Here is a 48,797-nt window from a genome sequence, read left to right as displayed (position 1 = left end):
CCCCCATCAGCAGCGGTCTGGGGATGGGTTTGACTGCCCGCCAGGCTGGAGCCGCGCTCGGTGTCGCGGTGTTCGCGGCGATACTCACGCCTCAACGCTTCATGTCCTCGTGCCATCACTTGTTCGCCCTGATCGCAGTCATTTCCGTCCTGGGTGCTGGCTTGTCTGTGGCGATGAGGTCGCCCGCGGGTTCCGACGAGGCCGGGGCGGCGTCATGAGCCGTGCTGTCCGCATTGTGCGTACTCCGGCGGGATGGTCGGTGATCACTTCCGCCCCGCCGCCGCTGTGGCTCTACCGGGCCGCCGACGCCATTCACGACTTGCGCGCCGCAGGGGTGCGCCATTCATCACTTTCTCTGCTTCGGAAGGAGTTTCGATGACGACCACTACCGCCACGACGGCGCCGGACGTCGCGCTCGAGGCCATACAGCGGTGGGTGGCCGCCGCCGAAGACGTCATCCCGATCATCGACGGTCGCAACGTGTTGATCCGGCATCCCGACGACATTCGCACCGTGCTGACGAGCAGCGACTTCACAAAGGAGACGGGGCCGAACCGCTATTTCAGGGACCATGTCGCCGACGGAGTGCTGACCGCGCCGCCTCATCGGCACCGCAGCGAGCGGCTGACGCTCAACGCGGCCACCCGCGACTACATGGAGCTGAACAGGGTGGCCATCGAGCACGCTGATGCGCTGGCTGCCGACCTGGAGCAGCGCGGGCTGCGCGGCGAGTCGGTCGACTTGGCTGCGGCGATGAGCCGGCTGACGCTTGGGGTCATCGCCGAGGTCATGATGGGTTGGACTGTCATCGACGAGCTGGCCGAGGTGATGGCGGCGGCGATGGCTGTGCTCGACGCGAGCGGGGCGATGCTCCCGGGCCTCGATCAGCTGGGTCCGGTCCGTGCCGCCGTTTTCGAGGTGGTCGAAAAGATGATCGCCCGTCAGCCGGTGGAGGAGCGCGGCCCCGCCCTTACCGCGATGGTCGCCGCGGGATTCAAGCAGGACGCAATCGTGCACCAGGTGGTGACCTTGCTTCTTGCCGGGCATGAGACCACGGCGAATTCGCTGACCTGGACATGGATCTCACTGATGCGAAACCCCGGCGTCTACCGCCGGTGGCAACAGCAGATGGCCGAGAACCCGAGGTTCGCCCGGGCTCTCACCAGCCCGATTTCGCGCGAGGGGCTGCGCCTGTTCCCGTCGAGTTGGATCATCGGGCGGCGCGCGACGGTGGCCACCGCATTCGGCGGTGTCGAGGTACCGGCCGGGTGCACGATCACCATCTGCCCGTACATCACTCATCGGCTTCCGGAGTTCTGGCCGAATCCGGAGGTGTTCGATCCGGCCCGGCACGAGCAGCCGGCCGGACATCGCTTCGCGTGGATCCCGTTCGGAGCGGGCCGACGGATGTGCCTGGGGTCGACTTATGCGACGTGGGAAGCCGATGTCGTGCTGTCGCGGCTCGGACAAAAGATGACATTCCACTCCGAGAGTGCCGTATCGGCCACTCCCCGCTTCCGGTTCACGTTGGGTGCGCCGTCGGTGGTGGTGGACATCGAGCCGATCGGGGAGCGCCGGTGACTGGGCGGGTCAGGACATGCGAGGCCCAACGAGGGGCTCCGAGGACGACGGGGGAGCGAGCGAGTTCATGAGCCATGACGTCATAGCTGCTGTTATCGCGGCGGCGTACTTCGGCACGGTTGCGGTGATGGCGGTGATCGGCTTTCGGCGGCCGCGCTATTCGCCCGGGCGCAAGGAGGTGGAGCGATGAGAGGCCGCGATCGAGACTGGCTGGAGTCGATGTACGGAGTTCGGGTGCCCGCGGCCGCCGCACAGCACGGTGAGGAGCTGGGCCGATGGGTTCGCGGCCTCGAGGAGCGGGGTGGGTACGGGGCGGAGTGGACGGCGCTGGTCTTTCCGGGTCAGCGGCCGTCTTCCCGCGGCAGTGCGGGGTTGCTGTCCGATCAGGCCGTCGGGACGGGGGAGTTCGATGTTGGTCGGTGACGATTCCTCGGCAGCGGTCCTGGCTGCGCTCGAGGCCGCGCGTGGTGTACGCCATGCGGGCGCCGGCCTGGTGGTGGTGCTGTTGCGGGAGTCGGACGTGGCGGCGACGTTGCACTGGCGCGTGGATGGGACGGTGACCACCACGATGGCAGGGGTCGCGGAGTCGCTGGGGACCGATCGGGCCGTGTTGATCGTGGTCGGCTCCGTGAAGGTAGCGGGGCCGCTCATCGTGGCTTGCGATATGGTCGCCGATCAGCTGATCGGCGCCGGCGTGGTGGTCACCGCACGTATTCATGTGCGCGCCCTCACCGATGGCGGCATGATCTGGACGGATCTGTCGGGCGAGGGAACGCATGACGGATCCGGGCTGCCGTGGTCGGCTCGCGGGGCGCGTGCGGTGAGATCGGGTGGCCGGGCTAGTGGCCCATCCCGATTCCTCCGTCGACGTTGATGACCGTGCCGGTGATGAATCCGGCGTTCGGGGATAGCAGGAAGGCGACGGTCGCGGCGACTTCTTCGGGCTTGCCGATGCGTCCGAGCGGGGTGAACTCCGTCGCCTTCTTGATGACGTCGGGCGAGACGGCTGCGGCCATGTCGGTTTCGGTGAAGCCTGGAGCGACGACGTTGGCGGTGATGTTGCGCGGGCCGAACTCGCGGACAAGGCCGCGGGCCATGCCTACGAGGCCGGCCTTGGCGGAGACGTAGTTGAGCTGACCGGGCATTCCTGCCAGCCCGCTCGCCGACCCGATGATGACGATGCGGCCGAATCGGTTGCGCAGCATGTTGCGGTTCGCGCGCTTGACCACGCGGTAGACACCGGTGAGATTGGTGTCGATTACGCGGGTGAACTGGTCCTCGTCCATTCGCATCAGCAGAGTGTCGTCGGTGATGCCCGCGTTGGCTACCAGCCCTTCGACGGGGCCGTCTTCGGCCTCGATGTGGCTGAACGCGCGGTCGACGGACTCGACATTGGTGACATCGCATTCGACGCCTCGGACACCGTCGGGCACGGTGGAGCCGCGGTGGGTTCCCCAGACGGTGTGACCGTCTTTGACCAGGTAGCTAGCGATGGCAGCGCCGATGCCGCGGTTGGCACCGGTGACGAGAACGCGCACGAGAATTGACCTCCAAATAGTTTGGGCTAGTAGAGTTTCGGGGTGGCTCAGTCGGATTGATCTTCGCGCAGCAGAATGATCGCTACCGGGTCGCCGTGTTTCTCACGGGAGCTGTGGAGGGCGAATTTCGCTGCGATGAAGGGACGGCCGTCGATCTCGATCTTCTGTTCGACCGGTTCTTCGGCCGGGTCGATGGTGAGTTCGTTGAGGTCGACCTGATCGAGGACTTGCGCGATGCGCTGCTCGCCGAGTGGCGCGAGCTTGCCGACCGAGGTGATGGGGATGCGCTTCTGCTTTTCGACCAGCAGCACCGTCGCGGCGCTGAAGCGGACCAGCGAGGAGATGTTGTTCTCCATGTTGTCGCGGTGGTCGAGTTTGAGGGTGAGCCCGTAGAGGGTTCGGTTGCCGTCGGCGGCTACGCGCAGGCGGCAGCTGGACCACATGTGTACCCAGGTGCCCTGCGGGCGTAGTGACCAGTAGCTTTGGATCAGGATCCCGTCGTCGCCGGTGAGTGCGTCGTAGTAGCCGCCGACCAGCGACCAGGCGTCTTCGGGGTGCAGCCACATGAATAGGTACTGCACGTGGCGTTCTTCGCCTTCTTCGCGGCCGTCACCGATCATTGACGGGTCGTCGCCGGTGGTGCGTGTGGTCATCGCCGTCATGTCGAGGAGCCAGGCGTTGTAGGTGGGCCGCTCGGTGGGCGGTTTGGTGGCCACCCAGACGATGAGGCCGACGGGCGTGCCATCGGAGGCATCGATCTGGTAGACCTCGGTCACCAGGCCGTCGATCTTCGGAAGGTCACGGCCGGCGAGAGCCGCATTGACGACGGCCCGAAAGGCGGTCTCGCCGATTCGATCGAAGTGCAATTGCCGAGCGCAGCGACGAAGCGGCTTCGCGACCCGCTCGCCGCCGGCGGAGTGAATGAATATGTCTTCGCTGAGATTTGTGCCGATGATGTCGACTGCGACCCATCTCCCCGGTAGAGCCATTCGCCAAGCATATGCGAGTTCGACGGAAGATGATCTCCGTCTGTGGTCGGTTGCCCAGGTGATCGGGGGCTGGCTACTATCGGGCAGGTCACGGTTTAGATCGTGACGCGCCGGCCTGTGAGCGTACTCCTGTCCGGAAAGCCGAGGCCCACATCGGGTGGGTCTGCTTTCTGGTGCTCACATGAAGGACTGGCGATGAACCGATTCGATCCCCGCTCACTGCGGTCGCAGATGGCGCCGCCCTGCGGAATCCTTCTGTCTTGCCCGGGGTCGGGGTGGTCGTCGACGACCACCCCGACCCCGGGCATTGCTGTGCCCGGACCTCGGTGTGCTTGGATGGTCGGTTCGAATCGTGCTGCGCTACAGCGGATTTCATCAACGGCGCTGCATCGGCAGCAGTCGCGTAGCCGCAGCCGTGGAGCAACACTGCATGGAAGGGGAGGCTAGGTTGTTTGCTCGTTTTCGGCGCCCGTGGTCGACGCGCTCGCGGTTCGAGGAGATCGTCGATCGGCTGGCGCTGCCAGAAGACTGGAGTGTCGAGGAGTTCTTCGCGTCGCTGGAGCGGGTCCGGGGGCGAAGGATCATCCGGAGACCACTTCCAGCAAATTTGCCGGTGGGTTTGTGCGGGCTGTGGCTGGCGCGTCCGGACGACGACGTTGTCTTGCATCGGCTCTCGGAGGATCCCACCCAGGAGCGGCACGTGATCGGGCACGAGGCGGCGCACATGCTGCTCGGGCACGGCCATCGCGCGTCGCCGGCGCAGCTGTCGCGGATGCTGATGGGGGTCAACCTGGATGGCGGGGTGGATGCCTCGATGGTCCGCACGGCCCGCGGGGTGAACAGCTACGCGACCCGCGACGAGTACGAAGCCGAGATGTTGGCGACGCTGATCATGACCGGGGCACGCCGGGACGGGATGGTGCGGCGGGATCGGATGTTGCGTGCGTTCTGAGCAACGAGATCGGTTCGGACGCCGGATGCGGGCGCGGCACGGGGGCTCGGTCGCGATCTGTTGCGGCCTGTTAGCTGGCGTTTTTGATGTTGGCAGAGGCTGGAGGTTTGGTGTAAGCCGGGATGTTATCCGCATTCCTGGGGTTGGCGGTCGGGAGTGCGGGGTCCGGGGCAGCGGACCCTTTGGGCGGCCCTCGGTCAGCGAAGGGATGGCGGGGCGTGGAGGACTCGACGAGTCGTGTGCTGGGCAGGCGGGCGGACCTGATGCATCTGGTTCCGTCGCCGTGGGACCGGGCGAAATTTCTTGCGGCGCTGGGGGAGTGGCGCGGGCGGCCGATCAGGTTGATGCCGGTGGAGGCAGCGGCGCTGCCGGGAGTCTGGGATCCGGGGCGTGGGACGCCGTGCGGGTTGTGGCTGGATACCGATGAGGCCGATGTGATCGCGTTTGCGCTGGGTACGACCGATTTTCATGTCGACCAGATTCTGATGCACGAGGTGGGGCACATGGTGCTGGATCATTCCCGCGACGAGGACGGCGGCCTGGTCGGGTTGGAGCAGTTGCTTCCGGGTATCGACCCGGCGACGATCCGGCGGGTGCTGGGCCGCAGCGAGTTCGTGTCCTGGCAGGAGGACGAAGCGGAGCTGTTTGCCGACCTGATGCTGTCGAGTACGTCGCGCTGGCGGAAGACTACGCCGATGAGGTCGTTCTGGAGGGAGGGGTGACTTCTTCGGCACCTGCGCCGGTCGCTTGGGCGATTCTGGGATTCAGCGTGGGCGTGCTGGTACTGCGGTTCATCTTCTTCTCGATCCGGGCCGATCCGAGTGAGCGGCTGATCACGTACGCGCTGGCGTTCGGCACCTTGTCCGGCCTGCTGCGCGAACGGGCGGTGCAGGACTGGCTGGCGCAGATGAATGTCTTCAGCGTCGGGTTCACGCGGCAGCTGAGCACCGTTGTGATGGTGATGCTGTTCGCGCCGCTGCTGTTGCTGGTTGCGACGTGGGCCGAGGACTGGCATCGGCGAGCGGCCCGCACGAGCAGGCTGGTGTGGGTCAGCGCTTATTCGACCGCGGCGGCGATGCTGCTGCTGGGCAGCCATGCGCGAGCGATCGGGCAGTACATCGATCGCACCGAGGGCTGGCAGACGCCTCTGTATTTCGCTGGCTTCTCCGGCTGGTGCGCGGCGACGGGACTGCTCATGCTGCGGCCCAGCATCCACGAACTGCGAGCCGGGCATCTGCGCCCGGAACACCGGCTGACCTATGTGGTGATCGCGATCATCGGGGGCTGGGCCTTCGAGGAGGCGATTTCGATCTTCATCTCCTCGTTGTGCGCGGCGACCGGGTACGGGAGCTGGTTCGTCGGATTCCGTTTCCGGGCGAACGAGAACAATTTCGTGTACCTGCTCGGGGGCGGAGCAACCGTCGCGGCGGCGGGGGTGATGGTCGAGGTGGCGCGCCGGTTGCGCATCGATCCGGCGTCTCGGGCGGTTCGGCAGCTCACGCCGATGTGGGAAGAGTTGGTGCGCGCCTGCCCGGAAATTCCGCGGTTGACCCGTGACGTCACGATGACTCCACGGCAGCGGGTGCATCGGATGACGGTGGAGATCCGGGACGCACTTCTGGTGCTGGGCCGCTACGCGGGTCCGGTGCCGGCCGATGTCGAAGGGGCCCGGGGGGAAGCCATCCAGATCGTGATGGCGATACAGCGAAAAACCGCTGGTGAGCCGCCAGAAGGCTATCGGCGGCTTCAAGCATCCGCACGGGGTGGGGATGTGGTCGACGAAGTTCCTGCGCTGCGCAAAGTCGCGGCGCACTGGGAGGATGCGCACAGGCACGCGCAGGCCCTTCAACTGGATGGAGAACACGCACTATGACGACAACGCCAGTGAGTGAGCGGATCCGCGCTGCCGACCGGGTGCTCCCGCATCCGCCGCACCGCATTCCGTGGCTGGGCGACGTATGGGACCTGCATGTCACCGACTCGAGCCAGTGGGGCATGCGTGGTGCGCAGCGGTACGGCGGTATCTACGAGCGGCTGATCTTCGGCCAGCGCGTGACCTATGTGTCGGATCCAGACCTGCTGCGGGAGATCAACGATGATGGTGCTTGGGCGAAGTTCCTGGGCATTCCCGTGCGCAATTTGCGGCCGATCGTGAAGGACGGCCTGTTCACCGCGCACAACTCCGAGCCGAATTGGCGCAGGGCGCACGCGATTTTGGCTCCGTCGTTCTCGGCGGCCGCGATGAAGGGCTACCACGCCACGATGCAGACCGTCGCCGGCGAGTTGGTCGAGCATTGGGCGGATCGCGAGGGCGAGTGGATCGATATACCGGGTGACGCGAACAAAGTCGCTCTCGAGGTGATCGGTCGCGCTGCCTTCGACTACAGCTTCGACTCGTTCGCGCGCACCGATCCGCATCCGCTCGTGGCAGCGATGTTGCGCATCCTCACGTACGTGAACCGGTCGAGCTATTCGCATCCGTTGTTGGAGCGCACGGTGTTTCGGGAGCAGCTGAGCCAGCATGGCCGCGACATCGCGTTCGTCAACCGTGAGGTCGACGAGGTGATCGCGAAGCGGCAGCGCGACGGTGGCGAGGCCCGCGGGGATCTGCTGGAGCGGATGTTGACGGTGCCCGATCCGGACACCGGAGAGCGTTTGAGCGCGGAGAACATCCGCCGCCAGATCCTGACGTTCCTGACCGCGGGCCACGAGACGACAGCCGGTGTGCTCGCCTTCGCACTGCACTATCTGTCGGTCCATCCCGAGATCGCCGATCGCGCCCGCGCCGAGATCGATGACGTCTGGACCGGTGATGAGCTGGCAGTGGAACAGGTACCGAAGCTGCGCTATATCCGGCGCATCGTGGATGAGACGTTGCGGCTGTGGCCTACGGCGCCGGGCTATTTCCGCAAGGCTCGGACGGATACGATGCTGGGCGGCAAGTACCCGTTCGAGAAGGGCGAATGGGTCTTCGTGGTGCTGTTGCAGCTGCATCGCCACCAGCTGTGGGGAGGAGATCCGGAGGCGTTCGATCCGGACCGGTTCGCGCCGGAGCGAGTCCGCGGCCGACACCCCGAGCTGTACCGGCCGTGGGGTGTGGGTCTGCGTGCGTGTATCGGACGCCAATTCGCATACCACGAACTGCAACTCGTGCTGGCCACCATACTGCGGAACTACGATCTCAAGCCCGACCGCTCATACGAGTTGAAGGTGCGCGAGACGATCACCTTGAAGCCGGAGGGTTTGCGGCTCAAGCTGTCTCGGCGCGGTCAGGGAAGGTGACCGTCACCGTGGGCGCGTAGCGACCTGGTCAATGCTTCGCGATCGGATGTCGACGGATCGGGTCCGCGTAATCGGACCCGGTGTACTCCGGCGTCGCGCAGGGTGGCCAGCAGCTCCAGCTGGCTATGCGCGTCGCGCACACGCTGGGTGTCACCCGGATCGGTGAGATACCAGGCTGGCTGGTTGAAGTGGCGGGCGAGGGCGGCGAGCAGGTCGGTGCGCGTGGTGGTGGCGCCTGCACGGATGTCGGCCAGTTCGTCGGCCGTCACCTCGAGGCCGCCGTCACGGATCGCCTCGGCGACGAGTTGCGGGCTGGGTTCGCCCTCGTCGCTGTTGTGTAGTGCTCGAAATAGCGTGTCGACTCGCTGCGCCAGCGACCATGTCATCTGCTGCCCTCCAGTCTGGCTCGGAACCTCATTGTCGTCGCGTCATCGAGGTCGGGGCACATTCCGGCGAGCCATCGGCGATACAGCGGCTCCTCGTCGTCCTCCTGGTCCGGGTCGATGGGGCGATCCAGGAAGGGACCAAGCAGCGCGACCAGCGGACCGAGAGCACCCTGCTGTCGATGATTGGCTTCGAGCAGCTGGGTGATGTAACGGGAGTACAGCGGTTGAACTGCGGCGTCAAGATGTTCGGCGGCCTGCTGCATCGCCGGTGCCTCTGATTGTGCGAGCCGGTTGATCTCGGCAGCAGCAGCCACCAGGGCAGTGATCGTGTCGACTGGAACCTCCACCGCCGGCGGTCCGACGGCGATGTCCGTGCCGCCACGTTTCGGTGTCGGTTGCCTGCCGGCGATGACGTTCTCCGCAGAACCCGGTTCGCAGTCCAGTCCGACATTGAGCCTGCGTAGCGTCTCCGGTTCGAGGCGGCGGGCCTGCTCGCGCTCGATCTTGAGCATGGTGGGTTCGGTGGGCCCGCCTCGAAGGCTGACCTGGCGCCGCGATCGGCCGAGTTGCCCCATCCGCGCTGCGACGAAGTCGCGCAATCGCTTGGCCGAGGCATCGTCCAAGATCACAAAGTCGCGCAGGCGCCTCGCGGCTGCGTCGTCCATGAAGCCCCTCTGCGAATGATCAGACTCTGTTACGGGTCATTTTACGCAAGTAGATACGAAATCACTGTCGAATCGATTCACCGGTTGCCGGGGACCTTACAGCGAGACCTCAACCACGGCAAAGCAGGGATATTCATGTCTTGCGGGGTCCACCGCGAGAGCTGCATTACCGAAACAATCTAGTTGAAGTTTCCATGTGCTTGCGTATGATTTGTGTATGAGTCACAAGCAGTGCTTGCCCGTTCACCGGGCTCATGCCTTGCGTCTCAGTGGTTGGCCCCGGCTCGGCGGAGCGGACCTGTCAATGATCTCCAGCATCACCGTGTTGCGCACGGGCAGAGGGGTACGGCATGTCGGCCGGAAGGCACCGTCGAGGTGAGACTACGAGCGCAGTGATCAACGCCGAATGCCCCGGCGTGTCTGATGGGCGTTGCGATGTCCGGGCTGTCGATCCGACGGCCCGGACGCCGGTCGATCACGATCTGGTGGGGTCGTGGTGCGGCAGAAACCGATTCGGAGCCTGGCATGTTCCGGGCACGTCCGTTCGAGCCCTCTGATGTGGGAGCACGACAGGCTACCGGTGTGGTTCACCGTGGCGGTGTTGGCGTTTCTGGTGGTCGTGGCTTTGACCCGAGTGTCATTGGTGCGGACGACCAGAATGGACCGGTTGATCAACAAGGCGCTCGCGCTGGCGGTGGCGTCAGCGCTGCTGCGAGAGCCCGCGATTGCTCGGCAGGTCGATGCCTTGATTCCCGGTGGCTTGCCGATCCTCTTCGACCTGTGGCACTTCTTGTTCGTTCTCGCGTGTGTGCTGACCGTGGGCATGTTCCTGCTGTGGGATCGGGGAATCGACGGGTATCAGCGGCCACTGCGAGGGCTCATTGTGCTGGCATGCCTGCTCGGTGTGGCATTCGTGGTGTTGAGCCAGCCCGCGCGACAGGCGTCGGTAAGTGTTCCGGACCAGGGCGGTTGGCGTTACGCGGCCTACTTCATCGCCTACACCGGCCTGCTGGCAGGCGTGTCGGTCTACATCCTGGATTCGGTGCGGAGATTGCGAAATCGCACGACACTGGCCAGGGAACGGCTGGTGGTGGTGATCATGTTCGCCCTCGGCCTGTGCGGCACAGTGGTGATGACGGCGATGGGCGCAGGCATCGTCCTGGACGCCGCAGGAGTAGAGACGGCCTACACGCACTGGGCTCGAGTGGGTGCCTCTGGTGAGGGTCTGTTGCCGTTCGTTCTCGCCGCGGCTATCGCCTTGACTCCCTCGGCGTTCCGGGCGCTGACGCGGTTGCTTCGAGTGGATCGCTCGTCGCGCCAGCTTCGGAAACTGCGGCCTCTGTGGCGGTCGTTGACCAGCGCGGCGCCGGAGGTGGTGTTGCGGCTGGAGCTGCGCGATCGGTGGGCCTTCTCACCCGCAGCCCGGCTGCATCGCTGCCGCGTGGAGATCTTGGATGCGGCGGCGATCGTGGGTCGCTACGTGCGCCCGCTGCCCGACGCCGCCGAAGCGCGAATCGTCGCGCTCATCGCGGACGAGGACGAGCAGGAGGCGATGCGCAGCGTCGTGGAGCTGGCCGAGGCAGCACGGTGGCTCAGCGAGATCGGCGGGACAGCCGCTGCCGGCGAGCCACTATTCGACTCCTGCATCTTGCCGGAAATGGAAACACTTGAGGCGCTGTGGGGTTCGGCGTTGAGGATCGTGGACGAGGTCGGTGCGCGGCGGGAGGAGTGTCCCCGTGCGGTGTAGTTCCGTGCCCTGCGGCTGTTACTCGTCGTCGGCGCGGCGACGTCGTCGGCGCGGCCGGCCCGTGGATTGCGGCTGGTCGGTGTCGTCGTCAGTCTTCGTCGAGGTGTCGGCACCGGAATCAGCAGCAGGCGGGGAAGTCTCGGCCGGACCCGGGATCGAGTTGAGTACTTCGATCAGCTGGTCGACGGTCTTCGCGCCGAGTTGCAGCCCTCCTCCGGGCCCGGAGGCGTGGTGACGGGCAGCAACGCGGTCGATTCCATGGCGGGCGAGAGCCAGCTCCAAGGCGACACGTCGTTCGACCTCCTCACTGGTGTACATCCCCGGTCGCCTTTTCGCGACGGTCGGGTTGCCGCCGCGCAGCGTCGCGGCCGCACTGCCGGGCTCCCATTCCAACGCGACGTCGAGGTTTCTCAAGGTCGTGACGCTGGGCACCGGAGGCTGCCCATTCTCGATCTTGGTCTGCCGTTTGTCGGATGGGCCACCACGTTCGGTGACCTCGTCCTGCGTGAGGCCCAGCTCTAGCCGACGCTCTCGCACAATGTTGCCGAATCGCTTCAGCTTCGCCTCGTCCATGCGCGGGATCATACCGCCTAAGCGAATCCGAAGCGTACAAAGTTCCGTTTCGGCGTCCTGACCGGCCAACCCGCCGCGACCAGCGGTTTTTCCGCTGCGCACACCCTTGCGGCTAAGATTCCTTTGACATTCGGTCCAAATTCGCTTTAGTTTCGCCTGATGTGGTGGCAGATTGAGGTGGTGGACCGTCTGTACCTGCGGTCCGCGGCCGCGAGCACGAGTCCTCAACAAGGGGCACTGCGGCCCAGATCAGCGACGGGTTCCGGGATGACAGCTACGAGCACCATCGACGGCATTGGCACGCGCGAGCGCGCGTGCGTGATCGCGCACGGTCCCGCGTGCGAGGGCGCGCACGCGCCCGCGCGCGAGGGCGCGAGGGCGGGTGCTGTCGCCCGTCGGGAGGACGGTGGCCCGGCGATCTTCCGCGGCGCCGCGTACGCGCACAAACGCGTGCAGTTCGAATCGAGTTCGAGGAGTGGAGAAGTGGCAAATTCACGCAGACGTCGGGGGAGGCGTTGGGCCGCGGCCACAGCGTTGCCGCTCGCACTGGCGGTCGGCGCCGCAGGTGCGGGAGTCGCCCATGCCGCGCCCGGTCAGCCCGGCTTGGCTGCTCCGGAGCAAGGGCAACCGGGTTTGACCGCACCACCCCAGCCGCCAGCCCAGCCGAGTTTGGCCGACTGGATTCCTGATCCTGGTCCACCTCCGGCTCGCCCACGGCCGAGCCAGCAGACCGCGCCGCAGCGGGAAACGCTGATTCAGCCTCAGCGGACCGATCCTGCGCCGCAGCAGAGCGACAACGAATCTGGCGATGACGACCGGGTGCAAGACAAGCCCGCCGCACCGCAGCCCGCTCCGGCACCTGGTCCGGCGCAGCCGACCACGTTCCGATTCGGATCGACGACTGTCGATGTGCCGGATTGGATCGATCCGGCCTTGGTCGCCAAGGCTCAGAAGTACTCGGACTGGGCGGAGTGGTGGATCGCCGACGGGTATGACCGGCTCGGATTCAGCGATCAGGAGTCCGACCGTCGCGCGGCATCGACGATGGCGGGCGCGGGCCTGGGTGCCTATGTCGGCGGGATTGTGACCACGCCCGTCCCGGCTCTGGCCGGCTGCGGTGTCGGCATGGTGGCCGGCGGGTTGATCGGTTTCGCGGCCGGAGGTGCGGCCGCCGGAGTGGGCGCACCGCTCGGCGCCACGGCGGGCATCATCGGCGGCTGCATGGTCGGAACAGCGGTGGTCGGCCTTCCGGCGGCCGCGGTCGGCCTGATCGGTGGTGGCCTGATCGGTGGAGCGCTCGGTGGTGCGATCGGCGCAGGCACCAACGTTCCCGCGCCGGGTCCGCTTCCGCCGCTGGTCGAGCTGCCGCCGCCCCCTCCGCCGGCTCCGGCCCCGGCACCTATGCCGCCCGTGGTCGATGTCGGTGCCGTGCAACAGCAGGTGACCCAGGCCGCCGGGGCGGTGCAGCAGCAGGTCAACCAGGCGGCCGGTGCCGTCCAGCAGCAGGTGGGCCAGGCGGTCGAATCGGTTACCGCGCAGGTGCACGCCAGCGTCGATCAGTTCGCGGCGTCGAGCCCGCAGGCGGGTGCGGCCGTGGCTGGATTGCGCGACGCCGTGCACCAGTTGCCCACGCTCACTCCCGAACAGGCCGGTCCGGCTGCGGCGCCGATCAATGACCTGATCGGAGTGGTTTCGGCCGCGGTCGGGGCCTGACGGGGCCGGGGGAAGGGGTGTGTCACCGATGAATGACCCATCAGCCGAGAGCGCTGCTGACCAGCGGAGCTGGATGCCGCCGCTGTCGCCGGTCTCCTCGACGGCGTCCGTGTCGTCGCAAATGGACGTCGACGCCGGTTGGATGGCGTGGGTCGAGGAGACCGGCGATGCCCCCGCCCCCGCCGCCGACCTGGCCGAGGACGTCGTGGACCGAGACGACGATGACGGCAGCGATCCGGCGCCGACGGCAATACCCGATCTGCTGGCAGATGACCCGATGGCGGCGCTGGCGGCCGATGCTCGGGAACGAGCATTACGCGCCAAGCGGCGGCGGGACCGGTTCGTCCGGATCGGCGTGTTCGTGGGAGCGGCCTGCGCCGTCGCGGCGATCGCGGCGGGGGCTGTGTTGGTGGTGACCTCCGGTGGGGACGTCGCGGCACCGGGGCCAACGCTCGTGCCCGCCACGGCACCTCAGACCTCCTCGACCGCGGTGCCGACACAGGCAGCGTGGTGCCAGGAAATGACCTCAGCCACAAGGATTGTCGGCGCGGGCGCGGGGGACCTGAATACGCCGACGGGGGTGATTCTCTACCAGCAGTACGCCTTCTACGTTCTGCGTAGTGCGGATGCGGTGCGTTCGGTCCTGGCGCCGGACGCGGTGGCAGCCCCTGTGGAGAAGACGAAGCAAGCCATCGATCAGACCCCGGCGGGTACCGAGCACTGCGTCACCATCACCCCGCGCGGCCCGGACACGTTCGGCGTGCAGGTCACCGAGCGGTACCCGGACGGCAAGCAAGCGGGCTGGGAGCAGACCGAAACCACTGTCCAGCGCGACGGCCGCACTCTGATCGCTTCGATCACCGCCGGGGGGAACTGATGGCCGTGCATTTCGAGATCGACGAAAACGCCACCGGCGCAGCTACTTCCGAGGCGGATGCGCTGTGTGCGCCTGCCGGGTCCGGTTCGCCCACCGATCCGGTGGCCCTGCGTGGTGGACAGGGACGTCTTCTGCGAATCGACATCCCTGCGGTGCTGGTGGTCGGCACCGCGGGCGGGTCTGGAGCAACCACTACCGCCCTGGGCCTGGCCGCGGCGATGGCGAGCGACAGTGACGGGGAGCTGTGGCCGGTCGCGGTCGACGCCACCCTTGGGGGCGGCGACCTGGCCCTGCGCGGCTGTGACTCTGCCGCGCCGGTGAGCACGCTGCAATCCTGGCTGGAGGCCGAGTGTCCGAGCCTGCCCTCCACGGTGAACCGCTTCCTCGGGCACGCGTCGTGCGGCGCGAGCGTGCTGGCGCGGACGCCGGACCCCCTGCCGCGGCGTGAGTCGTTCGTGTCGGTACACCGCCATCTCACCGATGCTGGAGCGTTGGCGGTCTATGACGGCGGAGCGCCGGCGAGCAATCGCGGTACGGCGCCGCTTCTGACCGATCCCCGCATCGGGCTGGTGATCACGGTGGCGGCCCGCGCCGACACGATCAACCGGCTGAAACCCGCCCTGATCTGGCTCGACCAGCATTTCGGCGAGTTCGTCATCGGTGACGCGGTTCTGGTGGTGACGCATCAGCATCCCGGTGCCGATCCAGGGATCGCCGCTCATGTGCGCGCTTTCCTCGGCGAGTGGATCCGCGCGGTGGTCTCGGTTCCTTATGACCTGCATCTGGCCGAAGGCGGTCTTGTCGGCTGGCATCGCCTGGCCTCGCCCACGAGGGCGGCCTATCTGCATCTGTTGGGAGAGCTTCGATGAAGAATTCGACGGTGGTCGGCCGCGTCACCGCGGCGGCGATGGTGGCCGCGGCTGTCGGGGCCGTGACACTAGCCCCTGCGGCGGCCGAGCCGGCAGAGCCCGGCACAACGACGACTGCTCCGCAGGACCAGCAGCAGATCCCTTGCACGCCTTTGCATGTGGTGGCCTTCCAGGGCACCGGGCAGTCAGGGGAGCAGAGCGACCCGACCACCGATTCCGGTTTCCTCGGCCAGACGGTGACGTTGCCGCTGCTGCGGGAGGCTCCGGGCGTCGTCTCACGTCAGATGGTGCCCTACGCAGCCGATTTCGGATTCCACGACAAGCCCTATGCGGAGTCGATGACCGGTGGCGTGGCCGCAGGGATCCGCACTATCAGCGCGTACGCGCAGCGCTGCCCGTCGTCGATGATCGCGTTGGTCGGCTATTCCCAGGGGGCGGAGATAGCCGATGAACTGGCTCGAATGATCGGGTCGGGCAATGTCAACGCACCGGTGCGGTCGGACCGGGTCGCGGCCGTGTCGTTGTTCTCGTCCCCGATCCGTGAGGATCAGTCTGCGGTGTTCCCTGGTGCACCACAGCGGCTGTCGCCGGCGGTGCCCTCGGGGCTGGATCAGTCGCTGTTGTCGCAATTGCTGCTGACCTCGACCACTCCGACCGTCGGCGGTGGGATCGCTCCAGCGCTGAGCACGTCGACCGGCTACGGGCAGCTGACCGGGCGCGTGGCGTCATGGTGCGCGGGCGGTGACGTGGCGTGCTCCACTCCGAAAGACGCGCCGCTGGCCCGCACGATCGCCAACCTCGGTGGTCAGATCCACTTTTCCGCGCAAGATCCGTTGCGCACGGTGTCCGATATCGCGACGGCGCTGGGCGGATCGGTGCTGCGTACCGCGGCCGGGGTGATCAACAACGACATCAACTTCAGCAACGGCAAGTTCAGCATCAACAACTCCGGCACCACCGTGCTGGGCAGACTGGCGCAGAACTCCGATCCGCGGTCGGCGACACCCGCGGCGGACAACGATGTGATCCGCGCGGTGATCAAGGCCGGCGTGATGGGGTTCTCGGCAGCGGTCACGGTGGCACAGAAGGTTCTGACGCCGGCCAACATCGCCTCGCTCGTCGCGGTCGGGATGACCAATCCTGTTGGAGCGCTGGGTGATTTGGGGATCCAGCTGGCCGGTGCGGTGTTGGACATGGTTCCTCCGGCGACCATTTCGGCCGGAGTGCGCTACATCTTCAATGAGGTCACACGCGATGTGAGCGACAACGCGGGCCTGGTGCAGATGGCTACCGACCTGCGGTACTGGAATTCCGGCGCCCAGCACACCTCCTACGACGTCGCTCAGGTCGGCGCCGACGGGCAGACACCGACCCAGTACACCGTGCAGTGGCTGAGCGCGCTCGCGAAGGCCCTCGACAAGAAGGCTGGCGCCAGCTCCACCACGGTGCGCCCCACCACGGCCACCTCGTCCGTGCCGGGGCGATGAGTGATGCGGTGGGCAGCGGTGAGAGTGGCATCCGGTGAGCACCGCCGGAGCAGCGGCGCCGATCGCGGCCGCTGGTATGGGCCTGATGCTGCTCACCACCGTGATGCTGCTGGTGTTCAACGACTCCGACCAGTCGTCTCAGACCTGTGGTCCGCAGACATCGACCAGCGACAACGTGCTGGCTGGACCGGTGTCGCCCGCGGCCGCGGAGCAACCGGCCCAAGCCGCATCGGCCCCGAACGTTCCCGGGAGGCGATCGATGCCATTGGCTGAGAACACCTACACCATCTCCGACACCTTCGGCGCGCGAGGCGGCACGCATCTGGGCGTCGACATGGCGGCGGCCGCGGGCACACCGATCTACGCCGCGATGGACGGCACTGTCGTCGCTGCCGGCCCGGCGTCAGGATTCGGCAACTGGATCGTGATCGACTCGATCGACGAGCGGGGCCAGCCGGTGTCGACGGTCTACGGGCACGAGTTCGACTCCGGCATCGGTGTGCACGTCGGTGAAAAGGTCACGGCCGGACAGCAGATCGGCACGGTCGGCTCGGCCGGTGAGTCCACCGGGCCGCATCTGCACTTCGAGGTTGTGCCCGGAGGCCGGTTCGCGGGTGGCAAGCAGATCGACCCAGTGCCGTGGCTGCAAGGCGCGGCGACCCCTGCACCGGAAGTGCAGGCGCCCCGGTCCGGAACGCCGACCACCCCGACCATTCCGAGCGCACCGAGTCAATGCCCTCCTGGGTTCGGAACCGCGGGCGGTCAGCTCGCCGACGGCAGCGTGCCTGCCGAACTCGAGCCGTGGTATCGCAAGGCGGGTTCGTTGTGCCCACAGATCAGCGCGTCGCTGCTGGCCGCGCAGGGCAAGCAGGAGTCGGGGTTTCGCCGTGGGCTGACCTCTCCGTCCGGGGCTGAGGGCCTTGCTCAGTTTCTTCCGTCGACCGCAACCGCGACCGACCCGTTGGACGGTCAGCCCTACGTCGTCGACGCCGACGGCAACGGCGCGGCGAGCGTCTGGGACGACGGCGACGCGATCATCGGGCAGGGCCGCTACATGTGCGCGCTGGCCGACCAGATCGACAAATGGAAGGCCGAGGGCACCGTACACGGCGACACCGCGACACTGGCGCTGGCTGCCTACAACGCCGGCGAGAACGCCGTGCGCGAATCCGGTGGTGTCCCACCGTATTCGGAGACGACGGAGTACGTGCGGATCATCACCGGCGACGAGCCGAATTTCCGGGCGGCAGGAAGCACGGGCCGGTTCATCCCGACCCCCGGCAGCGCCAGCGGCTCACAGATCGTGGACGCAGCGCGCGGCTACATCGGCACCCCGTACGTGTGGGGCGGCGGTGGACCTGGGGGACCGTCCGCCGGCGGTTTCGACTGCTCTGGACTGACCTCCTATGCCGTGCACGCCGCGACCGGGGCAACCCTGCCGCGCACGAGCGAGCAGCAGTGGAGCGTCGGCGTCGAGGTTCCGATAGACCAGGCGCAGCCGGGAGATCTCGTGTTCGGCGAGTTCGGCTCGGACGGGCTGCCGGGTCACGTGGGCATCGCGATCGGCGGTGGCCGGATGATCCACGCGCCACAAACCGGCGAATCGGTCACCGAGGCTGACATCCAGCCTGGGATGCGCGCGCGGCGGGTGACGTGATGATCGTCCGAAATGCATTGTGTTGCACCGCTATTGCCATTGTAGTGACGGTGTTGGTCGGGTGTGGTGAGACCCAGCAGACGGCATGGCCGCCGCAGTCGACGGCGAGGGCGTGGCCGGGTCCGATCACGAGCGCGGGGCCGGTGGCCGGGCAGAGCGCGGAGGTCGTCGCGGCGGCCGCGATGCGTGAGCTCTACACGTTGCGGCCGGCCGAGGAAGCCCCCGGCGATGCGCTCAAACGGGTTCGGCCGTGGCTGAGCGAGTCGATGAACGCCCGCCTTGCTGCGCTTCCCCCGGCACCGGGAGCCTCGCTGCGGTGGGGTGACTGGTCCACCGGGCGAGCACGTGTCGACGCCGAGACCTTCGTCAGCGCGGAGCGTCCGCCGCGGGAGCTGCCCGGCCACGCTGACCGCAAGGTGGGCGTGGCCCAGACCGTGAGCTGGCCGGACGGCCATCGCGACGCCGTGGCCCCGTTCACGGTGACCGTCACGCTCGTCGAGGTGGACGGGGGGTGGCGCGTTGAGGACTACCGGACCTGGTGATGACGTCCATCCACAGGCAGATGCGCGGGTGTGGCCGCCTGTCGCGATGTGGAACCGGCGGGTGCCCGGTCACTCCGGCGCGGCACCGCTGCTGTGGCTGGTCGGCACGCACGGGGGAGCGGGCGTGACGAGTCTGGCGATGTCGATCAGTTTCGCCGGGGACGCGGGACGTCGCTGGCCTGGTCTGATCGGGTCCGCCGGTGAGGTGGATTCGCCGTTCGTGGTGCTGGTCGCCCGCACGCATATGTCCGGTCTGGCGGCTGTGCATCATGCGTTGCTGGCCCATATGCATTCCGCCACTCCGGCCGGCACTCACCTGCTGGGGGTGGTCACCGTTGCCGACTCCGATCGCCCGTTGTCCAAGCCGGTCGGCACCCGCCGCAGCACCGTGGAATCACTGACGCGCGATGTCGGCGGCGAAGCGTGGCGGCTGGGCTGGCTCGAGCCGTGGCGGTCGCTGGAGCCGCACGAACTGCCGAGCTGGTCTCCCGCCAATTCTGCTGTGCGCCTGGGGGATCGCGATCCCACGCGCACACCGCCCGCGCCGGTCGCCGCTCTGGCCGAGCAGATCTTCGCCACCGCCCGCACGGCGATCGGCCGCTACCGCAACCAGCACTCGATCCCGGCGGCGAAAGACGCTGCCGCAGCGGGATAGGGATGCCGCTCAACCGAATTCGACGACGGAGGAACCCACGACATGAGCGTCACACACACGGTGCTGGAGCTACTGGCCCAGCAGCCTTCACCCGCACCAGGGCAGTCCGGCACCGATATCAACTTCACTCCGACCGCCCCACCAGGATCGGACAAGATCAAACTACTGCTGGGCGTGGCCAGCTGGGTCGCCACGGCCGCATTGATCGGGCTCACGATCCGATCCGGCGTGAGTTTCGCCCAGGCGTATTCGGAAGGTCATGCCTCCCCGGGGCAGAAGGTGGCGGTGGTGGCGTGCATCGTCGGCACCATCATCAGCCTGAGCGCGGCCAACATCATCACCTTCTTCAGCTGAGCAGGCCGACATGCTCGCACAGGACATGGTGATTCCCCCGGCCGAGGTGACCGGCCCGTTGCTATCGCTGGTTGGTCACTTCCTGTGGGTGTGCACGGCGCTGCTGGGCTTGGCCGCCGTCTTGGCAGGAGTCGAGTTCGCACATCTGTATCAAGCCGCGGGCGGCGTCGACCGCGCAGCCGCTCGGGTGCTCGTGGTGGTGATCTGCGCGATCCTGCTCGGCTCGATCAGCGGTTGGGCCGCCTGGGTGATCTGACAAGGGAACGGAATTCATGAAGAGATCAATCACCATCGCCGCCGTCGTGATCGGCATCGCGCTCACCGTCGGCGGCCTCACCGGTTGCGGGTCAGACCACGACCACGCCTCCGATAAAGCGGCGCCGGTAAACGTCTCGGCACCGCCGAACGGGACGCGGTGGGAGTCCTACCGCGGCGTGTTCGTGCCGTTCACGGCGGCGGGCCCGAAGTCGCGCTCCGGCGCGGTGCCCACCGGGTACGAGCCGACGCCGCAGGGCGCCGTGGCGGCCGCCATGCAAGGGCAAGCGCGACTGGCTCTGGCCCCCGACGGCGGTCCCGAGTCCTGGTCGGCGGCCGCGCACGAACTCGTCGTGCCGGGTCCGGGCCGAGACAACTACGCCGTCCAGCGATTGATGGCCTCGGTGGTGGCCGAGGCCGATCCGGCGCAGACCGCGCAGTTCGCGGGATTCCGGGTGGAGCACTGGTCGACACAGGCGACGACGGTGTGGCTGGCCACGCGAATGCCGGACGGGAACTTGTCGGCCCAGCCAACCAAGATGGCTTGGCGCGGGGGCGATTGGAAGATCGAACTGCCGGCACCGCAGCAGGCCGGTGCCGACGGCCGGGTAGCGACCGATCCCGTCGTATTGCCGAACCTCGACGGCTACACCGAATTTCATCACTAGCGAGGGGAACAGTCCGTGAAGGACACCAGCAACGAAACCACCGAATCCACCTCGGCAGCCGGGGGCGCCGGATGGCGGAACAATCGCACTACCCTGGTCCTGGCGGCGGGGTTTCTAGGCTTCGTCGTCATCGCCTCGGCGGGCATTCTCGGCTACCGGGCGCTCGGTGGCCACGACGACGACGCGCAGCCGCAGAGCAGGCCGAGCGCATCGGCGGCGCCGACCACGACCGCGCCGAATGCGCCGGGCGGCTTCGGCCCGCCGTCTGCGGACATGCTGGGTCGCCCCGTCGCGCATCCGAACAACGCTGCTGGGCAGGCACTTCCGCAGAAGCCGGTCAGCCGCGACGACTACCGGTGCGACACCCCGCCGAACTGCCCGGCTCCGGCCGCGCCGGAGTCGGTGATGTGGCAGGAGGTCAAGCCGTGGGTCCTGCCGTTCTCCACCAGCGATGGCCCGGCCCGCGTCGAGGGACCGTTGGCGGAGGGCTACACACGCACGCCGCAGGGTGCGGCGCTGGCGGCCTGGCAGATCGTGTGGCGGGCAGCCAGCAGCCGGGAGGTCTTCGACGCGGTCATGGCACACCAGATCGTCGGCACCCCAGAGGATCTGGCGCAGATGCGGGCGACCAAGCAGTGGGACTACTCCGGAACCTCGGCGTTGGCGCTGCGGCCGTCAGGTTTCCGGATCACCGGCTGGCAAGGCGATTTCGCCGCGATTCAGTACGCGGTCCCGGCTCACAGTCCGGGGGTGTGGAACGTGGTGCCGATCGAGGTGGTCTGGCAGGACGGTGATTGGCGGATGCGGGCTCCGCACACGCCGGCGGCGAAGCTGACGGTGGTCTCGCTATCGGGCTGGACGACATGGTGACGCGGCTGGCGGTGCTCGTTTGGGTTGCGGTGTCAGTGGTGATGCTGACACCGGCCCAGGCGTCCGCGCAGCCGGAGTTGCCTTTCCCCATACCGTCTGTTCCGTCGATCCCGTCTATCCCTTCGATTCCATCGATTCCGTCCACCACGAGCCCATCTCCCTCTACGCCGAGTCCATCGACGCCTGGCGACGGGCAGCAACCGGACCTGTACAAGCCGTGCCGCGATATCGGCGACCAGTTGCCCGGCGTGCTGGGTTCGATCGTCGAGGGCGGGTGCGATGTGTTCCAGGCCGGCACCAACCCCGGTGACGCTGCCGGAGAGCTGATGAAGGGCGTGGTGGGCAAGGCCGCCGTCGAATTCGCCGAGGGCTGGCGTAAGGGCATCGCGCTGATGTTCTCCTGGTGGTACCGCACGCCGATCACGTCATCGACCAGCACCGACGCCACCGCGGACATCGTGGGACGCACGCACTCGTATCTGCGGTTCTTCCAGATCTGCGCCTTCGTGGTGAGCATGGGCATCGCGCTGGTACGCCTGGCGTGGGCGTCAGCCCAGCTGCGTAGCCAGCAGGCGAAAGAAGCTGCGATTCTCCTGGCGCGGTCGGTGTTCGTGTCCAGTTCGCTGGTTGGTCTGGTGGTCTTGGGAGACGACGCGATGCGCGCGGCGAGCGTGTGGCTGCTCGAACAGATGGCCGGCGGGGTTGATCCAGTGCAGGCGGTGAACAAGCTGCTCGCGGTCGCCGAGTTCGGGGGTGGTCTGGGTGCGGGGCTGCTGTTCATTTTCGCGCTGCTGGGCGTCATGGGTGTTGTCGCGCAGATGGTGTTCATCCTCGTGCAGATCGCGGTGAGCAAGCTGGTGCTGGGCACGCTGCCGCTCGCCGCGGCGTGGAGCGGCACCGAGGCCGGGATGCAGGCGTACCGCAAGCTGATGGCTTGGATCCTGGTGTTCCTGCTGTTCCCATTCATCACCGCCCTCGTCTACGGGATCGCGTTTTCGCTGGCAGCGGGCGCACAGGACGCTCAAGGCACCCTCGCCGGGATGATTCTGCTGACTCTGTCGTGTCTGACACTTCCCGCGCTGGTTCGGTTGCTGGTGCCGGTGGCCGGTCAGATGGCCGGGGGGTCAGGTGCGGCGGCGATGGGCGGTGCGTTGCTGGCCACCGGCGCGGTCCCGCTGCTGGGAGGGGCGATGCGCGGATTCAGCCAGGCCGGTGGGGGAGAACAGCCGTCCGGTTCCGGCGGTCGTTCCGACGGCGGCGGCGACGCACCGAGCGGGGCCGTGCCGATCCAGTCGTCCTCGTCCGCAGGGAGCGGAGGGGGCACGGGCGGTGAGGTGTCCGGTGCGACGGGATCGCAGGCCGCCGGAGCGTCATCGTCCGGGGCGGCTTCAGCCGCTGGCGGGCCGATCGCGATGGCCGCCGGAGCGGCCAAGGAACGCATCGAGAACATCGGCGTCGGGATGGGCACAATCGCCGCCGATGGCGCGGCCCGCGGTACCGGATCACCGGACGTTCCGCCCTCGGCGGGGCCGTCCGGCGCCGCACCGCCGTCGGGAGGCCGGTCCGATGGCACGAATTGATCGCCCGCTGCGGGGCAGGAAAACGGAGGTTCAGGTAGATGGTGGATCAGTTACGTCCGGATGCGCGGCGGACCTACGGCGCGGGTGTGGAGTTGCGCCGGACCTACGCATTCGGCCTGCCCAAGAGGGTGTTCTACGGGCTGTTCGTCTCACTGATGCTCGCGGCGTTGCTGACGATGCTCGGGTTTCGCGCGATCGGTATCGGGTGGGCTGCCCTGTCGCTGGTGGTGGTCGCGCCGCTGGCGATGCGGATCGGCGGTAAGACCGGCTATGACCTGCTGTTGCTGGAAGGGGCGTGGCGGCGCCAGCGCAGCAGCGGCCGTCATATCCTGCGGGCCGGTCCGCTCTCACAAGCCCCTGGCGGCCGCACCCGGCTGCCGGGCGTGGGCGCTAGCACCGAAATGTGGTGGGGCACAACCAAACACGGCCACCGCTTCGGGATGATCCGGAACCCGTTCACCAAGCAGTACACCGCCGTGCTGCGGTGCTCGCCGCGCGGCATCGACGGCATGGAGCAGGACGTCATCAACGCAATGGTGGCCGAGTGGGGCGGATTCCTGGCCGAGGCCGCACAGCCGGGCGACATCGTTGCAGTGGTCACCGTCGCCGAGACGATCCCAGAGACCGGAGCCCGGCTCAAGTCGGAAATGCACCGCATCGAGGATTCCGGCGCGCCGCGCGCCGCGCGGGAATGGCTGCACCAGGCCGGCGCGGGCCGCGCTGCTGATCGCAGCGGCTACCAGCTGCACATGCGGATGGCCATCACGTGGGCAGCGCGCACCGAGGCCAAGCGGCGCGATCCGATGGTGATGGTCGCCGACCTGGCCGAACGGCTGCCGCAGATGTGCGGGGCACTGGGCCGGGTGCAGGTAGTGGCCGAGCCGATGAGCGACTACCAGATCGCTGCCACCGTGCGCCGCGCCTACGACCCACGCACCGAGACCGAGACCGCGGTAGAGGATCTGATGCGGATGCGCGGTTCTCCCACCCCCGGCGAAGTCGTCGATTGGCTCGACGCCGGCCCGATGGCCGCCGAAGAACTCGACCGCGAAACCTACACGCACGATGGCGCGTTCTCGCGTACCTGGGTGATGACCGCGCCACCGGCGGGCTTCCACGATGAACGCATTCTGCGCGCCCTGATCGTCGGGCGCAGCGACATTCCGCGCAAGCGGATCACCCTGATTCACCGGCCGCTTCCGCCGGGTGAGGCCACCGAGAGCGTGGACGGTGACTACCTGGCGGCGGCCGCGGAGGTGACCGCGTCGCGGGGGATCTCCTCGGCTCGCGCGAAGGTACGCCTGGCCGCGACGATGCAGGCCCGCGACGAAGAGGCCCGCGGCGCGGGGGTCACCGACTACGCGATGGTGATCACGGTGACCGCGCACAGCCTCGAGGAGCTGGACTCCTACGGCGAGGTCGTCAAGGAAATGAAAAGCTCTGCGCGCCTGAAGGTTCGGCCCGCATGGAATCAACAGGCCGCAGCGTTCTTGACCGGGCTGGGCATCGGCGTGCTGCTGCCCGATCACGCGACGGTCTCGCGCACGCTCCAGGGCGAGGCGTAGGGGTGCGGGGATGTCGAATCTGACTTTCGGCCCGCGCCGGTTCGTCGAAGACAAAATCCGCCGATCCTACGAACCCCGCCCGCCGAAGCCACGCGCCGAGAGAACCGACGCGCTGGCGGCGAGCCGGAGCCGCCGCCGCGCCGCGCAACGCGAGAAGGCCAAAGCCGATGCGCAGAGGTATCGCGCCGAGCAGGCCGAGCGCGATCCGTCACGGCGGGAGCCGAAATGGCGGCGCTCGCATCGCCTGACCCGCCGTGGGCTGGAAGGGGCGGGCGGCGGCGCGATGGGAGTGGTGGATCCACCGCCGATGTTTCGTGCCACGACCGTGCAAGCGTGCGGGCTTTTCCCGTGGGTGGCCGGTGACACTCACCCGCTGGTCGGCACGCCCCACGGGCGGCACCTGGGGTCAGGGGCGACGTTCTGCTACGACCCGACCTCGGCCACCTACGTGTCCCGGATCCAGAACACCCCCTCGACGTTCATCCTCGGTTTGCCCAGCTTCGGCAAGAGCACGCTGGCACGGAAGATGGTCGCCGGGGAGGTCGCGGCCGGGCGCACTCCACTGATCTTCGCCGACACCAAGGGCGAGTACGTCAAGCTGATCCGCGAGCTCGATGGCGTGGTGATCCGTCTCGGCCACGGGCACGGGCACCTGAACCCGCTAGCCGTCGGCGCGCTGGGCAGTATCGTGCCGCGCCTGATCGAGGCAGGCCGGGAAGATCTGGCCGCGACCGTCCGCGCCGATGTCCTCGCCCGGCGGCGCCGGCTGGTGCAGGGTCTGTGCGAGATCGAGCGCGGGGAACTGCTCGGGCAGATCGAACGCAACATCCTCGGACGTGCGCTGCGCATGCTCGATGAGGATCCGCGCTTCGGGCCCGCATCGCCGCCGTTGATCTCGGATCTGTCCGAGCTGATCGAATCGGCCCCGGCCGAACTGGTGCGCCGTGCTCGTGTCAGCGCCACCGCCGACGACCGCGACGACTACGCCGCCACCGTGCGCGGCCTGCTGGCCACACTGGACGCGCTGCTGGACGGCGATTTGGGCACGGTGTTCGCCGGGCACACCTCCGCGCCGCTGAACCTCGCCGACGAGGTCCCGACCGCGGTGTGCGTCGACATCTCGGCGCTGTCGGCCGGTGATGACAAGCTGCTGGCCGCGGTGATGTTCGCGTGCTGGGAAGATGGATTCGGCGCGGTGGAGGCCGCGCACACCCTCGCGGATGCGGGCCTGGCACCGCAGCGCAACTTCCTGACGCTGATCGATGAGCTGTGGCGGGTGCTCAACGCCGGGCCGGGCATGGTCGAGCGGATCAACGCCACCACCCGGTTGACCCGGACCTTGGGTACGGCGCTGTTGATGATCACCCACACGGTCAAGGACCTGGAGTCGCTGGAGAGCGCCGCCGATATCAAGAAGGCCAAGGGCTTCATCGAGAGATCCGGCGCGGTGATCGTGGGCGCGCTACCGCGCGATGAGATGGCCGCGTTGGATGAGATTCTTCCGTTCACCGCGGCTGATCGCGACATGGTGTCGAGTTGGAGTACGCCGGGGATGCGTGATCCCGACAGCGGACGCGAAGCGGCATCACCGGGGCGCGGCCGGTTCCTGCTGAAGGTCGGCACCCAGCGCGTGCCAGGGACGCCTTTCGAGACGATCTTGACGCCGATCGAGATCGAAAACTGCTGGCACGATACCGATTCCCGGTTTGCCGGGGCGAGGGGGTGAGCTGTGGCCGACTTCGACAAGCCGACCTATCCCGGCGATTCCGACTCGATGTTCTATGTGATGGGCGGGTTGCTGCTGCTGTATGTGTCCGTGACCGCGACGGCATGGTGTTCGCTGGCGTTGGCGGCAGCACACCCGGCGAATCCGTTGACACTGTTGTTCGCGCTCGGGTTGGGCAGGCAACGATGGCCGGGTGCCGCGACGGTTTGGGCGGCGGTGTTGGGGGCGGCGCAGTTCGGCGCGCTGGGGTGGATGGTGCGCAGGTGGTGGCGTCGCCGATCGGGTCGCTCCCGGTTCGACTTCGCGACGCGGTGGCTGGCCAGCCGCGCCGATGTGGCGCCGTTGCGCCGCAAGGCGGCGTTGGAAGTCGCTGAGCGCCTGGGGCATCCGCAGTGGCCGGGGGTGTCGCTGGGGATGCTGGTCGAGCCGAACGGGACACCAGGCTATGAGCGGATCACCGCTGATCCCGCTCAGGCGGAGCTGTTGTTTCAGGACGGCGAGCAGCTGTCGATCGATTTCTGGGGCCCGCGGCGCGGAAAGACCACGACCCGGATCATTCCCGCGATCGTCGAGGCAATCGGTCCGGTGCTGACCACGTCGAACAAGCGGGACATCGTGGATGCGACGAGAGGGGTCCGCAGGAAGGCCGGCCCGACGTATGTCTTCGACCCGCAGCGCATTGTGGGCTCCAAGCCGGAGTTCTGGGTGGATTTGATCGAGGTGATCCGGATCGGGGACCGCGATATGTGGGATGTGCGCGCCGAACGGCTCGCGGATATCTTCCTCGCCGGATCCACTCCGGACGGCTCACGACCGGATGCGTTCTTCGATCCGGAGGGCCGCGACCTGCTCGCGCGGCTGTTTCTGGCGGCCGCGGTCGGCGGGGAGCCGATCACGAAGGTCTACGAGTGGATCGTGGAGCCGAACCGGACGCCGCTGGATCATCTGCGCAACAGCGAGTTCTCGGCGGCGGCGGGCGCGCTCAAACGGTTCGTCGGGTATTCCGATCGGCAGAAAGATGGTTTGTTCGGTACGGCCAAGAAGATGGTCAACATCTTGAGCCGGCAGGCGATCGGTGATTGGGTCAGGCCCAGACCTGGTGTGCCGCAGTTCGATCCGGAAGAGTTCGTGCGCTCTCGCGGCACCTTGTATGTGATGAGCAAGGCCGGGGTCGACTCGGCCGGAGCACTGGCGACCGCGCTCACGTGGGCGGTGTGCGATGCGGCCGAGCGGTACGGCGAGCAGCAGGGCGGCCGGCTGCGGACGCCGATGCTGGCTGCGCTCGATGAGCTGGCCAACGTGATCAAGTGGCCGGACCTGCCGGATAAGTTCTCGCACTACGGCTCTCGCGGAATCATCGTGATGGCGATCCTCCAGAACTGGAGCCAGGGCGTGGCCTGCTTCGGCGCCGATCGTATGCAACAGCTGTGGGATGCGGCCCCGATCCGCGTCTACGGCGGCGGGGTGGCTGATCAGAGTTCGCTGGGGATCTTGTCGGAGCTGATCGGGGATCGCTGGGAGATCGCGACGTCGACGAACTATTCGCACCCGGCCGGTCTGCTCGCTACCGGCCAATCGCATGTGTCGGTCGGCCGCGACGCGCGCCAGGTGCGCATCCTGACCATCGCGCATCTGCACCAGTTGCCCCGCCAACGCGCCATCGTGCTGTGGGGCGGACGGCCGGCGATGATCCGGCCGGTGCCGTATTGGGATCGGCCCTACCGCAAAGCGGTCGAAGCTTCCCTCGAGGAATTCGACCCGGCCGCGCGATTGGGCAAACCACGACCGACCCAGCGCCATTCGCGCGGCGGATTGACACGGCTGCTGCGCCGCCAGCACCGGGCCTCGCTCCCGGTCACGGACTCCTCTTCCTCCGAACAACAGGACGTCATTTCATGACCACCAGTGACACCGAGCGTCCCGCTGACCTGCGGGACATGCATCCCGAAGTGCTCGACCAGTTCGCCGAGCTGGTCGACAAGAGGTTTCGGCCGATGCTCCGCCAGACGATCAACGGGCTAGCCGATCGCAAGTTCGCCGCCGCTCTGGCCGAAGCCGATGGCGGTGCGCTGACCCGGGAACTGGATCGGCTGGCCACCGAGATCGCCACGGAGAAGGTCCGCGCGCTCGTCGATCCCGACGGCGGCCCCACTGATCGACTGGTCTTCCGCAATCTCGAGGCGTTCTGCACCGAGTTCTTCTTCGTGCTGTACGCCCGCGACGTGCAGGGTTCCAGCACCACCAAGTGGTGTCCGGAATGGTGGCGCCACGCCGAGGCGGTGGTGCGGCTGGAAGCGATCTGGCGCAGCTGGGAAAAGCACCGGCGTGACCCGGATGACGGAGTCAGCACCTGGCTGCTGTATCACGCCGATCCGCATATGCGGGCGCTGATGGATCCGGACGGGCCGTTCAAGTACTGCGACGGGGGAGAGGGCCACTACTACAAGGAAACCCAGCTCGAGGCATTGCCGCACACTCCGGCGCCCACGGGGTTGTTCGACGATTCCGATAGCGGCGAGCTGCTGGACGAGGAGGACGAGACCGTAAACGACTGGGCCGGTGAGGCATTCGAGGAGCAGAGCGGACGATGAACACAGAACTGGAGAATCCCGGCAGCGCATTGGCGGCGGAGCTTCGCACGCTGCTGCTGGTGGCGGTGAAGCTCGGCGAGCTGATGGCGCGGCGGGTGGAGATGAAGCAGCGCCATGCCCGCTCGCAGGCGTATGAGACCCGGCGGGAGGTGGAGCGGCGCACGCGCGCCGAACTCGGTGTCGCCGAAGGACAGCTGCGGGCGGTGCGCAACACGATGCGCACGCTGGCCGGGGTGGACCCTGCCCAGATCGCGACGAGTTATCAGACCGCGGTCGCATGGCGCGGGCGGTCGGCGGTGGCCCAGGAGGTGGCGACCTCGATCGAAACCTACATGCGCAATCTGGGCATCGACCCGGAACAGCTGCGGACCGCCGGCCGCAACTTCGCCCGCACGATGGAACCGACCTCACGCCCCGGGGTGGAATTCGGGATCAGCGACGCGGATCGGCAGCGCGCGTCGATCACCGACGAGCGGTGGCGAGACCGCATCGCCACCGAACTCGACCGGCTCTCTCGCACGGCGACCTTTTCGACCGTAGCGGCCGATCCCGCACGGCGGCAACGGATCCGCGCCGAGCTGGACCGCATCGACACCGCCGCGGCACGCGAAGACTACGCGCGCACCCAGGGGTTGGCCGCGGACGCGGAAATCACCCCGGAGATGCTGAGCCGTTGGCGCGAGCAGCAGGCGGTGCGGTGGGGCACGAAGAACCAAGCTGCCGATCTGGCGCTGTTCACCGCGCTGGTGAACGCGGAGGATTCCGACGCGCAGCAGTTCGACCCGGCCGGCCACATGGTGGATCTGTGGCTGGCCTGGCGTGCCCGGGAATCGGAGGGACTGCCGCATCCTGATCTGGCGCAGGTGTCCGGCTCGGCGTTCTACGCCCAGCTCGACCGCGCGCACACCTACTTTCAAGACAACGACCCGGACTTCTACGACGACTGGAACCGGATGCGCGCGACCGATCCGACGCGCGCGGACCGGAATCTGGTGCACCGCTACGAAATCGAGCACGCCCAGCAGTGGGCCGCCGAGGTCGGCGACGATCTGTGGAAGCACGGCTTCGCCCGCACCGCCGCTGAGAATCCGGACGCCGACCTCGACGAGATCGCGCGCCGGGTGTGGGTGGCGGCGGGCAAGCCGCAACCTCAGTTCGATCCCGATATCGCGGTCGTGCCGCTGCAACAGCGCTGGGCCGAGCAGGTCCAGGCGGCCACGAAGGTCCGCGAGCAGATCCAGGCGGCACCTGACGGCGAGCACCAGGACTGGCAGGACTGGCTTGCGTGGCGCGCGAACCCTGACCTTCCGCCCGGCCAGCGCGTTCGGCAGGATGCGGACCTCGTTGCCGATTTCCACACCATGCAGGCCGAGCAGTGGGAGGCGGCCGCCCTCGATGAAGGAACGCTCGCCGAGGCCGCAGCGCCGCGCGACCCCAGGCAGCTGATGGCGGCGTGGAGACAGCACACCGCCGGCCAGGCGCACGCCCGCGACGACGCCGAGGGCGACTTGTTCGCGCGGGCAGAGCGGTGGTTGCAGACCCGCGATCCGGTGGCCTACCTGGGCGTGCAGGCCCAGATGTCGGCGGTCCCGCCGGATCGTCGTGAGCAGATCCGTGCCGAGCTGATTCGCGACTACGAGACCCACGAGGCCCGTCGATGGGCCGAGGCCGCTGAGACGATCGGCATCGTCGAGGAAGGCACCGCGGCGCTGGACCCCGACGAGCTGATCGAACGATGGCGCGAGTTCACCGACGCCCAGAAGGCTCGCCAGCAGCAACCACCGGCGGGACAACGTCGGGGCCGTAGCGCCGGACGGGGAGATTCGGCATCAGCCGTCACCCAGGACGAGGTGTTGCAGGCACGAGAGTGGTACTTGGCCAACGACTTACAGGCACTTCAGCGGTGGGAGCGCGAAGCGAAAACCGCGTCGACCGCCGAGCAGGAACGCGCCGTCGCTGCCCAGTGGGTCGCGCGGTGGCGCGACGCGACCACGCCACGCCGGTCGACGATGCCCACCTTGGCCGACCTGGCTCGCGACCGGATCCCCGATTGGGTGATCGGCCGACCGGGCTGGAAGCGTTCGGCGGAGAAGGCATTCCGCGGGCTCGTCGCGGCCGGGGCAGACCCACAGGAGCTGGCCGATTCCTTACGCGATTTGCGTTACGAGGACGCTGATAGTCCGATCGCGCTGACGATCTGGCGGTTGCAGAAGACCGCGGGCCCGAAGATAACCGCGGCCTCGAAGCAGTCCGGTGGTCCCGGTGATGAGCGTGCGGGGCGCGGGGGCCGTCCCCGGCGGGCGGGTTGGAACTCCGCCGAGCGTCAGGATTCTCTGGATGCCCGGCTGGCGGGGGTGGATCCCGACGCGGCACGGGTGCGCAAGGTCGCTGATCAGGCATTCGGTTCGGCGCCTCGCGGCGCGGTGGACGATGCGACCGGCACCGAGCCACCCCGGTCGATGCCGTTCGACACACCGAGCCGTCAACGCTCTCAAGGTCAGCAGCGGTGAGCCGGATGTCGCGGTAGAGAGGAAACGCTATGCGTGAGGTGATCGCTGCGGAGGTGTCCAAGGCGCTGCGGGCGCGGCTGACGCGCGCGGCCGCGGAGAAGGTCGAGCAGGCCATTTCGGTCAGTGCCGAACAGGCGGCCGAGATCGATCGCATTGCCACAGAGGAAGCCGCCGAACAGCTGGCAGCTCTCGCTGAGGGCCAGGCGCCGGCTGCCGGGAGCGGGAGCGACGACCAAGGCGAGGAGACCAAGCGAGAGTTCGACAGCGTCTTCCACTGGGTCCTTGAGTATCTGGCGGTGGCGTACTGGCGGGAGACCGACGCGCTGGAGGCGGGGCATCACTGGTGCGAGCGGTGGTGGGAGCATCCCGAGGCGTTGTCGCGGCTCGCTGCGTTGTGGGAGATGTGGGAGGAAGTCCATGCCCAGCCGGGCGGCATGCTGCGCTGGTGGGAGAAGGCCGATCAGCATATGGCCAAGCTGCTCGCCGCGGACGGCCCGTTTGTGAGCTGCGGTCCGGGAAACCACAGTGCTACCAATGGGACTCGGCGTCTGCCGTGTGTCGACCCGCCCGAGGAGATCCTGACCGCTGCCGCCGGCGCTATGCCCTAGCCCGGTGCCGCCGTGCAAGGGGGATAGCTCGACGGCACCGGGCGGGGTGCGCGGCTCGAGGTTGCAGGGGGGATGCGACCGAGCCGCTGCCGGGCCGCCGGGGGGTGACGGCCCTCACTTAGATTGACGCACAAGGACACTGAATAGTTCCCCGGCCTGTCGCAGCCAGGGTGGTTGGTAGCCGAACCGGTGCGTACTTCAGGACTTAGCTCGGCGCTTGTCGAGCACGGTCGGCGGGGCTGTCGAACACTTCGTCCGGCGTGACCTCGACGAGGCCAACGACGAAGGCACCCTCGTCGACGATATCGAGGACATGGTCAGCGGTCAGGACCGCGCATCCGCAACGGGCATCGGGCCCCGGTGGGTCGATCTGGTCATCGAGTTCGAAGACCACCTCGCCGGGCACGTCGGCGATGTCCCAGTGCGCGGTGCACGGGCCGTGGACCACGGCGACATGCCCGTCACGGCGCGCGGCCGCCACCCATTCGGCCGGCAAATCCAGTGCGCACAACAGCAGGTGATCCGGAGTGCCGGTCTCGGGCCGACTGGTCCGCAGCGCGATCCATTGCGGGGCGAGGCTGGAGGGGTGGTCGGTGACGATTCGCAGTGCCCAGTCAGTCTCGCCTGTGCTCAGCACACTGTCGGGGTGGCCGAAACCTGCTGCCCGCAAGGACAATTCGAGTTCCGACAGCCACGGCCGGACACCTTGTCCGTGGTCCTCGATGACTCGCGCGGTGACCAGCAGCACCGCTTGGTTCCAGTGCCCGTCCTCGTCATCGTGGCCGGTGGTCAGCAGCGCTCGCGCGGTTAGCTCGAATTCGCCTTCCATCTCGGGTTTGGCGTGGGCGGGCAGGGCGATGATCTGCGGGCCGGTCGGGATGTCGGCGCGCTGGAGCCATTCGATAGATGACGGCTTGCACGTGGCATGGTATTTCCGGGTGCCGACGTGGCCGGTGGCCGGTGACAGGTCCGGATCGTAGGCGGTGATCAACAGGGAGATCGACGAGTCGACCGTGCGGGCGTCGCCGGGCTCGCCGCACCAGTCGCATTCATAGGTCGGGCGGACCTGGGTGTCGAGCCAGTCGTAGAGGTTCGGGTAGCCCACCCCGCGCCAGCCGTCGCCCCGGAACCAGGCGCGCAACTCCTCGGTGAGTATCCAGCGGTGCTGCGGATCGCGGTGCTCGGTGTTCTGGGTGACTTGGCGCAGCGCGACGGTGTAGGGCATGCCGGTTCGCGCTGCGAGCGCGCGGGCGTCGTTCTTGCGGGCAGTGTGCCGCCCGGTGCCGTTGTTGGAACCCATGATGATCTGCTTCCCCGGCAGGCCCCACGCTCCTGCCGTGGTCAGGTCTGGACACGGCAGCAGATTGTGCGATGTGGGCTGCGTGACCCGCGGGATCTTGGCCCCCATGCCGGGGTGCGCGTGGGGCACCGATCGGCAGGGCTCAGCCGTCACAGCAACGGCCTGGAGGCAGGCTACCGCACCGGTACGACAACTTCGGTCCGCGCTCAGCCCGCACTCTATGTTCTGTAGAAGACGCTGTGCCGCAGATGGTTTCACGTGCCGGTGATCGAATCGGAAGACGGACATGCCGCCGTGCCGCGGCGATGTCGAGTCATCGGCCGATCGCTTTATCGCCGGCTTGAGCGATCCTCGGCGGTCAGGGTGCCTGGACGACCATGACGCGATGGCCGTCGTACAGGTCGGGGCGCCGGGTCAGCACGGGGATGTCATGTTGTTGGGCGGCCCAGACGACCGGCGCGACGATCGGCCATTCGGACAGGTGATCGAGCACCGGGACGTGCTGGCCGAGGTGCAACGCGCTCGCGGGATCGAGTTCGGACCATTTCACGGTGGCGGGCCCGCTGCAACAGCATGGACAGGTGCGCGCTGTCGTCTCCGGCAATGCGGGCTGCCAGTGCCAGGGCCTCTGTGGGCACCACCAAGATGCGCTTCTGCTGACGGAAGTCGTCGAGCAGCACTTCCCCGTAGACGGGGAGGGAGGCGAGGTGGGCGAGAAGTGTATGGTCAGCAGTCGCGCTCACGCAGCGCCCGCGGTCATCGCGTTGTCGAGGCCAGTAGTGATGGTCCGCGACCAGGCGCGTGCTTCGGCGATCTGCTCGGCCGGGTAGTTGCTCAGCGCCGCCGCGGCGGCGGTGGCCTCCTGCTCGCGTACCTCATCATCGAAAAACGCCGGCGGCGGCCCGCTGCGCAGCAACGCGGTCGGAACACGTACGACCTGGCCGCGCTCGTCGCGCAGCTCGGTGACTCTCACGTGGTCGTCCTGGTCCGCCATGCTCTGAGGGTACATGGGCGGGCGCGACCGGGGCCAGATGATGGAACTACCCGACGGCAGGGTTCGTGGTGGACTGCTCTCGGTCGGAGGGAAAGGTGCCGGACCAATCGTCACAGTGACGGTTCACGGGGATGCCATTTCAGCCTGGCCACGGCCCCGCAGCTAGGCTCGATCATCGGCGTATTCTCTTGTATGCTCTAGAGGTGGGTTATCACTTTCGCGACGACGTTGGCGAGTCGGTGTACCTTCACGACGTCACGAAAGCCGAGGTCCTGCAAGCGCTGGCGTATCCGCGGCGGTGGCCGCAGCGGATCGAGTCGAAGGTTGACGCCCAGGTGCTCCAGATCTTCGGCCGCACGACGGAGGCCCGCGCCGTCGCGGTGGTGGTGATCCAGGTAGATCGGTGGGAGTGGCTGATCTACGCAGCTCGGCCCCTCGAGGTGGACGAGAACGCCGAATACACCGTTTGGGAGGCACAGCAATGAGCACTGAACGCCGAATCGAGGAACTGACCGCCCAGGCCGACGACGCCGACCTGATGGGCGACTTCCTGTCCGGGAAGCTGGTCCGCAGCAGCGAACCGGCCGACGTGTCCGAGCTGCCCGTGCCGGACGCGGCCGAGGTGGAGTCCGCAGGGCTGATCCCGACAACTGTGCGATTCTCCAAGGCCCAGCGGGACAAGCTCGCCGAGCTGGCGAAGGCGCGTGGCACCGACGTGTCCAGCCTGCTGCGCGTATGGGTAGATCACCAGCTCGAGGTAACCGAGCACCCGGAGCGGCAGCTGATCACCGTCGACGAGGCGGTTCAGGCGTTGCGCAACCTTCCGCACTCCGCCTAGCCGCCTTTAGCGGAGCCGGACCACCAGGCCCTCGCCCTCGGTGGTGTTGTCGTCGATGCCGAGTGCGGCCAGGGTCCGAATGTTCGGGGCCGCCCCCGAAAGGTCGGGCGCCCTGGTTGATGCTGGGCGACCACTAGGAAGGGATGCTCATCGGATGACCGGTCGCACGCGCCGCGCTGATCTCCTGCTGGCCGGGGCCGCTGTCGGGCTGCCCTGCCTCGCGTCCCTCCTGGGTATCGCGACGACGGGAACCACGATCCGGCCCGACGCTGCGGGCCTGGCAATCAGCATCGCCGTCGTCGCGTGCATCGCGACCGGGTACGCGGCACTGCGTTGGTACGGGCGTTCAGAGAAGCTGTAACGCCGACGGCTGGGGGGAGACCGGTGAAGTGCATGTATTCGAGTTCTGCGGTATTCGGTGGTTCCTGCGCTGACCAGCGATCTTCACTAGGCGCTAGGGGTTGGGTTCGCCGGTAGCGTAAGCCGCATTTCGAATTCCGGGCGCGGATCTTCGCGGGAGATGGCTCCTGTGACGCCGGTGCGGCGGAAACCGTGGCGGTGATAGAGGCGTTCGGCGGTTGCGTTGCCGTCGGAGACCTCCAGGCGGATACCGGGGTAACCGCTGGCGGTGGCCCAGTCGATGACCGAGCGGACGAGGAGGTCGGCCATACCGGTGCCGCGTGCCTCGGGGGAAACCCACATCGAGATCAGGTGTGCGACATTGTTTTCCGCGATTGCGCCGACAGTACCGAGATCGTGATCGCCTGCGGTGCCGAGAAACTGGGTGCGGGCGGCGAGCAGGTCTCGCCAGTCCTGGTCGGTGCGGGCCCGTGCCTGGGCCAGGGTGGAGCCGAAGGCGTAGGGGGCCTCGGCGAGGGCCAGCAGCCGAATGCGGCGGAAGCGGTGCCAGTCGTCAGGGCCGAGCTGGTAGATGCGGACCGACTCGATATCCATGGCGATTATCATCCTCGAACGCGACTGGTTCCGACCCAGCAGATATCCGCACCGATCCGGTCCGATCCGAGTAACATCGCGCTATCAATGAGCTATCGAAATACCCTGTAGCACAGAGCAATTCATCCTAGCTCTGGCGCTAGAGGCCGACGCCTTGGAGCGCGTTGTAGCCCCCATCGGTCGACGTCCTTCCGTCCCGATCGGATCCCACTCGAGAACATCACCACAGGGAGTGTCTACATGGTGCTCGGCAGCGGCGCTCCGCTTTGCAGGCACCGAAGCCGGGTGCAGGATGACGACGACGATCGTCGCCCGCACACCGTCAGCTCTCGCCGAATACGGCATGGGCGGCGTGCTGTGCACGCCGGTAGTCCTGCCAGCGTGAGACCACCGCGCCGTCGTAGCGAACTGGCGATGCCACCAGATGCAAACAGACCCGGCGGCTGTCGTCGAACAGCACCCCCAACCACTCTGCCTGGGGTGTGATCGTGTACTCCTCTCCGTCGACAACCTGGACTACCGGCTCCCGAGGATTGAAGCCCATCTCGTCCATGAACTGGTCCGCCGCCGCGTTCCAGCGGTGCTCGGGCCATGGATCCGGCCGTGAACCGACTTCCCAGGAAATCGAGCACGCCCACGCCTGATAAGGGACCGATCCCGTGCGAGTCTGAGTGCCGTCGGGCCCGGTGGAATAGGTGGGACGTCGTGGCTGGCCGTGTCCGAACCACAGCTGGCGCGCGAGATCGATCGTTGTGGCGGCACCGCGGGCGAAGTCCTCGGTGAGTTCGTCGGCCGGCTCGTACACGGGGTTGGCACAACACATCACCGACGGCGATCCCGCGACGATCAACCCGCCACCGAGCCGGATCAGATACCGAATGGATTCGCTCACGCTTTGACTGTGACGGACGTTGACTCGCACAACTATTCACTATGTTGCTCGGACGCGCGCACGTCCAGCCATATCGCGCCTCTGCGAATTCGTTCACGCCCGGAGGTTGTGAGAGTCTACGGTGGGGCGGCGGCCCCGACTCCGCGCACCGCGGCGGGGCGACGACGACCGGAAGCGATCCAATGACCGATATCACGGACATGATGCTGGGCCTCACCAGGGCCCAGCGCGACGCCGCCGACCGGCTCGAACTCACACCAGGGGTAGACCTGCTCTTGCAGTACGCCGAGCCCACGGGGTGGGTAGCCTCGCTGATCACCCCGGAGGGCGAGCGACGCACGGCCGCCGGCACCGAGATCGGCCCTTTCCTCGAGGCCGCCGCAGATACCTTCGCCGCCCCCATCGTCTGACACTCCGCCCTCGAATCCAGGCGGGCGGGACGGCCCGGGAGCGATCAGCGGGGGCTGGCCGGCTCCACACGCAGCGCCCATGACCCGGGTTCCAGCGCCGCAGCCTCGGCGGTCACGGCGTTCACCACATCTATGAAGCGCATGGCCGCTGTCACGCCGGCGACGCCGTCGCTGCTGTACAGCTCGGCGAGCAGAGTGGTCACCGTGTCCTGGTCACCAGTGGCGTGCGCGGTATGGATTCTGCGCGCCCGGTCCAGAATGTCACGCACGGTCGTGGCCATGACCCTCATCCTCCCGCCGGGGCCGTTGTTTCGGAAAGTTCGCCATTGGCTTCGGTTCTATGGCTGGCCGACGACCGGCAGGCCGAGTTCCGGTAGGCCCGCCGGGATGCCGGGAATGGCCGCGCATGCGCCGCAGACACGGATCGGCACCGTTGATCTTCCCGCTCGGCACGGAGCCGTCGGTCCAGCCCAGCATCGCCACCGCCTGGTCCAGTGATATTCCCAAGCTGACCAGACCCGCTACCACCCACTCCGCGCTGCCCTCGAAGGCTACGCCGGCATCGGTCCCCTGCAAGCAACGAACACATGCATCCGAGTAGGTACCGTCCAGACCCGGCGTCGGCGGGAAGTTCACGGACATAGACCCGAGAGTAGCCCTCGTTGGATCGGCGGCCATCGTGTTCCTGAGCGATCCGCGGGCGGTAGCATTGACTTAGTCGAGTTGGCCTGCGGCACTGGGAAATTCGCCCCAAAGGACCTACCTAGAGCCCGATGCCCTGGAGGGCGTTGTCCCCCCATCGATCAACGATGTGCATATAGCCGTAGAGGACAGCACTGTTCTCTTTCCAGCCCCCTTGGGCCGCGATGGTTTTCACGTCGTGGCCGGCGCGGCGGGACTCGGTGGCCATGCCGGAGCGCAGGCTGTGCCCGGTGTAGCGGTGGCCGATCTCGGCGCGGTCGGTGGTGCGGGTGATGATCTCGCCGATGGCGCGCGGGGACAGCCGTTTCCCGGGGCGGGGGTTGCCGTGGCGGTCGATGGGCGAGAACAGCGGGCCGACTCGGACTCCAGCGTCGCCGAGTTCGCTGATCCAGGCGAGGACGGCGCGGACCGGGCAGGTGGCGGGATGGGTGCCGTGGGGCACGGCGACGGTGCGGGCGCCAGTCTTGCCGTAGCGGATCCGGACCACCAGGCCCTCGTCTTCGGCGGTGATGTCGTCGATGTCGAGTGCGGCGAGGTCGGAGCGGCGGGAGCCGATCGCGAAGCCGAGCAGCAAGACGGCGCGGTCGCGGATTCCGGCGAGTGCGTCGTGGGGGAGCTGGGTGCTGATGCGGCGTAGATGGCGGACCTGGGCGGGTTTGGCCTTGCCGCGTCCGCGGGGCTGGTTGGTGCGGGCCAGTTCCTCTTCGTAGATCTCGACTTTGCGCAGGGCGGCGGCGGTGGATTCGGGGGGCACGGTGAGGCCGCGGCGGCGTTGGGTGACCGCGACGCCGTAGATGCGTCGGCGGATGGTCGCCGGGGCCAGGCCCTGGGTTTCGTGCCAGCTGACGAAGGCGACGAACAGCCCGTAAGTGGTTGCCGTGTCGGGGATTTCGGGCGCGTTGGGATCGGCGGCGCGCAGGGTGGTGTTGAAGTCGGCGAGGAAGCGGCACCAGGCTCGCCAGTCGCTGGCGTAGGCGTCGGCGGTGGCCGGGCGCGGGGGGATCTGTCGCGTGGCCACGGTGTCGAGTTCGGCGAGCACCGCGGCCACGGCGGGGTCGGTGAGCGCCGGATCCAGCAGCGCGGCGGACGGCGCGACGAGATCGCCGGAGGCGTGGGCGGGGGCGGTCATCGGCTGCTCGACGTTGGTCAGTGGGCGCGGGTGCAACCGACGTCGCCGCAGCCGTAGTTCGGGTGGGCGCGGACGTGGCCAAGGGCGGCGCAGATTTCGCAGTGGCCGGGATCGCCGGCACGGCCACGCTCGGGGTTGGTGCCGGCGTAGGAGTGGGTCGGCGGGAAGCGGGGGTGGTGGCGGCCGGCGAGTTCGGCGTATTCGGCGCGCGCGGCGGCCGGGACCGGAAGGGACATGGCCCTGATCGTAGCCGTTTCTGATGTCCGCTTTCGAAAGTTACCTTCAGTGATGAGACTCGGCACTGATGTGTGTCAGTTGAGCGAGCTGCGGATTCGTCACTCGTGTCAGCGGGTCTCGTCACGGCATGTCAGTAATTCTCCGGCAGTTACCGAGTCGGGGCTTTTGCGGTCGGGGGTGTCAGTAGGTGACTCGTCACGACTGACACCGAATCGCCGACTGGATTTGTCAGGTTTCGGTGTCGCCTTCGACTTGTGCACGCTTTCGGGCCAGAAATTCCTCGAAGTCGAACGGCTCGGGCTCCCCGCTGCGCTCGCCCTCGATGAGGGCCTGGCGCAGCGCGTGTAGACGCGATTCGCGCGTTTGGCGGGTGTCTTGCGGTTCGCTCATGCACCGATTCTTCCAGTCGGCTTGTGTGAGGTTCCTCGGATCGAATGCCAGTTCGATCGAAACGTACTGGGGTTCAACAAGATCGGCCGCATGTGTCGGTGGCGCGGGCTACCGTTGATTCGTTGTTTTTCTGGTTGTGACGTGATGGATCGTTCCGGCTGTTCGGTTGGGGGCGAGCGACTTTAAGGGGGATGACCCGTGCTGGTCGTCAACGAGCGAGGGGATGCGCCGTATTCGGAGAAGGTGGTGGCCGGCTGGCTGCGTTCGTGCAATGTGCCCGGTGTCGCGGTCGCGGGTGGCTTCGTGCCGGGCCGGGGCCGGGGCGCGCGGGGTCAGGAAGCCGATTTCATCGTGTTCACCCCGAATGTGTGCGTGTGTATCGAGGTCAAGGGCACGCTGAGCCGCACCGGCGGACAGTTGTCGTGCCCGGTGAACGGCCGCTGGTCGATGCCGGGTTTCGCGGGTGATCCGGTGCATGTGCGCGCCGGTGATGTAAATCCGCTGAATCAGGCGCGTTCGGCGATGTTTTCGCTGAAGTCGATCACAGCGTCGGTGACCGGTGCCGAGCGGTTCGTGTCCGCGCTGGTGGTGGTTGTACCGTTGAGCGGCACCGTGGTGACGTTGAACAAGGCGCCCAAGCGGTTCATGCCCAAGGGTGTGGATGTGTTGCTCGGCGATCGGCCGCACGAGTTGTTCGCGTGGTTGCAGCGCGGCAGGTTCCGCGCATCGGTGTGGACCATCGCGCGGGTCGGCGCGATGCTCGACGCTCTGGGCGTCAACGACCCGGCCACCGACCGGGCAGCCTTGGCCGCGCAAGGCTTCCCCGCCACTGTCACTACCTCGACCGATCCGACCTCGGATGACGAGGATCCGTTCGCGCCGGATGAGGATCCATTCGCACCGACCACGTCGTGGAATCCCGACCCGGATACCGAGGTCGAGCCGTCGGCGGCGACCGGAACGCAGTCCTCCTATGAGGATCACTACAACGCCTGGCGGCCCAGCTACACCCCGACCGGCTACCGGCCGCCGGTGGCCCCCGCCCCGCCGGGACAACGTCCACCGTTCCCTCCGCGGACTGCTCGAACCCAGCCTCACGGTGGTCGCTCGCCTGTGAGGTCTGGGCTGCTTGCTGTTGCCGCGCTGGCGTTGGTGGTGTTCGGATTCTGGTACATGGCCGGCGGCCACCATCCGCACAGCCACGATTCCACTGGCCGCCCGGAGGTCACATCGGTGACCGAGGCACCGGCCATGCCTGCGCCTGCGGTTGCTCCGGCGCAGGCGGAGGTTCCGCCGACGACCGCGCACACCGCCCGGCCGTGTTACCCGCTGCAACCGGACTGCTGAGGCCAGGCGAAGCCGCTACCGACAGTGCCGGGCAACGACTTTCGTCACGCGGTGCCGACATCATTCGTTGGGATGATCCGATGCCATAGTCCCCAGGTTATTTCCGCGCCGACCAGCGACAATGCTGCCGGAATCGGTGAGGCGCGGTCTCGGCTGACGAAACACTGTCGGTGGGGTGTGGCATGCTCTGCGCCGATCGACACCCCTGGAGTTCTGGTCGATCGTCTGCGTCACCTTAACCGGCTCTGTTTCGGTAAAGCCGGTGCCCGAAATCATTTGAGTCATGGAGGGTTTGGCGTGATCAGTTCGATTGCTTTCATTATCGTCGTTGTCATCGTCGCTGCGCTGGCAGCGGGTGCCGGATACATGGTCTCGCGTGGCCGCGCCGACGGTGCCGAGGAACGTGCCCGCCACGAACACCAGCAGGCTGAGCGGGCGCTGAGCGAGCGCGACGCCGCGGTGGCGCAGGTCCAGGCGTTGCAGCAGCAGCTTCAGGAGGCCGCTACCGTGCGGGGCGGCCTGCAAGCTCAGCTGGATGGGGAGCGGCAGCGGTACGCCGAACAGCTGGGCCTGCTGCGCGGCGCTCAGGAGGAGATGCAGGACACTGTGCGGCAGATGGCCGGGGAGGTGTTGGCGCAGTCCGGTTCTCAGCTGATTCAGCGGTTCACCGAGATGACCGATCATCGTGCGAAGGCCACGGCCGGGGAGATGGATCAGCGTAAGAGCGCGATCGAAGCCATGGTCACGCCGCTGCGTCAGGAGCTGGACAAGCTCTATACCAAGGTGCAGACATTCCACGAAAGCGGTGTCGGCGCGTTCTCGGCGGTCGCCGAGCAGGTGAAGATGGCCAATAACACCAGCGAACGGCTCCGTAGGGAGACCGAGCAACTGGTCACCGCGCTGCGCAAGCCGGGAGTTCGCGGGCAGTGGGGCGAGCTTCAACTGCGCACTCTCGTGGAGGCGGCCGGCATGGTCGAGCACGTCGACTTCGAGCAGCAAGTGCATGTCGTCACCGGCGACGACAGCAAGAATGTGCGGCCGGACATGGTGATCAACCTCGGGGGCGGCAAGACCATCGTGGTCGATGCGAAAGCACCGTTCGGGGCGTTCCTGGACGCGCAGGATGCCGACGACGACTCCGCCCGCCAGGAGCGTGTGGTCGCGCATGCGCGCAACGTCCGCAGGCACGTCGAACAGCTTGCGGGCAAACAGTATTGGGCGCAGTTCGCGCGCACGCCGGAATTCGTGGTGATGTTCCTGCCCGCCGATGCCTTCTTGCACGCGGCTCTGGACCACGACGCCGGGCTGTGGGATCACGCGATCCGCAGCAAGATCATCATCGCTACCCCGACGAATCTGCTGATGTCACTGCGCACGGTCGCATACATGTGGCAGAAGCACACACAGTCCGTAAATGCCGAGGAGATAGCGAAACTCGGCCGTGAGCTGTACGGGCGAATCGCCACGATGGCCGATCACCTCAATGCCATGGGCGCCAGCCTGGGAAAAGCGGTCGACAACTTCAACAAAACTGTCGGCTCCTTCGAGGGCCGCGTGATTCCCGGCGCCCGCAAGATCGCCGAACTGCGTGGGGACGACCCCACATTGAAGGACCTGGCTCCTGTCGAACGCAGCGTGCGAGCGCTGACGTTCCCGAGCACCGCCGGCCCCGCCCCCGACGGTGACACCGGCGTGGCGTGATCTCACGACCGCTGGCGAGGGTGCCGCGCTGGCGGACCAGCACTCGACGGCACCCGCCGCGGGCAATCCTGTCGGGCCGGTGCCGTGGGCGGGCTATCGTTGTCGGGCATGGCAACCGCAATGATTTCGATGGACGATGCGCTGTTGGCGCGGATCCAGGATGCAGGCGGGGGGAATCTGTCGGAATGGATCGCCGCGGCGTGCCGCTCCAAGCTGCTGACCGACGCCGCCCGCGCGGCCCGTGAATGGGAGCGAACCCATCCGGACGAAGCCGCCGCCGCCCGCACACAGGACGCGGTGCGCGTGCTCGAAGGCGAGGCCGAACGCGAAATCGTCGAACATGCCGAGCAGGCGGCCCAGATCCGAGCCGGCGTGGGCACCGAACCGGCCACAGTCGACTATTTGGCCGCCTACGGCCACGTCCGGGCACTGCTCGAGCAGGCCGAGCGGCGATTGCGCGAACAGCTCGGCGGCGGGCAGTGACCGAGTCCGGCTACCCGGTGCCGGCACCCGAGCAGGTCGAAGCCTTGATGAACAATCCGGACCTGATCTGGGAAGACGTGCCAGCCGCCGAGGCTCCGCCGGTGATGAGCGAGGCCAACGCGACCGAGTTGCTGCGCCAGTCGGCCGAACAGGGCTAACTGCTTCGTGTCGGCCCCGTATGTCACCGTCATCTGATGCAGGACCAGATGCCCGAGGTTCGTATCGAGGATGGCCGTGTGATTACCGCGCCGGGTGTGGCGCTGATGTGGCTGCCTGTCGATGGTGAGGTTGTCGCGAAGATCCCTGCGCGCAAAGGGAATCGGCGGTGGCTGCACCAGTCTGTGCGTATCCGCTCCCCAGACTTGGACGGCGACCGGTGGTACCTGCCCCGCAGCTGCCTGACCCGCCTGGTCATCGCCGCTGTAGACCGCTACGGCCATGTCGTGGTCGCTCGGGACATGGCGAAGCTGTCGCGCTGCACCCAGTCCTGTCTGGACGCGACGGGGATGGACTGCGATTGCGCGTGCATGGGCCTGTCACACGGATCAGCGAACACCGATAACTGGGTCTGCGCCGTCGGTGACGTCGTCTTCTCCAACCGTGGTGAATTCACGCGCACCGCAGTGGTTTTCGGCCCCCAGGGCAGTGACCTCGACGCCGTCGTGTACCAGGGCGAGCTTGCCGGGTACCCCTACCGCGCGGACCGCGCCGGACGTTTTACCGAGGGCTGGCCTATTGCCTCGGAATTCGTGTGTGCGGGCTGTATGAGCGTCCGAGCGAGTGTGTGGGATCACTGCCATACCCACGGCTACGTCCGCGCACCACTGTGCGGGCCGTGCAACACACGCCACTGGCGCGGATGGAAACCCGAGCAGGGGCGGGCGCCGGTGAGCCGCAATATCGACTCCAGCTACTACCGGTGGTGCCCCGACTACGACGCTGAATGGAATACGTGCACCGCGTAGCAGAGGGACCACTGAATACGCCGGACAGGGGCAACGAACGCTGGTAGCTGCTGGTCAGGCGTGGGTTCGTCTCATCCGGCATGGTTTCGGCGCAGCTTCCGCTGGGTCGACCGCATGGCTGGCGAGCACGGCGTGCCGGTCCTCGCAGTCCGATCCAAGGCCGCCGCGCGGCTCCCGGAGCTGGACGATCAATCGCCGCAGGAGCCGGGAATCTCCTATGCCGGGCTCTCCGGTTCCGAAGAGTCGTTGCCCGGCAATGAATCCCGCGCGGACAGCGCCGCGCACGGTTAGGGTTGCCGCTGTGGCTGAGCGTGAGCAGAACTGGTACCCGATCTCGCGGATCGGGTACTTCACCGACCTTGTTCGCGAAGGCATCGACGTCACCCGCGGGCAGATCGAGTTGTTCACCCCGGCGATGGCCGAGCCGTACCGGCTCGACGACGCCACCGTGAACCGGGCCGCCCGGGTCTACGAGAACCAGCGGGCCGATCAGGTGCTGTTCCGCAACCAGGCCGACCGGTGGGCGGGCGAAGTCGCCACCGCCGCCGAGAAGGCCGCTCTCACAACCTATGTGGCGGTGCTCGATGAACTCGACCAGCTCACCGCCGATGTGCTCGGCATGTGCGCGACACTGTCACAGCAGACGATCGAGAAGCTGATGTCCAAATCCGATGAGGAAGCAGTGCTCGAGGCGCTGATGCGGCTTGCCCGAGACGGCAGAATCTGCCGGTAGACTTCACCGGCGGAAACCCCGGAACGATCCCTACCGACCACCGCAGGTGATCAGGCACATCGCCGGGGTTGCGTCTTTACCGCTGACGGAAACCGAGCAACGGCCCCTACCAAACAAAGTCGTCGGGTACCTCGTGGGTGTCGGTGGTGAAGTCGCAGCCTGGGACATTGCAGACGTACACCAGCTCGCCGACGTCCCAGTCCACCGCGGACTTGATCACCGATCTGTACGCACCGCATTCGGGGCAATCGTTGTTCGATTCGTCCACGGGCACGTAATCGTCGTCGTTCGGATCGACCACTACCTCCGCCATGCCGATCAGGCTATCGAGCGGACGGGCTTTGTCAGTGCGGGTTGGCATGATCGAGGTGAGGCCGCGGTCCCGCCCCCTTCGGGGCAGCGGTCGAGGGCGGCCCTGGTCTGTGGTTTCGGGGCCGCCCGTTCAGCTCAGCAGCATTTCGTAGACGGCGCGGGTCTTGGACGGCGCGGGTCTTGCCGGGCCCCTTGTAGTCGGTGATCACCGATACCTCGTCGATGGTGTGGTCACCGGGAACGTTGGTGAACCCCAGCGTGATCCATGTGGCGTGGGCTGCGCGGTTCTCGGGTTCCGAGGTCAGATACAGTCGCCGGCACTCCCAGTCGCGGCCGCGGTCGGCGACAGTGTTGATCAGCATCCGGGTGATGCCCCGCTGCCGGTGGCCGGGGTGGGTGATGACGTCCTGGAGGTAGATGTCATCGGGGGCGTCCTGGCTGCGGAATGCGATTCCGGCTACCCACCGCCCGCCTGGAGGTGCAGATGGCATTCCCCGCCGCCCTGGACCCAGTGGTGTGGGGCATCGAAACTCCCCGACCGCTGATGCCCGCCCGATCGCGACCCCACCGGCACGCACCAACGATAATGAGGCGGCGGTGTTCACCTGGAACACGACCAGCCCGCCGCTGCACACCCGCTACCGCATGGAATGGCGGTTCCGTTCACACCCGGAAAACCACTGAGCAGAAGGGAATTCGACCGTGATCGAGACCAAACCATCCCAGACCATGACCGAACTGGGCATCGTGCAAGCCGACGCCGATATCCTCGCCCGGCCCGCCCGCCCGTTCACGCTGCCCGAACGAAGCCGACACCGCAGGTGGTGTCGTCGACGACCTGTTCGCCGCCATGGACCGCGTCGCCCGCGTGCACCCCTTCGCCAAGGGCATGGGCATCGCCGCCCCACAGATCGGCATCGACCGCTGCGCGACCGTGGTCCGTCCCGCCGACCCCGACGCCCCGGCGATCGTGCTGCTCAACGCCCGCGTCATCGACCAGTCCGACGACACCGACGAGCAGTATGAGGGCTGCCTGAGTTTCTTCGACGTGCGCGGGCTGGTGCCCCGGCCGCTGCACATCACCGTCGAAACCACCACGCTCCCCGGCGAACTCGTCACCAACGCCTACCACCACGGCCTCGCGCGGCTACTGCTCCACGAGATCGACCACCTCGAAGGCCGGCTGTACACCGCCCGCATGCGCCCCGGCATCAAGCCGATGTCCGTCGAGGAATACCGGCTCAGCGGGCAGAACTGGATCTACGAGCAGTGACACCTTCCGAGGGCGAACATCGCAAGTCCAGGCTCTAGTCTCTACATTTTAGAGTCTAAAGTCTTGTGTAAATTGTTGCGTTGCTTGCCTTTTCGGCTCGAATAGCTCCCGCCTGCGCCGCGGGCATGTCAGACTGACGCCGATGTCGGGATTCACGCGCGATACCTACTACTACGGCGACAAGCTGGTGTACGAGGCGCTGCACTCGAAATGGGACCGCTACCACGGCACCCACTGCCGGTGCGGCCAAGACTGGATCACCGCGCACGCCGAGCCCGCCGGATTCACCGTCGTGCGCTCCGGGGGCGGGTTCACCGCCTTGACCGGGCCCGGCCTGACCGAACGCGTGGACGAGAGCGCCCTCACCGCGAACGCGCTATGGGAGGCCGTCACCGGCAAGCCCGGTACTCAGGACTGGCATGAGCAGGTTCGCGTCATCGACCGCAGCCCCGAAGCCCAGGCTGCACAGAAGGCCGACAGCGACGCCTACTACGCCAAGCTGCGGGAACGCTCTGCCGCGGCCAAGGTCGAACCGGCGACCGCCAAGCAGATCAAATACCTCGAGGCCCTGGCCGCCAAGACCGACCCCGAGCGCTTCGACACCGAATTCGCCAAGGCCATCAAGGGAACCGACATCAGCCCGCGCGGCGAAGCCGAAACCACCGGCCGGGCCGTGCGGCGGCTGACCCGCGCCTCGGCCCGAAAGCTCATCACCGCACTCGCCGGCCGCGCCTGAACTGTCGTTTCTCAAGTGATGTGGCAGAGAGGTCGGATGCCATGAGCTGAGGTTCGCCAGGCCGTGGTGTGGTCACGGTGTCCATCGCCTCTCATATCGGTTGGCGGATTTCGACCGGTGACATTCCTCGCCCTGCTGAAACTTTGGTTTCACAATGGAGGGGTGCCCCGTGCACGCCCGAACCGCTACACCGAGGTGATGCTCCGCGCCGACCTGCGCCGGATCACGAAGCGCCTGCGCGCTGATGCCGCCGAGCGGGGCGAGTACCTGCGCTATCCCGACGACGACGACCTCGCCGCGCTGCACGCGCTGGCCAGGATCGCCCACGCCACCGAGTCCCTGATCGATCGGCACATCGTCGCCGCCCGGCGTCGCGAACAACGGCTGCCCGACGGCACCATCGCCCCCGGAAAACCGGTGTCCTGGGAACGGATCGGGGACGCGCTGAACATCACCGGCCAGGCCGCCGGAAAGCGCGCCCGCACCCACCGGCTCGCCGTCACCCCACCACCGCCGATGACCCCCGAGCGGTACCAGCAGCTAGTCGCGGAGGGAATCCGGCTCGTCGAACAACTCGGACGCGGCCGCCGGTAGGAGCGAGTCGAGCAGCGTCTTCGCCACCTCACTCCCTCATCTACTACGAGGCCGCCCGAGACCCACTGAACACCACTTCGAAGATCGCTGAAGATGACTTCGAAAGCTGACAGGAGGGAATGGCCCTGATCGTAGCCGGTTTATGGGCTCCGACAAGTCAGATTATGGGAGGCCAGACACCAAGCGTTCGGAAATCAGGACGTATTCGCACTGTGCCGGAGTTCGCGCCATGTCGGGCTTCAGTTCGACTGTCCAGCGTCCAGTGCTTCGCTGGAAATTCGGATGTAGATCGGCATGTGTGTGATGGCGGACTGCTGTCGTGTCCTCCGATAGCCTGGCAGCTATGAGTGAGCCGCCTATCTCGTACAGCACCGTAATTGCCGAGATCCCGGAAAGGACGGAGCAGTCGGCGAATACCGACGAGGGCGGACTGTCCGGCATTGAGGACATGCCCGGCGAGGGGTCGTGCACCGAACGCGCGCTGGCGGACCTGGCGGTCGCCGAGCACGCCGCCCGGGTCGCCGATCTCGCGCGGGATCTCGTCGCGGTCCGCCCGCGTGAGGACCG

At 67.3% G+C, this 48,797-nt stretch carries 57 protein-coding genes and 2 pseudogenes; 43 read left to right on the top strand and 16 right to left on the bottom strand.

What is annotated here, in order from left to right:
- The 5 genes and pseudogenes from NA4_RS42150 to NA4_RS19605 form a co-directional block, all read left to right on the top strand.
- A pseudogene (locus NA4_RS42150) lies at positions 1 to 218 on the top strand (hypothetical protein); the annotation flags it as partial.
- A gap of 157 nt (positions 219 to 375) precedes the next feature.
- Positions 376 to 1,581: a cytochrome P450 gene (locus NA4_RS19615; RefSeq protein ID WP_067471670.1), complete on the top strand. Its 1,206-nt coding sequence runs from the start codon at positions 376 to 378 to the stop codon at positions 1,579 to 1,581.
- Positions 1,582 to 1,648: 67 nt separating this feature from the next.
- A complete protein-coding gene (locus NA4_RS43285) occupies positions 1,649 to 1,771 on the top strand; it encodes a hypothetical protein (protein ID WP_281180038.1) in 123 nt (40 codons plus the stop codon).
- Positions 1,768 to 2,004: a hypothetical protein gene (locus NA4_RS19610; protein ID WP_067471667.1), complete on the top strand. Its 237-nt coding sequence runs from the start codon at positions 1,768 to 1,770 to the stop codon at positions 2,002 to 2,004. Before NA4_RS43285 ends, NA4_RS19610 begins: the two co-directional genes overlap by 4 nt.
- A complete protein-coding gene (locus NA4_RS19605) occupies positions 1,991 to 2,455 on the top strand; it encodes a hypothetical protein (RefSeq protein ID WP_067471663.1) in 465 nt (154 codons plus the stop codon). The genes NA4_RS19610 and NA4_RS19605 overlap by 14 nt, the downstream gene beginning before the upstream one ends.
- Here the strand turns inward: NA4_RS19605 and fabG are convergent.
- Positions 2,421 to 3,119: a 3-oxoacyl-ACP reductase FabG gene (gene fabG, locus NA4_RS19600; protein ID WP_067471660.1), complete on the bottom strand. Its 699-nt coding sequence runs from the start codon at positions 3,117 to 3,119 to the stop codon at positions 2,421 to 2,423. The two genes, NA4_RS19605 and fabG, sit on opposite strands and share 35 nt — an antisense overlap.
- A gap of 47 nt (positions 3,120 to 3,166) precedes the next feature.
- Positions 3,167 to 3,985, bottom strand: a complete 819-nt coding sequence (locus tag NA4_RS19595) for a hypothetical protein (RefSeq protein WP_245671491.1) — start codon at positions 3,983 to 3,985, stop codon at positions 3,167 to 3,169.
- Positions 3,986 to 4,460: 475 nt separating this feature from the next.
- Between NA4_RS19595 and NA4_RS19590 the strand changes: the two genes are divergently transcribed.
- The 4 genes from NA4_RS19590 to NA4_RS19575 all read left to right on the top strand — a co-directional run bounded on the left by NA4_RS19590 (position 4,461) and on the right by NA4_RS19575 (position 8,342).
- Entirely contained in the window at positions 4,461 to 5,060 is a 600-nt protein-coding gene (locus tag NA4_RS19590; RefSeq protein ID WP_157129148.1) for a M48 family metallopeptidase, read from the top strand.
- A 218-nt stretch (positions 5,061 to 5,278) separates the two neighbouring features.
- Positions 5,279 to 5,782, top strand: a complete 504-nt coding sequence (locus NA4_RS42670) for a hypothetical protein (protein ID WP_245671490.1) — start codon at positions 5,279 to 5,281, stop codon at positions 5,780 to 5,782.
- Entirely contained in the window at positions 5,779 to 6,933 is a 1,155-nt protein-coding gene (locus NA4_RS19580; RefSeq protein ID WP_067471651.1) for an MAB_1171c family putative transporter, read from the top strand. Before NA4_RS42670 ends, NA4_RS19580 begins: the two co-directional genes overlap by 4 nt.
- Positions 6,930 to 8,342: a cytochrome P450 gene (locus NA4_RS19575; protein ID WP_067471648.1), complete on the top strand. Its 1,413-nt coding sequence runs from the start codon at positions 6,930 to 6,932 to the stop codon at positions 8,340 to 8,342. The genes NA4_RS19580 and NA4_RS19575 overlap by 4 nt, the downstream gene beginning before the upstream one ends.
- Here NA4_RS19575 and NA4_RS19570 read toward each other — a convergent pair.
- Positions 8,330 to 8,728: a hypothetical protein gene (locus tag NA4_RS19570; RefSeq protein ID WP_067471645.1), complete on the bottom strand. Its 399-nt coding sequence runs from the start codon at positions 8,726 to 8,728 to the stop codon at positions 8,330 to 8,332. The genes NA4_RS19575 and NA4_RS19570 overlap by 13 nt on opposite strands.
- Positions 8,725 to 9,393 carry a hypothetical protein gene (locus tag NA4_RS19565; RefSeq protein WP_067471643.1) on the bottom strand — a complete coding sequence of 223 codons (669 nt, stop codon included), beginning with the start codon at positions 9,391 to 9,393 and terminating at the stop codon, positions 8,725 to 8,727. The genes NA4_RS19570 and NA4_RS19565 overlap by 4 nt, the downstream gene beginning before the upstream one ends.
- A 556-nt stretch (positions 9,394 to 9,949) precedes the next feature.
- Here NA4_RS19565 and NA4_RS19560 point away from each other — a divergent pair.
- Positions 9,950 to 11,140 carry a DUF6545 domain-containing protein gene (locus tag NA4_RS19560; protein ID WP_067471640.1) on the top strand — a complete coding sequence of 397 codons (1,191 nt, stop codon included), beginning with the start codon at positions 9,950 to 9,952 and terminating at the stop codon, positions 11,138 to 11,140.
- An 18-nt stretch (positions 11,141 to 11,158) separates the two neighbouring features.
- On the opposite strand, the gene NA4_RS19555 is transcribed toward NA4_RS19560, so the two are convergent.
- The gene (locus NA4_RS19555; RefSeq protein WP_157129147.1) at positions 11,159 to 11,713 is read right to left on the bottom strand and encodes a helix-turn-helix transcriptional regulator; all 555 of its coding nucleotides are present in this window, start codon (positions 11,711 to 11,713) and stop codon (positions 11,159 to 11,161) included.
- A gap of 267 nt (positions 11,714 to 11,980) precedes the next feature.
- Here NA4_RS19555 and NA4_RS19550 point away from each other — a divergent pair, with 267 nt between their 5' ends.
- The 18 genes from NA4_RS19550 to NA4_RS19465 all read left to right on the top strand — a co-directional run bounded on the left by NA4_RS19550 (position 11,981) and on the right by NA4_RS19465 (position 32,240).
- On the top strand, positions 11,981 to 13,426 hold the full coding sequence (locus tag NA4_RS19550) for a hypothetical protein (protein WP_157129146.1): 1,446 nt from the start codon (positions 11,981 to 11,983) through the stop codon (positions 13,424 to 13,426).
- Between the two features lie 28 nt (positions 13,427 to 13,454).
- Positions 13,455 to 14,303 carry a DUF8176 domain-containing protein gene (locus NA4_RS19545; protein ID WP_157129145.1) on the top strand — a complete coding sequence of 283 codons (849 nt, stop codon included), beginning with the start codon at positions 13,455 to 13,457 and terminating at the stop codon, positions 14,301 to 14,303.
- Entirely contained in the window at positions 14,303 to 15,172 is an 870-nt protein-coding gene (locus tag NA4_RS19540) for a MinD/ParA family ATP-binding protein (RefSeq protein ID WP_067471629.1), read from the top strand. The genes NA4_RS19545 and NA4_RS19540 overlap by 1 nt, the downstream gene beginning before the upstream one ends.
- Positions 15,169 to 16,659: a cutinase family protein gene (locus NA4_RS19535; protein WP_084497246.1), complete on the top strand. Its 1,491-nt coding sequence runs from the start codon at positions 15,169 to 15,171 to the stop codon at positions 16,657 to 16,659. The genes NA4_RS19540 and NA4_RS19535 overlap by 4 nt, the downstream gene beginning before the upstream one ends.
- A 76-nt stretch (positions 16,660 to 16,735) precedes the next feature.
- Complete coding sequence (locus tag NA4_RS19530) at positions 16,736 to 18,316, top strand: peptidoglycan DD-metalloendopeptidase family protein (protein ID WP_067471625.1); 1,581 nt, start codon at positions 16,736 to 16,738, stop codon at positions 18,314 to 18,316.
- 44 nt (positions 18,317 to 18,360) lie between these two features.
- A complete protein-coding gene (locus tag NA4_RS19525) occupies positions 18,361 to 18,858 on the top strand; it encodes a hypothetical protein (RefSeq protein WP_157129144.1) in 498 nt (165 codons plus the stop codon).
- 61 nt (positions 18,859 to 18,919) lie between these two features.
- Positions 18,920 to 19,513 (top strand): hypothetical protein, encoded by a 594-nt coding sequence (locus tag NA4_RS19520; RefSeq protein WP_157129143.1) that lies wholly within the window; start codon positions 18,920 to 18,922, stop codon positions 19,511 to 19,513.
- A 42-nt stretch (positions 19,514 to 19,555) separates the two neighbouring features.
- A complete protein-coding gene (locus NA4_RS19515) occupies positions 19,556 to 19,867 on the top strand; it encodes a hypothetical protein (RefSeq protein WP_067471616.1) in 312 nt (103 codons plus the stop codon).
- Positions 19,868 to 19,877: 10 nt separating this feature from the next.
- A complete protein-coding gene (locus tag NA4_RS19510; protein WP_067471613.1) occupies positions 19,878 to 20,123 on the top strand; it encodes a hypothetical protein in 246 nt (81 codons plus the stop codon).
- 16 nt (positions 20,124 to 20,139) lie between these two features.
- Positions 20,140 to 20,790 carry a DUF8175 domain-containg protein gene (locus tag NA4_RS19505; RefSeq protein WP_067471610.1) on the top strand — a complete coding sequence of 217 codons (651 nt, stop codon included), beginning with the start codon at positions 20,140 to 20,142 and terminating at the stop codon, positions 20,788 to 20,790.
- A 15-nt stretch (positions 20,791 to 20,805) separates the two neighbouring features.
- Positions 20,806 to 21,660, top strand: coding sequence for a DUF8175 domain-containg protein (locus NA4_RS19500; RefSeq protein ID WP_067471607.1), 855 nt, complete (start codon positions 20,806 to 20,808; stop codon positions 21,658 to 21,660).
- A 38-nt stretch (positions 21,661 to 21,698) separates the two neighbouring features.
- Positions 21,699 to 23,240 (top strand): hypothetical protein, encoded by a 1,542-nt coding sequence (locus NA4_RS19495; RefSeq protein ID WP_157129142.1) that lies wholly within the window; start codon positions 21,699 to 21,701, stop codon positions 23,238 to 23,240.
- A gap of 38 nt (positions 23,241 to 23,278) precedes the next feature.
- Positions 23,279 to 24,805 carry an SCO6880 family protein gene (locus NA4_RS19490; protein WP_067471602.1) on the top strand — a complete coding sequence of 509 codons (1,527 nt, stop codon included), beginning with the start codon at positions 23,279 to 23,281 and terminating at the stop codon, positions 24,803 to 24,805.
- Between the two features lie 10 nt (positions 24,806 to 24,815).
- Positions 24,816 to 26,531: a putative type IV secretion/conjugal transfer ATPase gene (locus NA4_RS19485; RefSeq protein WP_084497245.1), complete on the top strand. Its 1,716-nt coding sequence runs from the start codon at positions 24,816 to 24,818 to the stop codon at positions 26,529 to 26,531.
- A gap of 3 nt (positions 26,532 to 26,534) precedes the next feature.
- On the top strand, positions 26,535 to 28,430 hold the full coding sequence (locus NA4_RS19480; RefSeq protein ID WP_067471600.1) for a type IV secretory system conjugative DNA transfer family protein: 1,896 nt from the start codon (positions 26,535 to 26,537) through the stop codon (positions 28,428 to 28,430).
- A complete protein-coding gene (locus NA4_RS19475) occupies positions 28,427 to 29,122 on the top strand; it encodes a DUF4913 domain-containing protein (protein WP_067471598.1) in 696 nt (231 codons plus the stop codon). The genes NA4_RS19480 and NA4_RS19475 overlap by 4 nt, the downstream gene beginning before the upstream one ends.
- Positions 29,119 to 31,632 (top strand): hypothetical protein, encoded by a 2,514-nt coding sequence (locus NA4_RS19470; RefSeq protein WP_067471595.1) that lies wholly within the window; start codon positions 29,119 to 29,121, stop codon positions 31,630 to 31,632. The genes NA4_RS19475 and NA4_RS19470 overlap by 4 nt, the downstream gene beginning before the upstream one ends.
- Positions 31,633 to 31,661: 29 nt before the next feature.
- Positions 31,662 to 32,240, top strand: coding sequence for a DUF4913 domain-containing protein (locus tag NA4_RS19465; RefSeq protein WP_067471592.1), 579 nt, complete (start codon positions 31,662 to 31,664; stop codon positions 32,238 to 32,240).
- 205 nt (positions 32,241 to 32,445) lie between these two features.
- On the opposite strand, the gene NA4_RS19460 is transcribed toward NA4_RS19465, so the two are convergent.
- From NA4_RS19460 to NA4_RS19450, 3 genes are all read right to left on the bottom strand, one after another.
- Positions 32,446 to 33,693, bottom strand: coding sequence for a hypothetical protein (locus tag NA4_RS19460; protein WP_157129141.1), 1,248 nt, complete (start codon positions 33,691 to 33,693; stop codon positions 32,446 to 32,448).
- A gap of 205 nt (positions 33,694 to 33,898) precedes the next feature.
- Positions 33,899 to 34,090, bottom strand: a complete 192-nt coding sequence (locus NA4_RS19455) for a hypothetical protein (protein WP_067471586.1) — start codon at positions 34,088 to 34,090, stop codon at positions 33,899 to 33,901.
- 189 nt (positions 34,091 to 34,279) lie between these two features.
- Entirely contained in the window at positions 34,280 to 34,534 is a 255-nt protein-coding gene (locus NA4_RS19450) for a hypothetical protein (RefSeq protein WP_067471583.1), read from the bottom strand.
- A 203-nt stretch (positions 34,535 to 34,737) separates the two neighbouring features.
- Between NA4_RS19450 and NA4_RS19445 the strand changes: the two genes are divergently transcribed.
- From NA4_RS19445 to NA4_RS19435, 3 genes are all read left to right on the top strand, one after another.
- Positions 34,738 to 35,019, top strand: a complete 282-nt coding sequence (locus NA4_RS19445) for a hypothetical protein (RefSeq protein WP_245671489.1) — start codon at positions 34,738 to 34,740, stop codon at positions 35,017 to 35,019.
- Positions 35,016 to 35,372 (top strand): hypothetical protein, encoded by a 357-nt coding sequence (locus NA4_RS19440; RefSeq protein WP_067471580.1) that lies wholly within the window; start codon positions 35,016 to 35,018, stop codon positions 35,370 to 35,372. Before NA4_RS19445 ends, NA4_RS19440 begins: the two co-directional genes overlap by 4 nt.
- A gap of 154 nt (positions 35,373 to 35,526) precedes the next feature.
- Positions 35,527 to 35,733: a hypothetical protein gene (locus NA4_RS19435; RefSeq protein WP_067471577.1), complete on the top strand. Its 207-nt coding sequence runs from the start codon at positions 35,527 to 35,529 to the stop codon at positions 35,731 to 35,733.
- Positions 35,734 to 35,819: 86 nt separating this feature from the next.
- Here the strand turns inward: NA4_RS19435 and NA4_RS19430 are convergent, their stop codons facing one another.
- Together NA4_RS19430 and NA4_RS19425 are read right to left on the bottom strand one after the other, a co-directional pair.
- Positions 35,820 to 36,326 (bottom strand): GNAT family N-acetyltransferase, encoded by a 507-nt coding sequence (locus NA4_RS19430; RefSeq protein WP_067471575.1) that lies wholly within the window; start codon positions 36,324 to 36,326, stop codon positions 35,820 to 35,822.
- A gap of 322 nt (positions 36,327 to 36,648) precedes the next feature.
- The gene (locus NA4_RS19425; RefSeq protein ID WP_067471572.1) at positions 36,649 to 37,218 is read right to left on the bottom strand and encodes a hypothetical protein; all 570 of its coding nucleotides are present in this window, start codon (positions 37,216 to 37,218) and stop codon (positions 36,649 to 36,651) included.
- Between the two features lie 182 nt (positions 37,219 to 37,400).
- Here NA4_RS19425 and NA4_RS19420 point away from each other — a divergent pair, with 182 nt between their 5' ends.
- Positions 37,401 to 37,628, top strand: a complete 228-nt coding sequence (locus NA4_RS19420) for a hypothetical protein (protein ID WP_067471569.1) — start codon at positions 37,401 to 37,403, stop codon at positions 37,626 to 37,628.
- Between the two features lie 44 nt (positions 37,629 to 37,672).
- Here NA4_RS19420 and NA4_RS19415 read toward each other — a convergent pair whose 3' ends face one another.
- The 4 genes and pseudogenes from NA4_RS19415 to NA4_RS19400 form a co-directional block, all read right to left on the bottom strand.
- On the bottom strand, positions 37,673 to 37,909 hold the full coding sequence (locus NA4_RS19415) for a hypothetical protein (protein WP_067471566.1): 237 nt from the start codon (positions 37,907 to 37,909) through the stop codon (positions 37,673 to 37,675).
- A gap of 482 nt (positions 37,910 to 38,391) precedes the next feature.
- A complete protein-coding gene (locus NA4_RS19410; RefSeq protein ID WP_067471683.1) occupies positions 38,392 to 39,459 on the bottom strand; it encodes a tyrosine-type recombinase/integrase in 1,068 nt (355 codons plus the stop codon).
- Positions 39,460 to 39,476: 17 nt separating this feature from the next.
- Positions 39,477 to 39,695, bottom strand: a complete 219-nt coding sequence (locus NA4_RS19405; RefSeq protein WP_067471563.1) for a hypothetical protein — start codon at positions 39,693 to 39,695, stop codon at positions 39,477 to 39,479.
- 229 nt (positions 39,696 to 39,924) lie between these two features.
- Positions 39,925 to 40,062, bottom strand: a pseudogene (locus NA4_RS19400) (type II toxin-antitoxin system ParD family antitoxin); the annotation flags it as partial.
- A 222-nt stretch (positions 40,063 to 40,284) separates the two neighbouring features.
- Between NA4_RS19400 and NA4_RS19395 the strand changes: the two are divergent.
- From NA4_RS19395 to NA4_RS19375, 7 genes are all read left to right on the top strand, one after another.
- Complete coding sequence (locus tag NA4_RS19395; RefSeq protein WP_067471557.1) at positions 40,285 to 41,433, top strand: nuclease-related domain-containing protein; 1,149 nt, start codon at positions 40,285 to 40,287, stop codon at positions 41,431 to 41,433.
- A 297-nt stretch (positions 41,434 to 41,730) separates the two neighbouring features.
- A complete protein-coding gene (locus NA4_RS19390) occupies positions 41,731 to 43,134 on the top strand; it encodes a DNA recombination protein RmuC (RefSeq protein ID WP_067471554.1) in 1,404 nt (467 codons plus the stop codon).
- A 108-nt stretch (positions 43,135 to 43,242) separates the two neighbouring features.
- Positions 43,243 to 43,617, top strand: a complete 375-nt coding sequence (locus NA4_RS19385) for a hypothetical protein (protein ID WP_157129139.1) — start codon at positions 43,243 to 43,245, stop codon at positions 43,615 to 43,617.
- On the top strand, positions 43,614 to 43,775 hold the full coding sequence (locus NA4_RS40530) for a hypothetical protein (RefSeq protein ID WP_157129138.1): 162 nt from the start codon (positions 43,614 to 43,616) through the stop codon (positions 43,773 to 43,775). The genes NA4_RS19385 and NA4_RS40530 overlap by 4 nt, the downstream gene beginning before the upstream one ends.
- Positions 43,776 to 43,811: 36 nt before the next feature.
- Entirely contained in the window at positions 43,812 to 44,582 is a 771-nt protein-coding gene (locus tag NA4_RS19380) for an endonuclease domain-containing protein (RefSeq protein WP_218022321.1), read from the top strand.
- A gap of 114 nt (positions 44,583 to 44,696) precedes the next feature.
- Complete coding sequence (locus NA4_RS40525; protein ID WP_157129137.1) at positions 44,697 to 44,873, top strand: hypothetical protein; 177 nt, start codon at positions 44,697 to 44,699, stop codon at positions 44,871 to 44,873.
- A 10-nt stretch (positions 44,874 to 44,883) separates the two neighbouring features.
- Complete coding sequence (locus tag NA4_RS19375; RefSeq protein WP_067471548.1) at positions 44,884 to 45,315, top strand: hypothetical protein; 432 nt, start codon at positions 44,884 to 44,886, stop codon at positions 45,313 to 45,315.
- A gap of 106 nt (positions 45,316 to 45,421) precedes the next feature.
- Here NA4_RS19375 and NA4_RS19370 read toward each other — a convergent pair whose 3' ends face one another.
- Both NA4_RS19370 and NA4_RS19365 read right to left on the bottom strand, forming a co-directional pair.
- Positions 45,422 to 45,628 carry a hypothetical protein gene (locus tag NA4_RS19370; RefSeq protein ID WP_157129136.1) on the bottom strand — a complete coding sequence of 69 codons (207 nt, stop codon included), beginning with the start codon at positions 45,626 to 45,628 and terminating at the stop codon, positions 45,422 to 45,424.
- Positions 45,629 to 45,659: 31 nt separating this feature from the next.
- Positions 45,660 to 46,118 (bottom strand): GNAT family N-acetyltransferase, encoded by a 459-nt coding sequence (locus NA4_RS19365; protein ID WP_084497239.1) that lies wholly within the window; start codon positions 46,116 to 46,118, stop codon positions 45,660 to 45,662.
- A gap of 272 nt (positions 46,119 to 46,390) precedes the next feature.
- Between NA4_RS19365 and NA4_RS19360 the strand changes: the two genes are divergently transcribed.
- From NA4_RS19360 to NA4_RS19345, 4 genes are all read left to right on the top strand, one after another.
- Positions 46,391 to 46,900 (top strand): peptide deformylase, encoded by a 510-nt coding sequence (locus tag NA4_RS19360; protein WP_307188591.1) that lies wholly within the window; start codon positions 46,391 to 46,393, stop codon positions 46,898 to 46,900.
- A 142-nt stretch (positions 46,901 to 47,042) separates the two neighbouring features.
- Entirely contained in the window at positions 47,043 to 47,636 is a 594-nt protein-coding gene (locus tag NA4_RS42145; protein WP_218022319.1) for a hypothetical protein, read from the top strand.
- 162 nt (positions 47,637 to 47,798) lie between these two features.
- On the top strand, positions 47,799 to 48,230 hold the full coding sequence (locus NA4_RS19350) for a hypothetical protein (protein ID WP_157129135.1): 432 nt from the start codon (positions 47,799 to 47,801) through the stop codon (positions 48,228 to 48,230).
- Between the two features lie 343 nt (positions 48,231 to 48,573).
- Positions 48,574 to 48,797, top strand: a 224-nt coding sequence (locus NA4_RS19345; RefSeq protein WP_157129134.1) for a hypothetical protein, incomplete at its 3' end; no start/stop codon positions are given.

Source organism: Nocardia amamiensis NBRC 102102, assembly GCF_001612745.1.
Classification (GTDB): Bacteria; Actinomycetota; Actinomycetes; order Mycobacteriales; family Mycobacteriaceae; genus Nocardia; species Nocardia amamiensis.
Note: the sequence above shows the minus strand (reverse complement) of the source record. Positions and strands in the feature narration are given on the sequence as shown.

Coding starts and splice junctions, on each gene's coding strand:
- NA4_RS19405 (WP_067471563.1), bottom strand. CDS start 39,695: ATGTCCCTTCCGGTCCCGGCCGCCGCGCGCGCCGAATACGCCGAACTC.
- NA4_RS19555 (WP_157129147.1), bottom strand. CDS start 11,713: ATGGACGAGGCGAAGCTGAAGCGATTCGGCAACATTGTGCGAGAGCGT.
- NA4_RS19365 (WP_084497239.1), bottom strand. CDS start 46,118: ATGCCATCTGCACCTCCAGGCGGGCGGTGGGTAGCCGGAATCGCATTC.
- NA4_RS19420 (WP_067471569.1), top strand. CDS start 37,401: ATGACCGATATCACGGACATGATGCTGGGCCTCACCAGGGCCCAGCGC.
- NA4_RS40525 (WP_157129137.1), top strand. CDS start 44,697: ATGGCTGGCGAGCACGGCGTGCCGGTCCTCGCAGTCCGATCCAAGGCC.
- NA4_RS19475 (WP_067471598.1), top strand. CDS start 28,427: ATGACCACCAGTGACACCGAGCGTCCCGCTGACCTGCGGGACATGCAT.
- NA4_RS19575 (WP_067471648.1), top strand. CDS start 6,930: ATGACGACAACGCCAGTGAGTGAGCGGATCCGCGCTGCCGACCGGGTG.
- NA4_RS19545 (WP_157129145.1), top strand. CDS start 13,455: ATGAATGACCCATCAGCCGAGAGCGCTGCTGACCAGCGGAGCTGGATG.
- NA4_RS43285 (WP_281180038.1), top strand. CDS start 1,649: ATGAGCCATGACGTCATAGCTGCTGTTATCGCGGCGGCGTACTTCGGC.
- NA4_RS19440 (WP_067471580.1), top strand. CDS start 35,016: ATGAGCACTGAACGCCGAATCGAGGAACTGACCGCCCAGGCCGACGAC.
- NA4_RS19535 (WP_084497246.1), top strand. CDS start 15,169: ATGAAGAATTCGACGGTGGTCGGCCGCGTCACCGCGGCGGCGATGGTG.
- NA4_RS19570 (WP_067471645.1), bottom strand. CDS start 8,728: ATGACATGGTCGCTGGCGCAGCGAGTCGACACGCTATTTCGAGCACTA.
- NA4_RS19490 (WP_067471602.1), top strand. CDS start 23,279: ATGGTGGATCAGTTACGTCCGGATGCGCGGCGGACCTACGGCGCGGGT.
- NA4_RS19415 (WP_067471566.1), bottom strand. CDS start 37,909: ATGGCCACGACCGTGCGTGACATTCTGGACCGGGCGCGCAGAATCCAT.
- NA4_RS19450 (WP_067471583.1), bottom strand. CDS start 34,534: ATGGCGGACCAGGACGACCACGTGAGAGTCACCGAGCTGCGCGACGAG.
- NA4_RS19515 (WP_067471616.1), top strand. CDS start 19,556: ATGAGCGTCACACACACGGTGCTGGAGCTACTGGCCCAGCAGCCTTCA.
- NA4_RS19615 (WP_067471670.1), top strand. CDS start 376: ATGACGACCACTACCGCCACGACGGCGCCGGACGTCGCGCTCGAGGCC.
- NA4_RS19605 (WP_067471663.1), top strand. CDS start 1,991: ATGTTGGTCGGTGACGATTCCTCGGCAGCGGTCCTGGCTGCGCTCGAG.
- NA4_RS19565 (WP_067471643.1), bottom strand. CDS start 9,393: ATGGACGACGCAGCCGCGAGGCGCCTGCGCGACTTTGTGATCTTGGAC.
- NA4_RS19430 (WP_067471575.1), bottom strand. CDS start 36,326: ATGGATATCGAGTCGGTCCGCATCTACCAGCTCGGCCCTGACGACTGG.
- NA4_RS19560 (WP_067471640.1), top strand. CDS start 9,950: ATGTGGGAGCACGACAGGCTACCGGTGTGGTTCACCGTGGCGGTGTTG.
- NA4_RS19485 (WP_084497245.1), top strand. CDS start 24,816: ATGTCGAATCTGACTTTCGGCCCGCGCCGGTTCGTCGAAGACAAAATC.
- NA4_RS19385 (WP_157129139.1), top strand. CDS start 43,243: ATGGCAACCGCAATGATTTCGATGGACGATGCGCTGTTGGCGCGGATC.
- NA4_RS19410 (WP_067471683.1), bottom strand. CDS start 39,459: ATGACCGCCCCCGCCCACGCCTCCGGCGATCTCGTCGCGCCGTCCGCC.
- NA4_RS19510 (WP_067471613.1), top strand. CDS start 19,878: ATGCTCGCACAGGACATGGTGATTCCCCCGGCCGAGGTGACCGGCCCG.
- NA4_RS19530 (WP_067471625.1), top strand. CDS start 16,736: ATGGGCCTGATGCTGCTCACCACCGTGATGCTGCTGGTGTTCAACGAC.
- NA4_RS19540 (WP_067471629.1), top strand. CDS start 14,303: ATGGCCGTGCATTTCGAGATCGACGAAAACGCCACCGGCGCAGCTACT.
- NA4_RS19435 (WP_067471577.1), top strand. CDS start 35,527: ATGACCGGTCGCACGCGCCGCGCTGATCTCCTGCTGGCCGGGGCCGCT.
- NA4_RS19465 (WP_067471592.1), top strand. CDS start 31,662: ATGCGTGAGGTGATCGCTGCGGAGGTGTCCAAGGCGCTGCGGGCGCGG.
- NA4_RS19610 (WP_067471667.1), top strand. CDS start 1,768: ATGAGAGGCCGCGATCGAGACTGGCTGGAGTCGATGTACGGAGTTCGG.
- NA4_RS19370 (WP_157129136.1), bottom strand. CDS start 45,628: ATGGCGGAGGTAGTGGTCGATCCGAACGACGACGATTACGTGCCCGTG.
- NA4_RS42145 (WP_218022319.1), top strand. CDS start 47,043: ATGTCGGGATTCACGCGCGATACCTACTACTACGGCGACAAGCTGGTG.
- NA4_RS19550 (WP_157129146.1), top strand. CDS start 11,981: ATGACAGCTACGAGCACCATCGACGGCATTGGCACGCGCGAGCGCGCG.
- NA4_RS19505 (WP_067471610.1), top strand. CDS start 20,140: ATGAAGAGATCAATCACCATCGCCGCCGTCGTGATCGGCATCGCGCTC.
- NA4_RS19470 (WP_067471595.1), top strand. CDS start 29,119: ATGAACACAGAACTGGAGAATCCCGGCAGCGCATTGGCGGCGGAGCTT.
- NA4_RS19380 (WP_218022321.1), top strand. CDS start 43,812: ATGCAGGACCAGATGCCCGAGGTTCGTATCGAGGATGGCCGTGTGATT.